The organism is Mangrovibacter plantisponsor (assembly GCF_003182475.1).
Taxonomy (GTDB): domain Bacteria; phylum Pseudomonadota; class Gammaproteobacteria; order Enterobacterales; family Enterobacteriaceae; genus Mangrovibacter; species Mangrovibacter plantisponsor.
Map to the genome: position 1 here is coordinate 1 of NZ_QGTS01000019.1, position 57,671 is coordinate 57,671.

Sequence of the window (57,671 nt, forward strand, 5' to 3'; positions counted from 1 at the left end):
GTTGCAGAAAAATTCGGTGGAGCGGTAGTTCAGTTGGTTAGAATACCTGCCTGTCACGCAGGGGGTCGCGGGTTCGAGTCCCGTCCGTTCCGCCACCCTATTTAGGGGCGTAGTTCAATTGGTAGAGCACCGGTCTCCAAAACCGGGTGTTGGGGGTTCGAGTCCCTCCGCCCCTGCCAGAAATCATCCTTAGCTTAGGCTAAGGATTTTTTTTGCCCAAAATTTGCCATCTCTTCTTATTTACTTACTTGTTTGGTGTGCTCAGACATACGATGGCCGTCATCTGAGCAATTTTCGTAAGTAAATGACTCACATCTCTCATCACCCGATCATTCATGACCAGGAAAGGGATTTTTCAATAAATCATGTATTTGCTGCTGTTTATCACTATTTTGTAACCAGATGGCATATAACGGCCGTTGGATTGGCTTGCTGTGAGCTATCACACTCAGGTCAGGCATGGTTTGAGCCCACCGGACAGGTAGCCAGGTATAGCCGTCCAGTGTTTTCAACAGCGAACGGGTGATGTTAGCTGAAGTGGTGGTTAGCACTGGAGTGCCTTCTACAGAAGTTTTTTCTGCATCGTGATGCTGGAAATCGGGCCCCCACTCCAGCCGTAAATAGTTCAGTTCACTGTGGTGTTTCGACGGCGTGGCACAGAAGAGGTTCAGTTCAAAAGTCAGCAACTGCTGGCTGACAAACTCATCCATTTTAGGTGGCTCTGTCGTCACCAGCAGATCGAGTTGCCGCTCGTGTACTTGTTTCACCAGAGACTGGCGCTGAGCAATTCTTGCTTCCAGTTGTATTCCAGGATGTAAAGCATAAATGTTGGCAAGCCAGGGGCCAAGCATACACTCCCAGAGCGCTGCGCTTGCACCAATTGATATTTCATTGTGATTGGAAGTATGAGCAACATCTTTTTTTGCCGCGAGCCAGGTACTCATCAGATTTTCAGCATAGGGTAATAAACGCTCACCAGCACTGGTCAGGCGAATATTATTACGGTGGCGGGTAAACAGGTTTACCCCCAACTGATTTTCAAGTTGCCTGATGCGAAAACTCACAGCTGATTGAGTTAAATAGAGTGCTTCAGCTGCTCTGCCAAAATGTCTTGTTTTGCTCACTTCCAGAAATGTTTTCAGCAATTCTGTATCCACACTCACCTCGTAAAAAAATTTTTGTCGTTATGATTTAAATGTTTTGTTTTACACTCTGTCAAGCGTAACTAATACTCCGCGCCATAAATAGCCTGACAAAAGAATTAGGAGCGTGCAGGATGGCGGAAAGCTTTACGACGACTAATCGGTTTTTCGACAACAAATACTACCCACGTGGTTTTTCACGCCATGGTGATTTCACCATCAAGGAAGCGCAGATACTGGAACGTTTTGGTTATGCGTTTAATGAGCTGGATATCGGCAAGCGTGAGCCCGTTACGGAAGAAGAGAAACAGTTTGTTGCTGTGTGCCGCGGCGAACGAGCACCTGCTACTGAAGCAGAGCGTGTATGGGCTAAATATGTCACACGCATTAAGCGTCCAAAGCGCTTCCATACTTTGTCTGGCGGTAAACCGCAGATGGATAACATGGAAGATTATTCAGACAGTGATGATTAATAAAAAGGAGCTTCGGCTCCTTTTTTTGCACCAGGTGTAGGTCTGTCGCCTTTGCAAGGCAGTGCCTTGGTCTGCGTATTCGCGCCTGTTGTTCCGCCTGGTTGTTTGTATTGTTTAGCCCACCTGCCTTTGCAGGCGTAATAGTAGCCTGTCCATTGCGCGATAACTGAGGGCTTCCAACAGATGAGGTCGGCTAATATCAGCAGCCTGCTCCAGATCAGCAATTGTTCTTGCTACCTTAGTGAGGCGTTGCCATGCCCTGATGGATAGCCCAAGTTTATGCAGTGTTTCCTCAAGCCAGACCGCATCCTGCGGTTGTAACGGGCAATACTGGCGGATCTCCTGGTTTGATAAATGCGCATTAATTTTTTGCTGACGTGATTGCTGGTGTTGCCTCGCCTGTAAGACCCTGTCTCGCACCTGCTCAGTGGTTTCCGAACCTCTCTCTGGTTTACTCAATGAACCTGGCGGAAGCAGTGGGATCTCCAGCGTTAAATCAAAGCGGTCGAGAAATGGGCCGGATAACCGGCTAAGGTATTTAAGTACCTGATCTGGCGTGCTGCGGTTATGCCTGCCTTCATAGTGACCTGTCGGGCTGGGGTTCATGGCGGCAATAAGTTGAAAACGTGCCGGGTAAGTTAATTTTGCCCGGGTTCTCGATAAATGAATTTCCCCTGATTCAACAGGTTCCCGTAGTGCATCCAGCACCCGCCTTTCAAATTCGGGCAACTCATCCAGAAACAAGACGCCATTGTGTGCAAGGGAAACCTCGCCAGGTAGAGGGATACTGCCTCCCCCCACCATAGATGTGAGAGATGCGCTGTGATGAGGCGCCCTGAATGGCCTTTGACGCCATTTCCTTTGTAGCATGAGAGGGGAAACCAGGCTGGTAATCGCCGCACTTTCAAGTGCCTCTGAATCGCTTAATGGCGGTAACAAGCCATTGAGCCGTGATGCCAGCATAGTTTTGCCTGTGCCTGGTGGGCCAAGTAATAACAAGTTGTGGCCGCCAGCTGCCGTTATCTCAAGTGCTCTTTTGCCTTGCTGCTGGCCAATAATATCGGCCAGGTCGTTTGTCAGTTCCGGAGGAGTCTCCGCGAGAACGGGGGGAGAGTCCAGAGTGTGTTGTTTTTCCAGAAATGCGCAAACCTGCTGCAAATGATCAGCGATCAGGCTACTTTCAGGATCAATCAGGCCGACTTCGTCTGCATTATCGCGAGCAACAATGAGTTGCCTGCCACATCGCTGAGCTTCCCGTGCACAGGAAATTGCACCGGGTACACCTCTCAGATTCCCGGTGAGAGCCAGTTCGCCAACAAACTCGAATTCAGACAGGCGGCTGGCTGAAAGTTGGCCTGACGCGGCCAGCAAAGCAACAGCAATTGGCAGGTCATATCGCCCACCTTCTTTGGGTAAATCTGCAGGTGCCAAATTAATTGTTACCTTGCGGGCAGGAAACGTATAGCCGCTATTGATTAATGCTGAACGAACCCGGTCCCGGGCTTCTTTAACCGTGGTTTCTGGTAGCCCGACGATAGTTAACCCTGGTAACCCTGCGCTGATATGTACTTCCACTGTTATCAATGGCGCGGTGATACCCAGAGCTGCACGAGTGAAGACGATGGATAGTGACATGGTTCCTCCTTGCCGGGCATTGTGCCTGCCCACAAGCGGGCACACGATAGCGATTAACCATTACTGCGGCGAACCATGAAGACTATTCAGGGGAAGATGCCATCGTTGCAAAAATTTTCAGCCTGGTGCGCAGGAATCACTTTTTATTACCACGTGCTGCCACAGTCATTTTGGGTGAAATTATTTCAATCATTATTTTTTGCATTGAAAACAAGATGTTTGTTGAAAATTTGCCATCAGCGTCAAAAATAAAACATAAAAAAATCTTGTCACAGGTGAGATATCTATGGTAACTCTTTAGGCATTACTTCGAACGAGACACAAGATCGAACATAAAATGACAGCCCTTCTACGAGTGATTAGCCTTGTCGTGATTAGCGTGGTGGTGATTATTATGCCACCGTGCGGGGCTGCACATCGGCGAAGAATGGCTTAAAAATCAAGCCTGAATCTCGAAAAACCCCCGCACCGAAAGGTCCGGGGGTTTTTTATTAACTGACGCAATGACAATGAGGAACAGAGAATGCACAACAGCATAAAATCCTGTTTCTGTAATAGTGAGACGGGGAACTAACTATGAATGGCGCACATTGGGTGGTACATGCTTTGCAGGCACAGGGGGTTAACACCGTTTTCGGTTACCCTGGCGGGGCAATCATGCCGGTATACGATGCACTGTATGACGGCGGCGTGGACCACCTTTTGTGCCGGCACGAGCAAGGTGCTGCAATGGCTGCGATTGGATATGCCCGTGCGACGGGGAAAACCGGAGTCTGTATCGCCACTTCCGGGCCTGGCGCCACTAACCTGATAACCGGCCTGGCTGATGCGTTACTGGACTCCGTGCCCGTCGTCGCAATCACCGGCCAGGTGGCGGCACCGTTAATTGGTACCGATGCGTTTCAGGAAGTGGATGTTCTGGGTTTATCACTGGCCTGCACCAAACATAGCTTCCTGGTTGAATCCCTGGATGAGTTACCTCGTGTTATTGCTGAAGCTTTTGAGTTGGCCAATAGCGGCCGCCCAGGCCCTGTACTTGTCGATATCCCCAAAGACATTCAGTTAGCTGAAGGTGAACCAGAACCCTGGCTGGCAAGCGTTGAGGAACCTGCGGCCGAATACAGTGAGGCAGATATCGCCCAGGCGCGGGATATGATGCTGTCTGCTCACAAACCGATGCTGTATGTCGGTGGTGGCGTTGGCATGGCGCAGGCGGTGCCAACCTTACGGGCGTTTATGGCTCACACAGGCATTCCTGCGGTTGTCACGTTAAAAGGTTTGGGTGCAGTGGACCCGGCTGATCCACTTTATCTCGGTATGCTGGGCATGCACGGAACAAAAGCGGCAAATCTTGCGGTGCAGGAGTGTGATTTGTTGATTGCGGTTGGTGCCCGTTTTGATGATCGCGTCACCGGGAAATTAAATACCTTCGCTCCCCATGCCAGCGTAATTCATTTAGATATTGATCCGGCAGAGATGAACAAATTACGTCAGGCTCATGTTTCTTTGTGCGGTGACCTGAACCAGGTATTACCTGCTTTGCAACAGCCACTGGAAATTCACGACTGGCAGCACCAGGTGAATGTATTGCGAGAAGCGCACCCATGGCGATATGACCACCCTGGCGAGGCTATCTATGCACCGTTGTTGCTCAAACAATTATCTGAACGTAAACCAGCAGAGAGTGTAGTGACTACGGACGTGGGCCAGCACCAGATGTGGGCGGCGCAACACATGGCATTCACCCGGCCCGAAAACTTCATCACATCAAGTGGACTGGGTACCATGGGCTTTGGGTTACCTGCTGCGGTAGGTGCGCAAGTTGCGCGGCCTGACGACACAGTTATCTGTATCTCTGGTGATGGTTCATTCATGATGAATGTTCAGGAACTGGGAACAATAAAACGAAAACAGTTACCTGTAAAAATCGTGTTACTGGATAACCAGCGATTAGGAATGGTTCGACAATGGCAGCAATTATTCTTCTCTGAACGCTATAGCGAAACCACTCTCACCGATAACCCCGATTTCCTCATCCTGGCCAGCGCTTTCGGCATCCCCGGCCAGATAATTACCCGAAAAGACCAGGTCGAAGCGGCCTTAGACGCGCTACTGAACAGCGACGGTCCTTACCTGCTTCACGTTTCCATCGATGAATACGAAAACGTCTGGCCTCTGGTACCACCTGGTGCCAGCAACTCACAAATGCTGGAGAAATTGTCATGATGCAACATCAGTTAGCTGTACAGGCCCGTTTTCGCCCGGAAACGCTGGAGCGTGTTCTGCGCGTTGTGCGTCACCGTGGTTTTCAGGTGTGTGCGATGAATATGGCATCATCTGCCAACCCGGATGAAATTAATATCGAATTGACCGTTGCCAGCCTACGGCCTGTCGAATTACTGTTTAGTCAATTAAGCAAGCTGGTTGATGTCGCTTATGTCGCTTACCAGCAGCCAACATCACAACAAATACGCGCATGAGCGTAAAAGGAAGAACAATGACGACGAAAAAAGCTGACTACATTTGGTTCAATGGCGAGATGGTTCCGTGGGGTGAAGCGAAAGTGCACGTGATGTCTCACGCACTCCACTACGGTACTTCTGTGTTTGAAGGTATCCGTTGCTATGATTCTCACAAAGGGCCGGTAGTGTTCCGTCATCGTGAACACATGCAGCGTTTGCATGATTCAGCAAAAATCTATCGCTTCCCGGTTTCTCAGAGCATTGATGAACTGATGGAAGCCTGCCGCCAGGTACTGCGTAAAAACAACCTGACCAGCGCGTATATTCGTCCGCTGATTTTTGTTGGCGATGTTGGCATGGGCGTGAATCCACCAGATGGTTATTCTACCGACGTTATCATTGCTGCGTTTCCGTGGGGGGCTTACCTGGGGCCGGAAGCACTGGATCAGGGTATTGATGCAATGGTTTCTTCGTGGAACCGTGCTGCTGCAAATACCATCCCAACTGCGGCAAAAGCTGGTGGTAACTACCTTTCCTCTCTGTTGGTCGGCAGCGAAGCACGCCGCCACGGTTACCAGGAAGGGATTGCACTGGATGTAAATGGTTACCTGTCTGAAGGTGCGGGTGAAAACTTGTTTGAAGTGAAAGAAGGCATTCTGTTCACTCCGCCATTCACTTCTTCCGCACTGCCAGGTATTACGCGTGATGCCATTATTAAACTGGCAAAAGAGCTGGGTATTGAAGTGCGTGAGCAGGTACTTTCCCGCGAATCACTGTACCTTGCTGACGAAGTGTTTATGTCGGGTACTGCAGCTGAAATTACCCCGGTACGTAGTGTTGATGGTATCCAGATTGGCGCAGGCCGTTGTGGCCCGGTCACCAAACGTATTCAACAGGCATTCTTTGGCCTGTTTACGGGTGAAACCGAAGACAAATGGGGCTGGCTGGATCCCGTTAACCCGTAATTGCACAACACAACAAAAAATGTCCCGGCCAGCCGTTCCCCGGCCGGGAAAATGTACAGACTGGAGTGAATAAAGCATGCCTAAGTATCGTTCTGCCACCACAACTCATGGCCGTAATATGGCTGGAGCCCGCGCACTGTGGCGCGCAACCGGGATGACCGACTCAGATTTCGGCAAACCGATTATTGCGGTGGTGAACTCCTTTACTCAATTTGTTCCTGGCCACGTTCATTTGCGCGACCTGGGTAAACTGGTTGCTGAGCAAATCGAAGCGGCTGGTGGTGTGGCTAAAGAATTCAACACCATTGCCGTGGATGACGGTATCGCCATGGGGCACGGGGGCATGCTTTATTCTCTGCCATCGCGCGAACTTATCGCGGATTCTGTCGAATACATGGTGAATGCACACTGTGCCGATGCCATGGTGTGTATCTCTAACTGCGACAAAATCACCCCGGGGATGTTAATGGCATCCTTGCGCCTGAACATCCCCGTTATTTTCGTTTCCGGTGGGCCGATGGAAGCCGGGAAAACCAAGCTGTCTGATCAAATCATCAAGCTGGACTTGATTGATGCCATGATTCAGGGCGGTAACCCGAATGTGAGCGATGAACAAAGCGAGCAGGTTGAACGTTCTGCCTGCCCGACCTGTGGTTCCTGTTCCGGCATGTTTACTGCCAACTCAATGAACTGCCTGACCGAAGCACTGGGGTTATCTCAGCCAGGTAATGGTTCATTGCTGGCTACCCACTCTGATCGTAAAGAGCTGTTTGTTAACGCCGGTAAACGTATTGTCGCGCTGACGAAGCGTTACTACGAACAGGATGACGAAAGCGCGCTGCCGCGTAACATTGCCAGCAAAGCGGCTTTTGAGAATGCGATGACGCTGGATATTGCGATGGGTGGTTCTACTAACACCGTATTGCACTTACTGGCGGCGGCGCAGGAAGCGGAAGTTGATTTCACCATGGAAGATATCGACCGGTTATCCCGCAAAGTACCTCAACTGTGCAAAGTGGCCCCCAGTACGCAGAAATATCATATGGAAGATGTACACCGCGCAGGTGGTGTAATGGGTATTTTGGGTGAGCTGGACAGAGCTGGCCTGCTGCACACTGATGTGAATAACATTCTTGGTGGCACACTGCGCGACGCTCTGGCTGCTTATGATGTGATGGCGACACAAGATGATGCCGTAAAATCAATGTATACCGCAGGCCCTGCAGGTATTCGTACCACTCAGGCATTTTCACAGTCCTGCCGCTGGGACAGCCTGGATACCGACCGTGAAAATGGTTGCATTCGTTCTCGTGAACATGCCTACAGCCAGGATGGCGGGTTAGCTGTGCTGTATGGCAACTTTGCTGAGAATGGCTGCATTGTGAAAACGGCGGGTGTGGATGAAGGCAGTCTGGTATTCCGTGGCCCGGCTAAAGTGTACGAAAGCCAGGACGATGCCGTAGAAGCTATTCTTGGCGGTAAAGTTGTGGCGGGTGACGTTGTGGTTATTCGTTATGAAGGGCCTAAAGGTGGTCCGGGGATGCAGGAAATGTTGTATCCCACCAGTTTCCTGAAATCGATGGGGCTGGGTAAGGCTTGCGCGCTGATCACCGATGGGCGTTTTTCTGGCGGCACCTCTGGTCTGTCAATTGGGCACGTTTCTCCGGAAGCGGCGAATGGCGGGAACATTGGGTTGATTGAAGATGGCGATATGATTGCTATTGATATCCCTCAGCGCAGCATCCAACTGGATGTCACTGACCAGGTGCTGGCTACCCGCCGTGAGGCACAGGAAGCGCGTGGCGCACAGGCGTGGACACCGCGTGCCCGTGACCGCCAGGTCTCCTTCGCGTTACGTGCATATGCCAGCCTGGCCACCAGTGCCGACAAAGGCGCTGTTCGTGATAAAAGCAAACTGGGGGGCTGATCATGTCTGAATCGCAGCCCCTGTCAGCAACTCCTGGGGGAGCAGAATATCTGCGCGCAGTACTGCGCGCACCTGTGTATGAAGTGGCTCAGGTCACGCCATTACAGAAAATGGATAAAATCTCCGCCCGGCTGGAAAACGTGGTTCTGGTTAAACGTGAAGACCGGCAACCCGTGCACAGCTTTAAGCTGCGTGGCGCTTACGCCATGATCGCCAGCCTGACGGAAGAGCAGAAATCCCATGGTGTGATTACCGCCTCTGCGGGTAATCATGCGCAAGGGGTTGCGTTATCCTCCACGCGTCTTGGGATCAAATCATTGATTGTGATGCCAGTGACGACTGCTGACATCAAAGTGGATGCAGTGCGTGGTTTCGGCGGTGAGGTGCTGTTGTTCGGTGCTAACTTTGATGAGGCGAAAGCCAAGGCCATTGCGCTTTCTGAACAGCAAGGTTTCACCTATGTGCCTCCGTTTGATCACCCGGCTGTCATTGCCGGGCAAGGCACACTGGCAATGGAACTCCTGCAGCAGGATGCCCATATCGACCGGATATTTGTTCCGGTTGGTGGGGGCGGTCTGGCTGCTGGCGTCGCCGTGTTGATTAAACAGCTGATGCCGCAAATTAAAGTGATTGCTGTTGAGTCTGAAGATTCAGCCTGCCTGAAAGCGGCACTGGATGCCGGGCATCCGGTGGATTTACCCCGTGTAGGTCTGTTTGCTGAAGGTGTGGCAGTTAAGCGGATTGGCGATGAAACCTTCCGCCTGTGTCAGGCTTATATCGATGATATTGTCACTGTCGACAGCGATGCCATTTGCGCCGCGATGAAAGATTTGTTCGAAGACGTGCGTGCCGTGGCAGAACCCTCTGGTGCGCTGGCGCTGGCAGGGATGAAGAAGTACGTGCAACAGCATGGTATCCGGGGTGAGCGCCTGGCACATATCCTTTCGGGAGCTAACGTAAACTTCCATGGTCTGCGTTATGTGTCTGAACGTTGTGAGCTGGGTGAGCAGCGTGAAGCATTGCTGGCTGTCACTATTCCGGAAGAAAAAGGCAGCTTCCTTAAGTTTTGCCAGTTGCTCGGAGGGCGTGCGGTAACTGAATTTAACTACCGTTACGCAGATGCCAAAGAAGCCTGTATTTTTGTTGGTGTCAGGCTCAGCCGGGGTCTGGAAGAGCGCCAGGAGATAATTAACCTCCTGACGCAGGGCGGTTATGGCGTAGTGGATTTGTCAGATGACGAAATGGCAAAACTCCATGTTCGCTATATGGTTGGTGGCCGCCCCTCTCAGCCTTTGCAGGAGCGCCTGTACAGCTTTGAATTCCCGGAATCACCTGGTGCGTTGCTGAAATTCCTGCATACATTAGGCACCCACTGGAATATTTCCCTGTTCCACTACCGCAGCCACGGAACGGATTTTGGTCGTGTGCTGGCGGCATTTGAACTGGGCAGCCATGAACCCGATTTTGAAAGCCGGTTACATGAGCTGGGCTATGATTGCCATAACGAAACCAATAACCCGGCTTTTCGGTTTTTCCTGGCGGGTTAGTTGCCTGGCAGTATTTTCCAGAATGCTTCAACAAGCGGCTCATGCAGCCGCTTTTTTTGTACACACACACCCAGTTCGAACGGCGTTTTTTCATCGCTCCGGTCCAGAATCATCACCCTGTTGCGAACCGGTTCGGGGCTGTTATCCAGTACCACTTCCGGGATAAGAGCAACACCACAACCCAGAGCAACCATGGAGACCATCGCTTCATGGCCGCCAACTGTGGCATAAATAGCCGGGTTACTCACCTTCTGGCGGCGAAACCATAACTCAATACGGCGGCGTACCGGTCCCTGGTCGGGCAGAATGAACGGTATTGTGTTCCAGTCAGGTTCTTCGGCACTCACCTGATTACGTACCGGGCAAGGCAAAGCTGGTGCTATCAGTGCAACAGGAAGATGTTCCAGAATAGAAAATGCCACCGCTGCCGGGAGGTGCTCCGGCTTACCGGCAATAGCCAGATCTGCCTCGCCAGACACAACTTTTTCTACTGCATCTGCGGCGTCGCCGGTCGAGAGTTTAATTTCAACGGAAGGGTGCTCAGCCCGGAAACGGTCAAGTATGGGAGGCAAATGGCTGTATGCGGCCGTGACAGAGCAGAATAAGTGCAACTCACCCGATAACGATGGCCCTTTCTGGTCAATGGCATGGCGCAACTGCTGGTATTGCAACAATGTTTGCTGAGCAAACTGGCGCAGCTCCTCACCGGCTTCGGTTAATTGCACGGTGCGGTTGTCACGGATAAACAGCGGCTGGCCTAAATCCTCTTCCAGGCGTTGGATCTGGCGTGACAATGTCGAGGGGCTGACATGCATCGCCCGGGCGCTACGGCCAAAATGGCGGCTTTCTGCGAGGTGTAAAAACGTTTTCAGATCGCGTAAATCCATACGCTTATCTCCCGGAAAGTTGATGTTGCATATAACGCAACGTGACGTTGTTAATATATCAATTTAAGCAACGCATTTCCTGACATATAGTGAGTGCATCATTCGCAATGCTTATAGCACACGCGATCAGAATAAAACGCACAACACCACACCGATGGAGCAACACGATGGCTAATTATTTCAATACACTGAACCTGCGCCAGCAACTGGCACAACTGGGTAAATGCCGCTTTATGGGCCGCGATGAATTTGCTGATGAAGCCAGCTTTCTGAAAGGCAAAAAAATCGTGATCGTCGGCTGTGGCGCTCAGGGTCTGAACCAGGGTCTGAACATGCGTGACTCCGGCCTGGATGTGTCTTATGCGCTGCGTGCAGCTGCCATCGCTGAAAAACGTGCTTCATGGCGTAAAGCGACTGAAAACGGTTTTAAAGTTGGGACCTACGAAGATTTGATCCCTCAGGCGGATCTGGTGGTTAACCTGACTCCGGACAAACAGCACTCCTCAGTTGTTCAGTCTGTACAGCCGCTGATGAAACAAGGTGCTGCACTCGGCTATTCTCACGGCTTCAACGTGGTGGAAGTCGGTGAGAAAATTCGTCAGGACATCACCGTAGTGATGGTTGCGCCGAAATGCCCGGGCACTGAAGTGCGTGAAGAATACAAACGTGGTTTTGGTGTCCCAACCCTGATTGCCGTTCACCCGGAAAACGACCCGAAAGGTGAAGGTATGGCAATCGCGAAAGCCTGGGCAGCAGGCACTGGCGGCCATCGCGCTGGTGTTCTTGAGTCTTCTTTCGTTGCTGAAGTGAAATCTGACCTGATGGGCGAGCAGACAATTCTGTGCGGTATGCTGCAGGCAGGTTCGCTGTTGTGCTTTGACAAACTGGTTGCCGAAGGCACCGACCCGGCATACGCAGAAAAACTGATTCAGTTCGGTTGGGAAACAGTGACAGAAGCGCTGAAACAGGGTGGTATCACTCTGATGATGGACCGCCTGTCTAACCCTGCGAAACTGCGTGCATTCGCACTGTCTGAGCAGATGAAAACCATCATGGCTCCACTGTTCCAGAAACATATGGATGACATCATTTCTGGCGAGTTCTCTCGCGTGATGATGGCTGACTGGGCTAACGACGATAAAAATCTGCTGACCTGGCGTGAAGAAACCGGCCAAACTGCATTTGAAACTGCGCCGCAGTTTGAAGGCAAAATCGCTGAACAAGAGTACTTCGACAATGGCGTGCTGATGATTGCGATGGTGAAAGCCGGGGTTGAGCTGGCATTCGAAACTATGGTGTCTTCAGGCATCATTGAAGAGTCTGCTTACTACGAATCACTGCATGAACTGCCGCTGATTGCCAACACCATTGCACGTAAACGCCTGTATGAAATGAACGTGGTAATTTCCGATACTGCTGAGTACGGTAACTACCTGTTTGCCAATGCCGCGGTTCCGTTGCTGAAAGAGTTTATGACTACTCTGCAACCGGGTGACCTGGGTAAAGCGATTGCTGCCGGTAGCGTTGACAACGCGCAACTGCGTGATGTTAACGAAGCGGTCCGCAACCACCCAATCGAAGTGGTTGGTAAGAAACTGCGTAGCTACATGACGGATATGAAACGTATCGCTGTTGCTGGCTAATTCAGTTGCGCCTGAGTAGCCTGTCACGCCCCGGCACCCGCCGGGGCGTTGTTATATTACCGGCGGTATAACACCTTAATAATATGGTAGCCAAAGCGGGTTTTTACCGGGCCATAAGGCTTGAGCAGTGGGCAACTGAAGACTGCTTTATCAAACGGCCCAACCATGGCTCCTTTGGCAAATTCACCCAGATTCCCGCCGTTGCGGCCAGAAGGGCAGGTTGAAAAGCGTTTAGCCAGTTGGTCGAATTTTGCCCCTTTCTCCAGTTTTTCCAGGACTTCCCGGGCTTTTGCCTCAGTCCTGACCAGAATGTGTAATGCTGCCGCCGTGCGGGCCATATTTATTTCCCCGGTGAGTAAGATACTTAGGGCTACTTTACCATTATCCTTCCAGTTCGCGGTAAATCCTGCCGTTGCTTTCTGCTACAATCCTTTTCCCCATCAGCCAGGTGAGCTTCAGCCATGCGTTTAAATCCCAGCCAACAACAAGCCGTCGAATTTGTAACAGGTCCCTGCCTGGTGTTGGCGGGCGCAGGCTCTGGCAAGACTCGTGTTATCACGAATAAAATTGCTCACCTGATCCGCGGTTGTGGTTACCAGGCCCGGCACATTGCGGCGGTCACCTTCACCAATAAAGCTTCCCGTGAAATGAAAGAGCGTGTGGCACAAACGTTGGGGCGTAAGGAAGCACGGGGATTAATGATTTCAACGTTCCATACGCTTGGCCTTGAAATTATTAAGCGTGAGTATGCTGCGTTGGGCATGAAAGCGAATTTCTCGCTGTTTGATGATACCGACCAGACCGGGCTGTTAAAAGAGCTTACCCAGGGCCTGATTGAAGAAGATAAAACGGTTCTGCAGCAACTGATTTCCACTATCTCCAACTGGAAAAATGCCCTGATGAGCCCGGCGGATGCTCAGGCTCAGGCCCGGGGCGAACGTGACCGCATTTTTGCGCACTGTTACAGCCTGTACGACACCCATCTGAAAGCCTGTAATGTACTTGATTTTGATGACCTGATTTTACTGCCAACACTGTTACTTAAACGTAATGAAGAAGTGCGGGAACGTTGGCAAAACCGTATTCGTTATTTGCTGGTGGACGAATATCAGGATACCAACACCAGCCAGTATGAACTGGTTAAATTACTGGTAGGCAACCGTGCTCGTTTTACGGTTGTGGGCGATGATGACCAGTCAATTTACTCCTGGCGTGGTGCCCGCCCACAAAACCTGGTTCTGCTCAGCGAAGACTTTCCGGCACTTCAGGTTATTAAGCTGGAGCAAAATTACCGCTCTTCCGGGCGAATCCTGAAGGCTGCAAATATTCTCATCGCCAATAACCCCCACGTTTTTGAAAAACGTCTGTTTTCAGAGCTGGGTTACGGCCCGGAGCTGAAAGTTATTACCGCCAATAACGAAGATCATGAAGCAGAGCGGGTGGTGGGGGAGCTTATTGCACACCATTTTATTAATAAAACCGGATATAAAGACTACTCAATTTTATACCGTGGGAACCATCAGTCGCGGGTATTCGAAAAGCTGCTGATGCAAAACCGTATTCCTTACAAAATTTCTGGCGGCACATCGTTTTTCTCGCGCCCGGAAATCAAAGATTTGCTGGCGTATTTGCGCGTGTTAACCAACCCGGATGATGACAGCGCTTTTTTGCGTATTGTGAATACGCCGCGGCGCGAAATTGGGCCGGCTACATTACAAAAGTTGGGTGAGTGGGCAACAGTTCGTAACAAGAGTCTGTTTGCGGCCAGTTTCGATCTCGGCCTGGAGCAAACCCTGTCAGGGCGTGGTCGTGAAGCACTGGGGCGTTTTACCCACTGGCTGGATGATGTGATGCGTAAGGCGGAGCGTGAGCCAGTAGTGGCGGTGCGCGACCTGATCCATGGTATGGACTACGAAAGTTGGTTATATGAAACTTCACCCAGTCCAAAAGCTGCAGAAATGCGGATGAAAAACGTGAACCAGTTATTTACCTGGATGACGGAAATGCTCGAAGGTTCTGATATCGAAGAGCCAATGACATTGACCCAGGTGGTCACGCGTTTCACCCTGCGCGACATGATGGAGCGTGGCGAAAGCGAAGATGAGCAGGACCAGGTACAGCTCATGACACTGCATGCATCAAAAGGTCTTGAGTTCCCTTATGTTTTCCTGGTTGGCATGGAAGAAGGGTTATTACCCCACCAGAGCAGTATTGATGAAGATAATATCGACGAAGAACGTCGTCTGGCCTATGTAGGGATTACTCGTGCGCAAAAAGAGCTGTTCTTTACGTTGTGCCGGGAACGCAGGCAATTTGGGGAATTGGTTCGCCCTGAGCCGAGCCGTTTTTTACTGGAACTGCCGCAGGACGACTTGCTGTGGGAAACGGAACGGAAGGTTGTCAGTGCACAAGAACGTATGCAGAAAGGCCAGGGTCACCTGGCCCACCTGAAAGCACAACTGGCAAAAGCGCGTGAAAAAGGCAATTAGTTAAGTGCCAGTTGCCAGTGAACATAGCTTTGCCAGTGCTCTTCTTGCTCGAGTAACTCTGCACACAGCGGGTGTGCCGCCAGCCAGCCGTCAGGCAGGTGTATTGCCAGTGCATCCAGGTTCACCGCAAGCTTAACTCCTGCGAGGGATTCATCCTGGCGCCGCCCGGCGAAAATAATAGCCAGGCGCAGCAGGCGACATAACCGTTCTGCATCACGTGGGGCAATGGCGTTTTGTTGATTGAGGGCCGAAAGGTCAACCGGGTTTGTCTGGTTAAGCAACAGCGTTGCCAGCAAGGTTTTCTGTGCTGGCGTGAAGCCCGGCAAATCAAGGTTGCGAACCAGGTACGCACCATGTTGTGGGGCACGTTTGAAATCCACACTTAGGCCAATTTCATGCAACAGGCAGGCACTGTGCAGTAAATCGCGATCTAAAGGGGTTAAAGCCCATTGCGCTGCGACCTGGTCGAAAAACTGGCCAGACAGTGCAGCGACACGATCTGCCTGTTCTGCGTCAATCATAAAGCGCCGTTGAATGTTACGCAGTGTCCGCTGGCGGATATCCTGGTCAACGGTAAGGTGCAACATACCGTATACCAGGCCTTCACGCAGTGCGCCGCCAGCAAGCGTCATACAGTCTACGTTCAGTGCTTTAAAGATGGCAATCAGGATGGCAAGACCGCTCGGAAAAACCAGCGCGCGTTCCAGAGTCAGCCCTTCAATCTCCAACTCCTCCAGGCGGCCACACAAAATGGCGCGTTGTTTTAACTGCTGGAGTTTGTTTAGCGTAATACGCTCATCCATGCCCTGCGCCATCATGATTTCCTGAAGCGCCTGAACCGTGCCTGAAGCACCGACACAGACTTTCCAGCCATGGCGTTGCAATTCACCAATAACGGGCTGGAGGACTTCGCTGGCTGCCTGCTCTGCAGCATCAAAGTTTTCCCTGGCAAGAACTCTGTCGGTGAAATACCGTTCCAGCCAGGTGACACAACCCATCGACAAACTGAATAACGATGTGGCCTGCGCGCCGCTGCCAGTAACCAGTTCAGTACTGGCACCACCAATATCCACCACCAGGCGTTGATCTGCTCCACCTGTGGTATGTGCCACACCCTGGTAAATCAGGCGGGCTTCTTCTTCACCACTAATAACCTGAACCGGGCAACCCAGGATCTGTTCGGCCTGGTGAATAAATTCACCGGCGTTGGTTGCCAGGCGCAAGGTCGCGGTGGCCACAGCCCTGATTTGAGCCCCAGGAATATCCTGCAGGCGTTCAGCGAACAACTTCAGGCATTGCCATCCCCGCTCCATCGCCTCCTGAGAAAGCGCATTGTTGCTGTTCAGGCCGGCAGCAAGACGAACTTTACGTTTGATGCGGGATAGCGTTTGAATGCTGCCAGCCACCTCGCGTATGACCAGCATATGGAAACTGTTGGAACCCAGATCAATAGCGGCATAGAGTGAGGTTGGGCTGCGCATAGTCATTAACCCTGACGACGGCGGTTACGCGGCGCACCACCACGGCGTTGGCCGTTTGGACGCGGACGGGTTAAACGTTTTGGCGGCGGCAACTCAGATAACAGTGCATCCGGGTTGTATTTGCTCACCGGAATTGAGTGCCCAATATACGTTTCAATCGCAGGCAGGTTCAGCGCGTACTCTTCACAGGCAAGGCTGATGGAGTGCCCACTGGCGCCAGCACGCCCGGTACGACCAATGCGATGCACATAGTCTTCGCAGTCATCCGGTAAATCATAATTGAACACATGGGTAACAGCCGGGATGTGCAGACCGCGAGCAGCGACATCAGTAGCTACCAGAATGTCCAGGTCACCACGCGTGAATTCGTCCAGAATGCGCAGGCGTTTTTTCTGTGCGACGTCGCCAGTCAGTAAACCGACACGGTGGCCATCGGCGGCAAGATGCCCCCAGATTTCTTCGCAACGGTGTTTGGTGTTGGCGAAAATAATTGCGCGTTCCGGCCACTCTTCTTCAATCAGTGTCTGGAGCAAACGCATTTTTTCTTCATTGGACGGGTAGAACAGTTCTTCTTTAATGCGGTGGCCGGTTTTCTGTTCCGGTTCCACTTCAACATATTCAGCATTGTTCATTTGCTCAAATGCCAGTTCACGCACCCGGTAAGATAAGGTTGCTGAGAACAGCATGTTGAGGCGTTCCGTGGCAGCCGGCATACGGCGGAACAGCCAACGTATATCTTTGATAAAGCCAAGATCGTACATGCGATCTGCTTCATCCAGTACCACTACCTGAATTGAGCCCAGATTGATGTGATTCTGTTTGGCGTAGTCGATAAGACGACCGGTTGTGCCAATCAGAATATCAACACCCTGTTCCAGCACTTTGAGCTGTTTATCATAACCATCGCCACCATAAGCCAGGCCCATTTTGAGGCCAGTTGCCGCAGCGAGTGGTTCCGCATCAGAGTGAATTTGCACCGCCAGTTCACGGGTTGGCGCCATAATTAATGCGCGCGGCTGGTTAGTCTGGCGACCTTCTGGTGCAGGGTGGGAGAGTAAAAAATGAAACGTTGACGTTAAAAACGCCATCGTTTTGCCTGTACCGGTTTGCGCCTGCCCCGCAACATCCCGCCCGGCTAAAGTCAGCGGAAGTGCCAGTGCCTGAATAGGCGTGCAGTTATAGAACCCTTTTTTTTCAAGGGCTTCTACCACCTGAGGGTGCAGGGCGAAGTCGGAAAACTTCTGTTCGGTTAAATGTGTTTTGCTCATAAGGGTGATAGAATATCAGCTAACTATTGCTTTACGAAAGCGTATCCGGTGAAATAAAGTCAACCTTTGTGTTGGTTAATGCTACACCAACCACCCAGGCATAATCTTGTGGAGTAAAACATGAGCGATAAAATTATTCACCTGACCGACGACAGTTTCGACACGGATGTGCTAAAAGCTGATGGGTTAGTTCTGGTTGACTTTTGGGCAGAATGGTGTGGTCCTTGCAAAATGATCGCCCCGATTCTGGATGAAGTTGCTGATGAGTATCAGGGCAAACTGACTGTTGCCAAACTGAACATCGATCAGAACCCAGGCACGGCTCCGAAATACGGTATCCGTGGTATTCCGACCCTGCTGTTGTTCAAAAACGGTGAAGTCGCTGCAACGAAAGTTGGCGCATTGTCTAAAGGTCAGCTGAAAGAGTTTCTGGACGCGAACCTGGCATAATTTTGCCTTGCCGGCGCATCCAGTTTTCCATAAATGTTGTGGACTGCTGGACGCCCGGCATTTGTCGTGCTAAGTTATGGCTAACTTCTTTTGAACATGTCTTTCGTTTGAATCTTGTAATACCCCTAAAGCCTTGCAAATTCTGTATTAAACGTTTTTTGTAAGCTAAGTTATTTATTCAGGGTTGTCCCCTTATTCCGTCTCATCGAATCAGTTCTGTGTTTTTCCTCAACCAGGCAGCGGTCAGACATAAGCGGCAACTATTAACAGGCATGGATGAACCCTTCCATACCATTTCATGATACTAAGTTCGAGATTTACCCCGAGTTTAAGAACCCACCACTATGAATCTTACCGAATTAAAGAATACGCCGGTTTCTGAGCTGATTACTCTCGGCGAAAATATGGGGCTGGAAAACCTTGCCCGTATGCGCAAGCAGGACATCATCTTCGCTATTCTCAAGCAGCATGCGAAAAGCGGGGAAGATATCTTTGGTGACGGTGTACTGGAGATATTGCAGGATGGTTTCGGTTTCCTCCGCTCTGCAGACAGCTCCTACCTCGCCGGTCCTGATGACATCTACGTTTCTCCCAGCCAAATCCGCCGTTTCAACCTCCGTACCGGGGACACTATCTCAGGTAAGATTCGTCCGCCGAAAGAAGGTGAACGCTATTTCGCGTTGCTGAAAGTTAACGAAGTTAACTACGACAAACCAGAAAACGCCCGTAGCAAGATTCTGTTTGAAAACCTGACTCCACTGCACGCCAACTCACGTTTGCGTATGGAGCGCGGTAACGGCTCAACAGAAGACCTCACCGCACGTGTTCTGGATCTGGCATCCCCGATTGGCCGTGGCCAGCGTGGTTTGATTGTGGCACCGCCAAAAGCGGGTAAAACAATGCTGCTGCAGAATATTGCTCAGAGTATTGCTTATAACCACCCTGATTGCGTGCTGATGGTTCTGCTGATTGACGAACGTCCGGAAGAAGTAACCGAAATGCAGCGTCTGGTAAAAGGCGAAGTGGTCGCGTCTACGTTTGACGAACCAGCCTCCCGCCACGTTCAGGTTGCTGAAATGGTTATTGAGAAAGCAAAACGCCTGGTTGAACATAAAAAAGACGTTATCATTCTTCTCGATTCCATTACCCGTCTGGCGCGTGCTTATAACACCGTGGTACCGGCTTCAGGTAAAGTCCTGACTGGTGGTGTGGATGCGAATGCATTGCATCGCCCGAAACGTTTCTTCGGTGCTGCGCGTAACGTTGAAGAAGGCGGCAGCCTGACAATCATCGCAACTGCGCTGATTGATACCGGGTCCAAAATGGACGAGGTTATCTACGAAGAATTTAAAGGCACCGGTAACATGGAACTGCACTTGTCCCGTAAGATTGCGGAAAAACGCGTCTTCCCGGCAATTGACTACAACCGTTCCGGTACCCGTAAAGAAGAGCTGTTGACCACTTCTGAAGAACTGCAGAAAATGTGGATCCTGCGTAAAATTATCCACCCGATGGGTGAAATTGACGCAATGGAGTTCCTGATTAACAAGCTGGCGATGACGAAGACCAATGATGATTTCTTCGACATGATGAAACGCTCATAATTTCAGGTCAACTCGGGGAAACGCCACGCATTGACGTGGCGTTTTTCTTTATCTGCTATAATTCCATCGCCAGCAATCGAGGCTGGTAACATCCGGGCAGTGGAAGCAAAAAGAAGTAAGAGGATTTCGGATACCTTCGACATTTTTTGCGTATTACAATAGTGCCCTTTGCTTGTGCATGTAGCGCAGAGAGTTATTTAACGTGAATCTACTCGGTATGAGTACGGACATCCTGTATGTCTTTTTCTTCACTTTCGCTTTCCTCTTTTTTGCCAGAAAAATGGCAAAACGGATTGGTCTGGTAGACCGTCCTAATTACCGTAAACGGCACCAGGGGCTCGTCCCTTTAGTCGGCGGTATCTCTGTCTATGTCGGCATTTGTGCGGCGTTTCTTGTCGCCAGCGTCAATTCTCTTTACTACGTTCCCCATGCAAAACTTTACCTGATCTGCTCGGGTATTCTGGTGCTGGTCGGCGCACTTGATGACCGGTTTGACATCAGCGTGAAGTTCCGCGCTTTTGTTCAGGCCGCTATCGCCATTGTCATAATGGTGATGGGCAATTTGTATCTGAGCAGCCTGGGCCATTTGTTTGGCGCGTGGGAAATGGAACTTGGCCCCTTCGGTTATTTTCTGACTTTATTCGCGGTGTGGGCTGCTATCAATGCCTTTAACATGGTTGATGGCATTGATGGCCTGCTGGGTGGGTTGTCCAGCGTCTCTTTCGCTGCGCTGGGTATCATCCTGTGGTTTAACGGCCAGGTGAGCCTGGCGATGTGGTGCTTCGCCATGATTGCCGCCATCATGCCATACATTCTGCTCAACCTGGGTGTATTAGGCCGCCGGTATAAAGTATTTATGGGCGATGCGGGCAGTACCCTGATTGGTTTTACCATTATCTGGATATTGCTGGAAACCACACAGGGAGAGAACCCACCGGTTAACCCGGTTACCGCGTTGTGGATAATCGCTATTCCGCTGATGGATATGGTTGCCATTATGTATCGTCGGCTACGGAAAGGCATGAGCCCCTTTTCACCTGACCGGCAGCATATTCACCACCTGATAATGCGGGCTGGTTTTTCGTCCCGGCAGGCATTTGTCCTGATAACCCTGGCGGCCGCTTTGTTAGCCACCTTCGGCGTGCTGTGTGAATATTTCCAACTGATGCCGGAATGGGGCATGTTGATGTGTTTTCTGCCTGCGTTTCTGCTGTACGGCTACTGTATAAAACGCGCATGGAAAGTGGTGCGTTTCATCAAACGTGTCAAACGGCGTATTCGTCGTAGCTCTCACCGTAATCCAACGTTAACCAAATAATTTTCGGGAAAACAATGAGACAAGAGTCAACTGATGAGCAATATGGGGTGGATAACCAACTGGATATCCGTGAACTGTTTCGCACTCTGTGGGCAGGGAAAACATGGATTGCCGGTGTCGCCGTGCTGTTTGGGTTGCTGGCGCTTGTCTACAGTTTTCTTGCCAAACAAGAGTGGAGTGCCACTGCAATTACGGATCAGCCAACGGTCAATATGCTGAACAGCTTCTATTCCCAACAGCAGTTTTTGCAAAATCTGGATATTAAGTCATCACTGATTTCGCCCGACCAGCCTTCACCAATGGCCGAGGCCTATAAAGAATTCGTGATGCAGTTGTCTTCCTGGGATACCCGGCGGGCGTTTTGGTTGCAGACCGACTATTACAAACAGCGCCAGACCAGTAACAGCCATAATAACGCGGCATTGCTGGATGAACTGATTAACAATATCCAGTTTACACCTGCAGACCCGGCGCATAACACCAACGACAACACCCGGCTGGTGGCTGAGAATGCTCCATCAGCGAATAATCTGTTACGCCAGTACATTGCTTTTGCCAGCCAGCGGGCTGCTCACCATCTTAATGGGGAGCTGAAAGGCGCATGGGCGGCGCGTACCGTACAGATGCAGGCGCAAATTAAGCGCCAGGATGCAGTAGCGAAAGCGGTGTATCAGCGCAAGCTGCATAACATTCAGGCAGCACTGGCGATAGCGGAACAGCAAAACATTACTCACAACCAGGCTGAGACACCTGCGGAGGAACTCCCGCCTTCTGAATTATTTATGTTGGGGCGCCCACTACTCAAAGCGCAACTGGAAAACCTGGAAGCAACCGGGCCTGATTACAATATGGATTACGAGCAGAATCGCGCCATGTTGGCTACGCTGGCAGTGGGGCCGGTACTTGATGACAACTTTCAAACATACCGCTACCTGAGAACACCGGAAGAACCGGTTAAACGGGACAGCCCGCGGCGTGTTTTCTTATTAGTAATGTGGGGCTTTATTGGTGCGTTGGTTGGGGCCGGAGTGGCTCTGGCCCGCCGTAAGGCATAGCGAACCGCCGTTATAAAGTCTCCCAAAGAAAGAGAATAAACGTGAAAGTTTTAACCGTTTTTGGCACACGACCTGAAGCTATCAAAATGGCTCCTTTGGTCCATGCTCTGGGAAATGACCCTTTTTTTGAGTCAAAAGTTTGTGTCACTGCCCAGCATCGGGAGATGCTGGATCAGGTGCTGCACCTTTTCTCAATCACTCCGGATTATGATTTAAATATCATGCAGCCGGGCCAGGGGTTAACTGAAATCACCTGTCGAATCCTGGAGGGGTTAAAACCCATCCTGATGTCGTATCAGCCAGACGTGGTTTTGGTGCATGGCGATACCACCACAACCATGGCCACCAGCCTGGCGGCATTTTACCAGCGAATCCCTGTAGGCCATGTTGAGGCCGGGTTGCGCACTGGAGACCTCTATTCCCCATGGCCGGAAGAAGCGAACCGGACACTGACCGGGCGGCTGGCACATTATCATTTTGCCCCCACAGACAATGCCCGCCAAAACCTGCTGCATGAAAACGTGTCAGACCGGAATATTTTTGTTACGGGGAATACAGTGATCGATGCGTTGCTGTCTGTCAGTGACCGTGCTTTGCAGGACAGCGCCCTGCGCCAGCGCATGGAAAAGCATTACCCATTCCTTAATAAAGAGAAAAAGACGATCCTGGTAACCGGGCACCGCCGGGAAAGCTTTGGTCGTGGGTTTGAACAAATTTGCCATGCGCTGGCCGATATCGCCGCCAACTGGCCCGATGTGCAAATTGTCTATCCTGTGCATTTGAACCCTAATGTCAGTGAACCCGTAACCCGAATTTTGGGGCATGTTGAAAACGTGGCACTGATTGAACCTCAGGATTATTTGCCTTTCGTGTGGCTGATGAACCATGCCTGGCTCATCCTGACTGATTCAGGGGGGATTCAGGAAGAAGCCCCTTCACTGGGTAAACCTGTCCTGGTAATGCGCGATACCACTGAGCGCCCTGAAGCAATTGACGCCGGAACAGTGAAGTTAGTGGGAACGGATAAAAACAACATCGTTGCTGCTGTCACACAGTTACTGACACAGGATGCTGCTTACCAGCAAATGAGCAAAGCGCATAACCCTTATGGGGATGGCATGGCATGCCAGCGTATTTTAACCGCGTTAAAAAACAACCAGGTAACATTATGAATTTTTCTACCATATCCGTGATTGGTCTTGGCTATATTGGGTTACCCACGGCGGCAGCATTTGCCTCACGGCAAAAACAGGTTATTGGCGTAGATATCAATGCGCATGCTGTTGAGACCATCAATCGTGGGGAAATTCATATTGTCGAACCTGAACTGGATCTCGTGGTGAAACAGGCTGTTCAGGATGGTTATTTACGGGCATCACAGACACCAGTTGAAGCAGATGCTTACCTGATTGCGGTTCCCACACCATTTAAAGATGCTCACGCACCAGATATGCGTTTTGTCAGGGCGGCGGCCGAATCCATTGCGCCGGTACTGAGAAAAGGGGCTTTGGTTATTCTGGAATCGACATCCCCGGTAGGCAGTACCGAGCAAATGGCTCACTGGCTGGCAGCGTTGCGCCCTGACCTCACGTTCCCACAACAAGCTGGTGATAAGGCGGATGTGAATATTGCCTATTGCCCTGAACGCGTGTTACCCGGCCAGGTTATGGTGGAACTGATCAAGAACGACCGCGTAATTGGTGGGATGACGCCAACCTGCTCTGCTCGCGCCAGTGCCTTGTATAACATCTTTCTGGAAGGGGAGTGTGTGGTGACCAATGCCCGCACTGCCGAGATGTGCAAACTGACTGAAAACAGTTTCCGTGATGTCAATATCGCGTTTGCGAACGAACTGTCACTGATTTGTGCCGAACAGGGCATTAATGTGTGGGAACTGATTCGCCTTGCCAACCGCCACCCGCGAGTCAACATTCTGCAACCCGGTCCGGGCGTTGGTGGGCACTGTATTGCAGTGGATCCCTGGTTTATTGTTTCACAAAATCCCCAGCAGGCTCGCCTGATTCGCACAGCACGCGAAGTGAACGACTACAAACCGCACTGGGTTATTGAACGGGTGAAAGCGATGCTGGCCGATTGCCTGGTAGAGAGTGGCCGCAAAGCCAGTGAACTCACCATCGCCTGTTTTGGTCTGGCATTTAAACCCAATATCGACGATTTGCGGGAAAGCCCGGCCATGGAAATCACCCGGTTAATTGCCGAGTGGCATAGTGGAACAACGCTGGTGGTGGAACCTAATATTCACCAGTTACCGGACAGTTTGGCTCATTGCCAACTAACAGAGACTCAGGATGCACTAAAACATGCCGATATTCTGGTTATGTTAGTGGATCACGCCCCATTCCGTGCGGTTGCCCCGGAGGCAATTCAACAGCGCTGGGTGGTTGATACAAAAGGAGTCTGGCGATGAGAAAAATATTGGTGACAGGAGGAGCCGGTTTTATCGGCTCTGCCGTGGTGCGTTATATCCTTGAACAAACCCGGGATTCCGTGGTGGTGGTGGATAAACTGACGTATGCGGGTAACCTGTCATCCCTGGCGCCGGTTGCATCATTACCGGGGTTTGCATTTGAACAGGCTGATATTGGCAACGGGCCTGAGATGGCGCGTATTCTGGATACATACCAGCCAGATATCGTGATGCACCTTGCTGCAGAAAGCCATGTGGACCGCTCTATTGATGGCCCGGCTGCGTTTATCGATACCAATATTGTTGGCACTTATACCTTGCTGGAAGCAGCACGCCACTACTGGCAAACTCTGGAGCCAGTTAAAAAGCAGGCATTCCGTTTCCACCATATTTCTACCGATGAAGTCTATGGTGATCTGCACGACAGCAACGGCTTCTTCACCGAACAAACACCTTATGCGCCCAGCAGCCCATACAGTGCGTCCAAAGCTGCCAGTGATCATTTAGTTCGCGCCTGGTCCCGGACTTATGGCCTGCCTGTTGTCGTGACTAACTGTTCGAATAACTACGGGCCGTACCATTTCCCGGAAAAGCTTATACCACTGACCATTCTTAATGGCCTGGCAGGAAAACCGTTGCCGGTGTATGGCGACGGGCAACAAATTCGCGACTGGCTGTATGTTGATGACCATGCCAGGGCGCTGTACCTGGTGGCAACCACAGGTAAAACCGGTGAAACCTGGAATATTGGCGGCCATAACGAGCGTACTAACCTGGACGTGGTTGAAACAGTTTGCACTCTCCTTGAAGAATTGGTGCCTGAGAAACCTGCGGGTGTCTGCCATTATCGTGACTTAATCACATTTGTGGCCGACAGACCCGGGCACGATGTGCGTTATGCCATTGATGCTGGCAAAATTGCTCGTGAACTGGGTTGGCTACCCCAGGAGACATTTGACAGCGGGATGCGCAAAACGGTGACCTGGTATTTGTCGAATAAAGCGTGGTGGCAACAGGTGCAGGATGGCTCCTATCAGGGCCAACGTTTGGGTCTGGCTGGTAAAGAGAAGGAGTAACTCATGAAGGGGATTATTCTGGCTGGGGGAACGGGAACACGCCTGCACCCCATTACGCGTGGCGTCTCCAAGCAGTTGTTACCTGTGTACGACAAGCCCATGATTTACTACCCATTGTCTGTGCTGATGCTGGCGAAAATTCGCGACATTCTCATCATTACAACACCGGAAGATAAACCTTATTTTCAACGTTTGTTAGGCTCCGGTGAGGAGTTTGGCGTACACCTGAGTTATGCTGAACAGCCAAGCCCCGATGGGCTGGCACAAGCTTTTCTGATTGGTGAAACCTTCCTCGAAGGCGAGGCCTCTTGCCTGGTTCTTGGCGATAATATCTTTTTTGGCCAGGGGTTCAGCCCCAAACTGCATCATGCCGCTTCACGTAAGCAAGGCGCGACAGTCTTTGGCTACCAGGTGATGGACCCTGAGCGTTTTGGCGTTGTGGATTTTGACGATAATTTCCGGGCGCTGTCTATTGAAGAAAAGCCGCAAAAACCAAAATCCAACTGGGCAGTCACCGGGTTGTATTTCTATGACAACAAGGTAGTGGACTATGCCCGCCAGGTGAAGCCGTCACCGCGTGGCGAGCTGGAAATTACCTCAATTAACCAAATGTATCTGGAACAGGGTGAACTGTCAGTGGAAAAGCTGGGCCGTGGTTTTGCCTGGCTGGATACCGGTACTCACGACAGCCTGCTGGAAGCCAGCTCTTTTGTGCAAACAGTAGAAAAGCGACAGGGTTTCAAAATTGCTTGTCTTGAAGAGATAGCCTGGCGTAACGGTTGGCTGGATGACGAAGATGTCCGTCGTGCAGCACAGGCTCTGGCGAAAACTGGGTACGGCCAATACCTGCTGGAGTTGTTACGTGGTTATTCACGCAAGCGTTGAACCCCTTGAATGGGAAAGCACCTTTTTCAACATTCATTCGGGAATTATCCATTTTTCTGATTCTGCTGCGCCACTTACTGTGGCGCAATTAGTGCACTGGCCGCGGGTTCAGGCAAAAATTGATGCCGCTGACACCGCGCGGCTGCCTGCTTTGCAGGCGCTGGGGTTTCAGGTGGTAGAAGCAGAAATGGATTTTGTGCTGAGCGTTGGTTTACCCCCAGCCGGGCAGTCTGAGGCACTTCCTATTGCCAGGGAACATGATATTCCTGCGTTGCGTACTTTAGCTGCAACATTGTTCACTCACAGCCGTTTTGGTACGCCATGGTATGCGCCTGGCGAAAGCGGGCGTTTTTATGGGCAGTGGGTGGAAAATGCAGTGCGGGGCACGTTTGATGATGTTTGCCTGCTGGCTTACGATGCCACAGGTTTGATCTCAGGGTTTGTTACGTTACGGCGGTTACCCGGCAACCAGGCAAGAATTGGGCTGTTGGGGGGGAAGGGCGCAGGCGCAGTGTTAATGGAGCTGGCACAAAACTGGTGCTGGCAGCAAAAAATAACAGGCTTACATGTCGCAACGCAGTTTGGCAATTTGCCCGCGTTGCGCCGCTATGTTTTAAGTGGTGCGCAGCCAGTTGGCACAGCGTACTGGCTCTACAGGTGAGAAAAGATGATTCCTTTTAATGCCCCACCCATAGTGGGAACTGAACTTGAATATATGCAATCTGCGATGGAAAGCGGGAAGTTATGTGGTGATGGTGGGTTTACTCGCCGCTGCCAGCAATGGATGGAGCATCGCTTTTCCTGTAAGAAAGTCCTGTTAACGCCATCCTGTACTGCATCACTGGAAATGGCCGCCATGCTGATTGATATTCAGCCGGGCGATGAAGTGATAATGCCTTCATTTACTTTTGTCTCCACGGCTAACGCCTTTGTGCTGCGTGGGGCAAAAATCGTGTTTGTCGATATTCGTCCGGATACGATGAACATTGATGAAACGAAAATTGAAGCTGCCATTACCGAGAAAACCCGTGCGATTGTGCCGGTTCATTACGCGGGTGTTGCCTGCGAAATGGGCACCATTATGCGTCTTGCAGAACAACATAATCTCTATGTGATTGAAGATGCGGCTCAGGGCGTAATGTCGAGCTGGCAAGGCCGGGCACTGGGGACCATTGGCCATATTGGCTGCTTTAGTTTCCATGAAACCAAAAACTACACTGCTGGTGGTGAAGGTGGTGCAACACTGATTAACGATGCATCACTGGTTGAACGCGCTGAAATCATTCGTGAAAAAGGCACCAACCGTAGCCAGTTCTTCCGCGGGCAAGTAGATAAATACACCTGGCGCGATATTGGCTCAAGTTACCTGATGGCAGACCTGCAAGCGGCTTACCTGTGGGCGCAACTGGAAGTGGCTGACCGGGTCAATGAACAGCGTGTTGCTTTGTGGAACAACTATTTCCGCGCTCTGGAGCCTCTGGCGCGTGCGGGGCGCATTGAGTTACCCACCATCCCGGCAGACTGCCGCCATAATGCGCATATGTTCTACATCAAATTGCGCGATATGGATGATCGCAATGCGCTGATTGCGTTTTTGAAAGAAGCAGAGATCCTGGCTGTTTTCCATTACATTCCGTTGCATTCCAGCCCGGCAGGCCTGAGTTTTGGCGAATTTAATGGAGAAGACCGCTTCACTACAGCAGAAAGTGAGCGTCTGCTGCGGTTGCCTTTATTCTATAACCTGGCTCCGGTTAACCAGCGCACGGTTATTACTACGCTGTTGAGTTACTTCTCCTGATGTCATTAGCCAGAGCAAGTGTGTGGACCGCTGCGTCCACACTGGTCAAGATAGCTGCAGGTTTATTAGTCGTTAAATTACTGGCGGTTTCATATGGCCCTTCCGGTGTCGGCCTTGCCGGGAACTTTCGCCAACTGGTTACTGTATTAGGTGTAATGGCGGGGGCCGGGATTTTTAATGGTGTGACACGAAGTGTCGCTCAGTATCATCAGGACAACCCCGCATTACAGCGAGTGGTAGGCAGTGCATCGGCTATTGTTCTTGGCTTTTCGGCTTTGCTCGCGGTTTTCTTTGTTTTGGCTGCCCGGCCCGTCAGTATTGCTTTGTTTGGTTCCGGTGATTATCAGGGGCTGATTTGCCTGGTGGCTCTGGTACAAATGGGCATAGCCTGGGCAAACCTGGTCCTGGCTGTACTCAAAGGTTTTCGGGATGCAGCCGGGAATGCAGTGGCATTGATGGCCGGGAGTGTTGTTGGCGTTGTAGCTTATTATGTTTGCTACTGGCTGGGCGGTTACCACGGCGCATTATTGGGGATTGCGTTGGTGCCGGCGCTGATTGCTTTACCTGCGTCCTGGGTGTTATGGCGCAGGGGGCGAATCCCGCTGGCCTGGTTCCGACCCCGTTGGGATAGCGCGCAGAGCCGCCTGTATGCTCGTTTTACTATCATGGCGCTGATGACGACTGTCACGTTGCCTGTTGCCTGGGTAATGATGCGTAACTTGCTGGCCGCGCATTACTCATGGGAAGCAGTGGGTATCTGGCAAGGGGTAACCAGTATCTCAGATGCCTACCTGCAGTTTATTACCGCATCATTTAGCGTCTATTTACTTCCGACCTTGTCGCGGCTAACGGAAAAAAGCGATATTGCTCGTGAGTTAGGTAAAGCATTCCGGTTTGTTATCCCGGCGGTGATGTTTGCCAGTTTTATGGTCTGGTTACTGCGGGATTTTGCTATCTGGTTGCTGTTTTCTCACCAGTTTGCCGCAATGCGTGATTTGTTTGCCTGGCAGCTGACCGGGGACGTATTAAAGGTCAGTGCTTATGTCTTTGGCTATCTGGTTATTGCGAAAGCTTCACTGCGTTGTTATTTGCTGACGGAAGTCAGCCAGTTCGCCTTGCTAACAGGTTTTTCTCACTGGCTTATTCCGGCCCATGGTGCACTGGGTGCCGCGCAGGCCTATATGGCAACTTATCTTGTTTATTTCGCGCTTTGTTGCAGCGTATTTTTTATCTGGCGCAGACAATGACTACTCTGATTCATGTGTTAGGTTCGGATATCCCGCACCATAACCAAACTGTTCTCACATTTTTTAGCGAACAACTTGCCGATGTCTCAGTTGCGAGCCGTACTTTTTTTGTCGTCTCGTCTGAGCCTGGCATTGCAGCGCAGTACCCTGCGCTGGATATAACGTGTTTCTCGTCAAAAAAAGCCTTGTGTGAAGTAGTAAAACAACAGGCAAAGCAACGCCGTGAACTGCGTTTCTTTTTCCACGGGCAATTTAACCCGGGAATCTGGCTGGCATTGCTTTCCGGGGCGATTAAGCGCCATCAGGCCTGGTGGCACATCTGGGGGGCTGATCTGTATGAAACATCGCGCAGTCTTCGTTACCGGTTGTTTTACCTGTTACGCCGCCTGGCGCAACGCCGGGTAGGGCGGGTGTTTGCAACCCGGGGAGATCTGGATTATTTCCAGTCGCGTGCACCACGAGTACCTGGCGAGTTGCTCTATTTCCCAACCCGTATGGACCCGGCGCTTAATGCGCTGGAACGCACGCATAAAACTGGGCCGCTCACCGTGTTGGTGGGGAACTCTGGCGACCCGACCAACGCCCACATTGCCGCGCTGAAGGCGGTGCATAAGCAATTTGGTGATACCGTTCAGGTGGTGGTGCCAATGGGGTACCCACCCAATAACCAGGCTTATATTGATACTGTTACCAAAGCGGGGCAGTCACTGTTTTCTGCCGGGAATATTACGATTTTGCAGGACAGGCTGGCATTTGATGATTACCTTGCGCTGTTACGCCAGTGCGACCTGGGCTATTTCATTTTTGAACGCCAGCAAGGGATTGGTACACTATGCTTGTTGATTCAGGCTGGAATACCCTGTGTACTGAGCCGCAAGAACCCTTTCTGGCGGGATATGGCCGAACAACATGTGCCTGTTCTGTTCAGCGATGATACGCTGACAGAGGCGCTGATTCGTGAAGCACAGCGCGAGCTCTCGCTGGTAGATAAAAACACTATCGCATTTTTTAATCCTGCCTATATTGCGGGCTGGAAACACGTTATTCACCTTGCCTCGGGAGATTTGGCATGAGTCTGGTTGAGTTTGGCGGCCTGTTTATTGTCTGGCTGCTATCCATCCTGTTTATTGGCACGCTGACGTTACAGGAGTTCCGTCGGGTGCGGTTTAGCTTTAATGTCTTTTTTTCTTTGTTGTTTTTGCTGACGTTTTATTTCGGCTTCCCGCTTACCTGTACGCTCTATTTTCGTTTTAATACCGATGTTGCGCCGCCGGGTATTCTGCTGCAGGCGTTACTGTCCTCCACCAGTTTTTATGCCATTTATTACGTGGTTTATAAAACCCGCCTGAAGAAAACATCTGCCCCCACTCAGCCTTTTTTCCGCATGAACCGGGTAGAAACCCAGCTTACTTGTGGGTTGCTGATGGTGATTTCGCTGGTGACGCTGGGTATTTTCTTTGCCCACAATGGTTTCTTGTTGTTCCGTTTGCAGTCTTACAGCCAAATCTTTTCAAGCGAAGTGTCGGGTGTGGCGCTTAAGCGTTTCTTTTATTTCTTTATTCCTGCCATGCTGGTGGTTTATTCCCTGTACCAAACCAAACGCGCCTGGCTGTTTTTCCTGGTCAGTACGGTCGGTTTTGGCTTGCTGACATATGTGATTGTGGGTGGTACCCGGGCAAATATTATTATCGCATTTGCTATTTTCCTGTTTATTGGGCTGATTCGCGGCTGGATAACATTGTGGATGCTGGCATGCGCAGGGGTTCTTGGTGTCGTTGGTATGTTCTGGCTGGCACTGAAGCGTTATGGGCTTGATGTCCGCGGAGCTGAAGCATTCTATACCTTCCTGTATTTAACACGGGATACCTTCTCACCCTGGGAGAACCTGGCGCTGCTGATACAGCACTATGGTGAGATCCATTTCCAGGGAGTGGCGCCGCTATGGCGTGATTTTTATGTTTTTATCCCTTCATGGCTGTGGCCGGATCGCCCGCATCTGGTACTGAATACTGCCAATTACTTCACCTGGGATGTATTGAATAACCATTCAGGGCTGGCAATATCCCCAACCCTTATCGGCTCATTATTGGTGATGGGCGGCGTGGGTTTTATTCCCCTGGGGGCAATAGCTGTTGGGGGGATCATTAAATGGTTTGACTGGCTGTATACGTTGGGGCAAAACAGCGAAAACCGCTATGTTACTGCGCTACTGCACAGTTTTTGCTTTGGGGCCATTTTTAACATGATTGTGCTTGCGCGCGAAGGGCTGGATGCCTTTGGTTCGCGGGTGGTGTTCTTTATGGTTATCTTTGGTGCCTGCCTGGTCGCAGCTAAGCTGCTTTACTGGCTATTTGACGTGAGCGGGTTGGTGAAAACACCACTTCGCCCAGCGGCTCAGGTTTCTACCACTTCAAACTCCTGACAAAACATCATGAAAACGACGTTGATGGTGCCGGAATACCGTATCCGGCATCTGAATATTCTCGGCTGGCGTAATATGGCTCACGCTTTGGAATCTTTATGGCCCGGCGGCGTGTTATGCAAGGGCACGTTGATTGCCATCAATGCAGAAAAAGTGTTGGTCACCGAAGACGATAATGCCATTCGTGAACTGGTTGACCTGGCTGAATATAAATATGCCGACGGCATAAGTGTTGTGCGTGCTATTCGCAAAAAATACCCGCAGGCTCAGGTATCTCGTGTCGCGGGCGCAGATTTGTGGGAAGCCATGATGGAAAAGGCCGGGAGTACCGGGGCTGGGGTGTTTTTATTAGGGGGCAAACCGGAAGTCTTGCAGGAAACCGCTAATAAATTAAAGGCTCGCTGGAATGTGAATATTGTGGGTATGCAGGATGGCTATTTTAAGCCAGAGATGCAACACGCAGTGTTTGAACGGGTCAAACACAGTGGCGCTGCGTTTGTCACGGTTGCTATGGGGTCGCCCAGGCAGGAAAGAGTGATGCGTGACTGCCGCCAGGTATACCCGGACGCGCTATATATGGGAGTCGGTGGCACCTATGATGTTTTTACCGGCCATGTTAAGCGGGCGCCCCGCTTTTGGCAGAATCTGGGGCTCGAGTGGCTGTATCGTTTGCTGTCACAGCCCAGCCGCCTTGGCCGCCAGTTACGTTTAGTGCGTTTTTTACGCTGGTATTATTCAGGGCAGCTTTAATTGTTGTTCTGTGAGGCTGGCGGCCTGTTTGCCGCCAGATAATCATCCCCGTTGTTTTTCCCTTCCTGTGGCTGTGTTGGCCGCATATGGCAATGCGGTTGTCCGCTATTCAATTTGCTATTTCCGAAAAATTCATCAAGTATTGCCCGCTTTTAAACTTCCCGGACGCGGTTGTCACGGGAAAACACAAGAACCGGCATAACCGGGCAGCTTTTGAAGTACAGGAACGTTTCTATGGCAACACAACCAAACACACTGCAGCGCGGCTTACAGGCGCGGCACATCGAACTTATCGCATTAGGGGGCACAATTGGCGTTGGGCTGTTTATGGGGGCCTCCAGCACCCTTAAATGGGCAGGGCCTTCTGTTATGCTCGCATACCTGCTTGCAGGGGTCTTTGTCTTTCTCATTATGCGTTCAATGGGGGAGATGCTCTTCCTTGAACCTGTTGCAGGCTCATTTGCTGTATATGCTCACCGCTATCTCGGCCCATACTGGGGGTATTTAACTGCCTGGTCATACTGGTTTATGTGGATGGCGGTGGGTATTTCGGAAGTCACTGCTGTCGGGGTTTATACCCAGTTCTGGTTCCCCGAACTGCCACAGTGGATCCCCGCATTGACAGCAGTGGCGTTAGTCGCTGTGGCTAATTTGGCCGCTGTGCGTTTGTATGGCGAAATCGAGTTCTGGTTCGCGATGATTAAGGTAACCACCATTATTGTGATGATAGTGGTTGGCCTGGCGGTGATTTTCTTTGGCTTTGGGCACAATGGGCAACCAGTCGGGCTGCATAACCTCACCGCTCATGGCGGGTTCTTTGCCGGGGGCTGGAAAGGCTTTTTAACCGCACTGTGTATTGTAGTGGCGTCTTACCAGGGTGTGGAGCTGGTAGGGATTACAGCAGGAGAGGCACAAAACCCGCAGGTGACCTTGCGCCGGGCAATCAGCAAAATCTTTTGGCGCATCCTGATTTTTTATGTCGGCGCCATTTTTATCATTGTTTCGCTGTTTTCCTGGCAGGATGTGGGTGGCAGTGGCAGCCCCTTTGTGCTGACCTTCGCGCGTATTGGTATTACTTCTGCCGCCGCGATTATTAATGTAGTAGTGCTGACTGCCGCGCTCTCGGGTTGTAATAGTGGTATGTATAGCTGTGGGCGCATGCTGTATGCCCTGGCTAAGAATGGCCAGTTACCTGCTAAACTGGCCCGTGTGTCACGCCATGGCGTGCCGGTTATTGCTGTTGCGGTCTCGGTGGTTATCCTGCTGCTTGGATCCGGTCTGAATTACGTTATTCCATCGCCTCAGCGTGTCTTTGTTTATGTCTACAGTGCCAGTGTGTTACCGGGAATGCTGCCCTGGTTTGTTATCCTGGTGAGCCAGTTGCGTTTCAGGGTGGTTCACCAGCAGGCAATGGCATCGCATCCGTTCCGGTCAATGCTTTTCCCGTGGGCAAACTACCTGACACTGGCTTTTCTGGCTTGTGTCCTGGTTGGCATGGGGTTAAACCCAGAAACACGTGTCTCATTGATTGTGGGCGTTGTCTTTCTCGGGCTGATTTCACTAATTTGGTGTGCTTTACGGAATAAGCGGGTTAAAAATGTGCAGGAACCAGCTAAATAAGCGACAGGTTGCACAGAACATAACCAAACGCGCTTTTTATTTAAAAAAAGCACTAGACAGGTGAGCACTAAGTCCGTAATATCCGCCTCCGCAACGGCGCTACGCGCCCGTAGCTCAGCTGGATAGAGCGCTGCCCTCCGGAGGCAGAGGTCTCAGGTTCGAATCCTGTCGGGCGCGCCATTTTGTGAGGCGCTTTGAGCTGCGGTGGTAGAATGACCGCGAAAGATTTACAGTGGTGGCTATAGCTCAGTTGGTAGAGCCCTGGATTGTGATTCCAGTTGTCGTGGGTTCGAGTCCCATTAGCCACCCCATTATTTAGTGGAATGCGAAGGTGGCGGAATTGGTAGACGCGCTAGCTTCAGGTGTTAGTGTCCTTACGGACGTGAGGGTTCAAGTCCCTCCCCTCGCACCACAACTTAGGTTTTAAAAAAAGTAAAATAGCAGTATTTCGGCGAGTAGCGCAGCCTGGTAGCGCAACTGGTTTGGGACCAGTGGGTCGGAGGTTCGAATCCTCTCTCGCCGACCAATTTTAGAACCCCGCTTCGGCGGGGTTTTTTGTATTTAAAATTGCAGTTTTCGGCATTAACGCCGGTTTTCCTTTCTCTGTCGCAGTTTGGCGACTTTCCCTCGTGCTGTTGTCTCTATTCAGTAACATTTAACGTTATGATTTTTAAAGTATGTTTCCCGGCTGCATGGTACTTGTCGTTGGTGCCCGACATCTCTTATCTGTTGGGGAGATACGGCGCGTTGCATTACCCTGCGAAAGCCCGCCACCCGTGCCCTGAGGCCTGAATAATCTGACTGTAACTTTGGCATCATTTGTGCAAGAATATACGGGTAGATGCTCATTCCACCTGTTATGTTCGCTTTATGCCTCATAATGCCAGGAATGATGCAGAGCCTTTGCGGTGCTTATCGTCCAAAGACAGATGTCGGTTTCACCCTCATCAGACACCATGGACATAACGTTGAGTGAAGCACCAAGCTTGTTGTTATATGACCTGATTTAACACCTGCCCAGTGGGCAGGTGTTTTTTTATGGGAGAAAGGTGAGGTTAGCTGTTTGGCTTGTCGCTGGGGTTAACACTCAACAACAGGCCTTCCCGGCGCATTGTTGCCGCTTCTGCGGGTTCTTTCAGGCGGTCGAGAGTATCTGCCAGCAAGGCATAATCCTCGGCGTCCGGGCGCTGTTTCAGGGCGGCACGAAACGCCAGGCTGGCTTCCTGCCATTCTGCGTGCTGCATCAGCAACTGACCTAACGTGCGCCACAGTAATGGGCGGTCACCCTGCAGTTTGATTTGCTGGCGCAACGCTTTTTCCAGCACAGATGGATCGCCTGATTTAAGCTGTGGCATCAGTGTTACCAGCCGGTCATCGTACTGGCGTTTTAAACCTGCCAGAATAATTTTTTCTGCACTGGTGTGGTCGTTACACTCAATCAGGCGTTTTGCCATCGCCACCTGCAGCAAGGTTTGCTGGCGGGTTTTACGTGGCTGATTCTTCCACCAGTTATTTAACCCTTCGCTGCCTTGCTCAGCCATTGCCTGGTTAATTAACCCAAGCCATGCCTGCTCTTGCAGCGCTTCGCGGTGTGCATCATCTGCAACCCCGGCTTTTGCCATAGAAGGGAGGATATCCAGCAAGGCATTCCATGCGCCGGTACGGATGTAAGCCTGTTCAGCAAGGCGTAATACTTCCGGGTGGCGTGGTGCAATATCCAGAAGCTTGTCCACGCCGTGGCGGGCCGCGTGATCTTCATTGCGGGCCAGTTGCAAGCGAACCCGGGTAATATCTACCGGGATCTGGTCGTTGTCGGCCAGCTCAGCCGCCCGTTCCAGGTGCTGGTTGGCGCGCATTTCATCGCCCCGCTGTTGAGCGGCTTCAGCAGCCAGCAAGTAGTTCACCAGTGGTTGTTCTGCATGATCGGCATTTTTAGCCATCAGCTTCTCAACTTGCTGGTAATCCCCTTCGGCCAGTTTTAGCAACGCCTGGCGGGTTTGCTTGCGTGCGCGTGTGCGTTTGCGGCCCACAAACCAGCCATGGGTACGTGCACCGGTTCTGAATACTTTACGCAGCAGCCATTCAACCGCGAACAACACCAGCATTAGCAGAACCAGCATGATAACCAGCCCGGTTACACTGGTTTCAATGTTGTAATTGTCTGTCTGAATCAGTACGTACCCTTGATGCCCGGCGAGCATTGGGCCAAGCACGATGCCTGCAATCAGTAATAAAAACAGCAACAAGACTTTCAGCATGATTACTCTCCCTGTACCGGCTGTGTAGTTGCGTCGCCAGAATCCGCGCTAACGCCTGGTTGGGACAATAAGTTGCGCACGCGTGTCTGCATTAATTTTTCCAGAATTGGCTGGCTTTGCAGTGAGTCCGGAACATCCATGCTGATATCTTGCTGGCTCAGCGAGTCCAGGCTTTGCAGGAAGGCTTTGGTCGCCGCATCATTGGTATCGTAATAAGCGCGTACCCAGGTCGAGACATTTTCCAGCGCCTGTTTATACACTTCGTCCTGATGGCGGGGAACCGCCTGTGCAGCGACTAACAAACGTGAGCGCAAGTTTTCACGCAGGTAAACATCCTGGTTTGGTGCCAGCAATGGGACTGCCGTTTCATCCCTGCGGCGTATGGTGATAAAGCTGTCCATAAAGTTGTGCCAGCTCTTCGTCAGGTTTTCACGCCACTGGCTGAAGGAACCAGACAGCTCACTGCTGTCGTCGTCCATGGGTGTGTCATCCGTGGTGTTATCAGCAAGGCGGAGATTATCAATTTGGTTGGTAAGCTGATTAAGCTGCAAAATAATGCCGTCATAGTCGACTTGCGTCAGGGCGGACAACGTTGATAAATCTTGCGTGATGGCACGGCGGGCAGGTAGCAAACTGGGGTCATTCATGTCAGCCAGGCTGGCATCGGCGCTTTTCAGCAGGGCGGCGGCGGTAGTGACATCCTGGTCGCTCCATAACTTCCGCGCGGCCAGTTTTACCAGAAAGTCTGCCTGTGACAGCATCCATGTTTTGGCATCTGATCCAGAAATGGTCGCCACTTTTTGTTCCAGTTCAGACAGTTGAGCTGCCTGAGCCTGTTGTTGCTTGTGTGCCTGAGCGAGCGCATCAGCCTGTGCTTCAACGGTTTTTTGCAACGCGGCGTTCTGTTGCGTTTGCTGATGCTGCAAAGCGGTTAACTGATCAATTACGGTATCACTGGTTGACGTTTGCGTTGCCAGTTGATGTTTGGCCCAGGTCCATACCCCGGCACTGCAAGCCAGCGCAATGGCGATAGCAACCACGCCTAACGCAATTCCTGCGCTGCCACTCTGTTTTTTCTTGTCTTCCGCATGACGTGTTGTACCGGTGTTTTGTGATACTGAGGATTCTTCCACCCGGGTTTCGTCAGTTGCGGCGGAGTCGTTATGTTGTTCCGTCATTATGGCATCCCATTAATAAAGTGATTGCAGGGTGCGCAAAAGCGCATCGTTATCAGCATTTTCGGCGACAGTGATTTCTTCCCAGCCCAATTCCCGGGCAACCTGCGCCAGCCGCTCGCTGACGACAACAAGCCGGCAGCGGAATAACCAGTTAGTTCGATACAATTCGGGAATCGTGTTCGTGAGTTGCGTGAGCATCTCGCCACTTGTCACCACCAGTATGCGGATCCCACGGTTTTGCCAGCGCCAGGCCTCTTCAAGGCCATCATACTGGCAGGGTTGGCGTTGGTAACATTCGCAGACTGTCACTGCCGCACCTCGCTCGCTCAGCGTATCAGTGAGCAACTCCCGCCCACCATTGCCGCGCAAAATGAGCGCACGTTTCCCGGCAACATTCTGTAATTCAGGTAATTGTAGCAAGGTTTCGCTGGTTTCCCGATCTCGTGGGTAGCTAATTGGCAGCCTGCTCACGGTATGCAGTGCCAGAGCAGTAGTGCGGCCAACCGCAAATGCCTGGATATGGCCCGGCCAGCTTAACCGGGTTGCGGCAAGCTCTGCCTGGGCAAATTGCACTGCATGCCGGGAAACGGCAAACAGCAAATCGCCCTGTGCAAGCTCGCCCAGTAGCGCCGGGAGTTGGCTTAATGCATTACCCCGGGCGAATTCAATCAAAGGAAAGTGCCAGGCCTCTCGCCCGAGAGCCCGGAGACGGCTAACCAGCGCTTCCCCATCAGGCGATGGGCGAGTGACCAAAATACTCATTGCGGCTTTTCACCTTGATAAACGTCGTGAAGAATTTGGCTCGCACCGCGTGCCAGCAGTTCTTCAGCAAGACTAATACCCATTGCTTCAGCTTGTCCTGGTTCACCACGGCGTTCACCCGCGATGATTTGTGAACCATCAGGCGCGCCAACCAGTGCCCGTAACCATAACTGGCCATTTTCCAGCAGTGCAAAACTGCCAATGGGTACCTGGCAACCACCTTCCAGGCGCGTATTCATTGCACGCTCGGCAGTCACCCGGATAGCGGTATCGGTATCATGCAATGGTGCGAGTAACTCACGAGTCCATGTATCATTGAGGCGGCATTCAACACCAACCGCACCTTGCCCAACTGCTGGCAGGCTTACTTCAGGTGCGAGCGCTTCCCGAATCCGGTCTTCCAGTTTAAGGCGTTTTAAGCCAGCCACAGCCAGAATAATGGCATCATATTCACCGCTATCCAGTTTACCCAGCCGGGTACCGACATTACCGCGTAATGAGCGAATTTGCAGGTCAGGGCGGCGCGCCGCAATTTGGCACTGGCGACGCAGGCTGGATGTTCCTACGACTGCGCCTTGTGGCAGTGAGTCCAGGCTGGTGTAGTGGTTGGATACAAATGCATCGCGTGGGTCTTCCCGCTCGCAAATGGTGACCAGCCCCAGGCCTTCAGGGAAGGCAACCGGTACATCTTTCATTGAGTGAACGGCGATATCAGCCCGATTCTCCAGCATCGCCAGCTCGAGTTCTTTGACAAACAAGCCCTTACCGCCCACTTTTGCAAGGGGAGTGTCAAGCAACACATCACCACGAGTGACCATCGGAACCAGTTCAACCTGCAAATCCGGGTGGTATGCCTGCAAACGTTGTTTGACATATTGTGCTTGCCACAGCGCAAGCGGGCTTTGCCGGGTGGCAATTCGTAATACTTTGTCTACCATGCTAGTTACCGTAAAAAACGCTTGAATATCATCCTACCATTGTTAGAGGAAGCGTGTCAGTTTCAACGGGGTTTATCCTGAAAGTGTCAGTTTAAGTGTATTAAGATGCGCCTGAATGCTAGACTTACTTAGCGCATCTTTCTTTACGGTCAATGCTCGTGGTGTTAAATTGATCACGTTTTCACCAATTGCCAGCCTGTTCATTCTATAATCATTAAAGGCTGCATGCGGATTACGTTTTTGAAATACTGTAACCAATCAGGCGATACGTCTTGTACCTCTATATTGAGACTCTTAAACAGAGACTGGATGCCATAAACCAACTGCGCGTGGATCGCGCCCTGGCTGCAATGGGACCCGCTTTTCAGCAGGTTTACAGTCTGCTGCCTACATTATTGCATTGCCATCATCCGCAAATGCCGGGCTACCTTGATGGCAACGTTCCCCATGGAATTTGTCTGTACACCCCTGATGACACACAACGCCATTATCTCGACAGCCTTGAGCTGAAATATGGCGCTTTCCCGCAAGAAGAAAACACCAGTGAGTTACCCATTACTGGTGTGTACTCTATGGGGAGCACTTCATCGGTTGGGCAAAGCTGTTCGTCTGACCTGGATATTTGGGTGTGCCATCAGGCGTGGCTGGACAACGAAGAGCGCCGTTTGCTCCAGCGCAAGTGTGCGTTACTGGAAGGCTGGGCTGCATCATTAGGTGTGGAAGTCAGTTTCTTCCTGATTGATGAAAACCGTTTCCGGCATAACGAGAGCGGGAGCCTGGGTGGCGAAGATTGCGGTTCTACACAGCATATTTTACTGCTGGACGAATTTTACCGCACCGCAGTGCGCCTGGCTGGGAAACGTATTCTGTGGAATATGGTGCCCTGTGAACAGGAAGAGAGCTATGACGACTATGTTATGAAGCTCTATGCACAAGGCGTGCTGACTCCTAACGAATGGCTGGATCTGGGGGGGCTTAGCTCCCTGTCTGCGGAAGAGTACTTTGGCGCCAGTTTATGGCAGCTGTATAAAAGTATTGATTCCCCGTATAAAGCCGTGCTGAAAACACTGTTGCTGGAAGCGTATTCCTGGGAATACCCCAACACACGTCTGTTAGCCAAAGATATTAAACAACACCTGCATGATGGTGAAATTGTCTCGTTCGGGCTGGATGCGTACTGCATGATGCTGGATCGGGTTACCCGGTATTTAACGGCAATAGACGATACCACTCGCCTTGACCTGGTTCGCCGCTGTTTTTATTTGAAAGTATGCGAAAAACTCAGCCGGGAACGTGCTTGTGTTGGCTGGCGGCGTGAAGTTATCGGGCAGTTAGTGAAAAGCTGGGGCTGGGATGAACAGCGCCTGGCGATGCTGGATAACCGGGCTAACTGGAAAATTGACGAAGTCCGTAATGCCCATAATGAATTGCTGGATGCGATGATGCAAAGCTATCGCAACCTGATTCGTTTTGCCCGCCGCAACAATTTGAGTGTCAGTGCCAGCCCGCAAGATATTGGGGTTCTCACCCGTAAGCTCTATGCAGCGTTTGAAGCTCTGCCCGGGAAAGTTACCCTGGTGAACCCACAAATATCGCCAGATTTGTCTGAACCGAATCTGACTTTTATTCACGTACCGCCAGGCCGGGCAAACCGTTCTGGGTGGTATCTGTATAACCGTGCGCCGCACATGGACACGATTATCAGCCATCAGCCACTGGAATATAACCGTTATCTGAACAAGCTGGTGGCCTGGGCCTACTTCAATGGTTTATTAACACCGCGTACTCGCCTGTTCATTAAAGGCAATGGTGTCTGTGACCTGGCAAAATTGCAGGAAATGGTGTCGGATGTATCTCATCATTTCCCTATCAGGCTGCCAGCGCCGACACCCAAAGCGTTGTACAGCCCATGTGAAATTCGCCATCTCGCGATTATTGTCAACCTTGAATATGACCCGACTACGGCGTTTCGCAACCAGGTGGTGCATTTTGATTTCCGTAAACTGGATGTCTTCAGTTTCGGTGAAGAACAAAAATGCCTGATTGGCAGCATTGATTTGCTGTATCGCAACTCGTGGAATGAAGTGCGTACTCTGCATTTCAATGGCGAACAGGCCATGATTGAAGCGTTGAAAACGATTTTGGGCAAAATGCACCAGGATGCCGCACCGCCAGACAACGTTGAGGTGTTCTGCTACAGCCAGCACTTGCGTGGGTTAATTCGTACCCGTGTTCTGCAACTGGTTTCTGAATGTATTGAGTTACGCTTGTCGAGCACCCGTCTTGAACCGGGGCGTTTTAAAGCGTTGCGTGTTGCCGGGCAAACCTGGGGGTTGTTCTTTGAACGGCTGAATGTGTCTGTGCAGAAACTGGAAAACGCCATCGAGTTTTATGGGGCGATTTCTCATAACAAACTGCATGGGCTGTCTGTTCAGGTTGAAACCAACCATGTCCAGCTCCCTTCGGTTGTGGACGGGTTTGCCAGTGAAGGGATTATTCAGTTTTTCTTTGAAGAAACCAACAGTGACAAAGGGTTCAACATCTATATTCTGGATGAAGGTAACCGCGCTGAAGTTTACCATCACTGCGAAGGCAGTATTGAAGAACTGGTTCGGGATGTCAGCCGATTCTACTCCTCATCTCATGATCGTTTCACCTATGGCTCAAGCTTTGTGAACTTCAACCTGCCACAGTTCTACCAGATTGTGAGCGGGGAAGGGCGTGCTCAGGTGATTCCGTACCGTACTCAGTCTGTTACCGCGGCCGCAGCGCTGGCATCAGACGGCAACGCTGCGACACTACTGCAACAATATCAGCAATAATTACTGGAAGTGGACCGGCTCACCAGCTTGCTGAGAGCAGGCTTCTTCCAGTAAGGCCCAGAAAGTTTTCCCGCTACGGTCGCACACCCAGGTATCTTCTTTCAGGTTGAAGTGGTAGCCACCGCTTTTGGTTGCCAGCCAGACCTGGTGCAGGGGTTCCTGGCGGTTAATAATAATTTTGCTGCCATTTTCAAAACTCAGTGTCAGCACACCGCCATTGATCTCGCAGTCAATATCGCTGTCGCCATCCCAGTTATCAAAATGCTCTTCAATGGTTAGCCACAGTTTGTCGGCCAGTCTGTGGAATTCTGAATCGTTCATGTTTCGCTTCCCGTTATAAGGCTGTGCAGGCAGTATAAAAGCACAACGCGGGAAATTGAAATACCGCTCACAGGCCCGTGAGTAAGCAAGTGTTTTTGGCGGGAATTATCTGTTCCTCAGACTCTGGCTATTGCTTTTCAGGGTTCACCTGCGATGATAGATAACAATAACGATATACAGGCACTGCAGAATGAAGAAACTCGTTTATCCGCTGGCCATGGCGCTGGCAATGTTTAGCCTCAGTGGATGTGGTTTAAAAGGCCCACTTTATTTCCCTCCGGCAGACAACAAAACACCCGAACATGTTGAAGAACCAGCATCGTCGACGCAATCAGCCACACCTGATCAAAACGATCGTGGAGATGGCGATGACCCGACGCAGGTTGTCACCCAGTAGCACCCCAGTGCATAACCTGGGGAAGGGAGTTCTAAATGCAGTTTTCCAAAATGCATGGGCTTGGCAATGATTTCATGGTGGTTGACGCAGTAACACAAAACGTCTTCTTCTCTCCGGATATGATCCGCCGCCTGGCTGACAGGCATTTGGGAGTGGGGTTTGATCAGTTACTGATTGTGGAACCGCCTTATGATCCTGAGCTGGACTTTCACTACCGTATTTTTAATGCGGATGGTAGTGAAGTTGCGCAGTGTGGCAACGGCGCGCGTTGTTTCGCCCGCTTTGTGCGCCTGAAAGGCCTGACCAACAAGAACGACATTTTTGTCAGTACCGCCAACGGGCGTATGGTTCTGACAGTGACGGACGATGATTTAGTCCGGGTGAATATGGGCGAACCGGACTTCGAACCTGGCCGTATTCCTTTCCGTGCTAATAAAATGGAAAAAACCTATATCATGCGCGTCGCGGAGCAAACGGTACTTTGTGGCGCAGTATCGATGGGCAACCCCCATTGTGTGATTCAGGTTGAAAGTGTTACGACAGCAGAAGTGGAGTTGTTGGGGCCGCTGGTAGAAAGTCATGACCGGTTCCCTGAACGGGTGAATGTTGGCTTTATGGAAGTGGTTAACCCTGAGCATATCCGCCTGCGGGTTTATGAACGCGGCGCGGGTGAAACCCAGGCATGTGGTAGTGGGGCCTGTGGTGCGGTTGCTGTCGGTATACAACAAGGTTTACTGGCTGAACAAGTACGGGTTGACCTGCCCGGTGGCCGGTTAGATATTGCCTGGAAAGGCCCGGGGCATCCTTTGTATATGACCGGGCCTGCCACTCATGTCTACGATGGGTTTATACATCTATGAAGAATGTCGGAGAACAGCAAGATATTTTGCCTGAGCTGACAGACGAGATGGTCGGAGATTATCTGCGTCGTCACCCTGATTTTTTTATTCGTAACGCACAACTGGTTGAACAACTCAGTGTTCCGCATCCGGTACGGGGAGCAGTGTCGCTGGTTGAATGGCATATGGCCAGGTCGCGGAACCGGATTGATAACCTGGAAACCGGTATGGGTTTGCTGGTTGAACAGGCAATGGCAAATGAAGGGCTGTTTTACCGATTACTGAAACTACAAAGCCGTCTGGCATCCGCCCCGGATTTTCAGTCTTTTCTTGAACGCCTGTCGCGTTGGGCAAAAGAGATGAAACTGGCCAGTGCTACGTTACGGCTCTTTCCGGATAAATGGCGTATTGGCGCGCCTTCCTGTTTTACTCACCTGGCGTTGAGCCGGCAACTGTTTGAGCCATTGCGTGTGCAGCGGTTCGGCGACCAGTCGCATTATCTTGGCGGCCTCAATGGTAATGAACTGCTGGTGATGTTGCCGCAAGAAAAAGCGGTAGGCTCAGTAGCCATGTCATTGCTGGGGGAACAGGGGGATTTAGGCGTACTGGTATTCTCCAGCCGTGACCCGCAACACTACAGTGCAGGCCAGGGAACCCAGTTCTTGCAGGAACTGAGTACATTATTACCCGGGTTACTGGAACGTTGGGTGGAGCGGTTATGAGCGGTTTGCAGGCGAGTGTTGACCAATATTTGCGTTACCTGAAAGTGGAACGCCAGCTAAGCCCACTGACGTTACTCAACTATGGCCGCCAGTTGCAGGTGATTATCAGCATGGCGGCGGACATGGGCATACAACACTGGGCTCAGTGCGACAGCAGCAAAGTGAAACGCTTTACTGTGTTGAGCCGCAAGCATGGTCTGCAGCCTGCCAGCATGGCATTACGCCTTTCTGCCCTGCGTAGTTTTTTCGACTGGCTGGTTGCCCAGGGCGAACTGGATGCCAACCCGGCAAAGGGTGTTGCCAGCCCCAAAGCACCACGCCATTTACCCAAGAATATTGATGTGGATGACATCAACCGGTTACTGGATATTGATATTAATGACCCACTCGCCGTGCGTGACAGAGCGATGCTGGAAATCATGTATGGCGCCGGGCTGCGTTTATCCGAACTGGTCAATATTGATTGCCGCCACCTGGACCTTGCCAGCGGTGAAGTGTGGGTGATGGGGAAAGGGAGTAAAGAGCGCAGGCTACCTGTTGGCCGTAGCGCGGTGCAATGGGTTGAGCACTGGCTGGAGCTGCGTTTGCTGTTTGGCCCGGATGATGACGCCCTCTTTTTATCCCGCCAGGGCAAGCGTATTTCAGCTCGTAACGTGCAAAAACGCTTTGCCGAATGGGGTGTGCGCCAGGGTCTTAACAGCCATGTCCATCCTCATAAATTACGCCACTCATTTGCCACACATATGCTGGAGTCCAGTGGTGATTTACGCGCGGTACAGGAGTTGCTGGGCCACGCTAATTTATCCACTACCCAAATCTATACCCACCTCGACTTTCAACATTTAGCCTCGGTGTATGATGCTGCGCATCCACGCGCCAGGCGGGGGAAATCGTAATGCATTTTTACCGTCCACTGAGCCGGATTGCCGCTCTGACGTTTGATCTGGACGATACGCTGTATGACAACTATCCAGTAATTCAAAAGACTACTCAGGCATCACTTCAGTTTCTTCAACAGTACCATCCGTCGCTGGCGCAACTGACCGCCAGTGATTTTATTGGCGTGCGTGACGCCTTAAGGGAAGAAGAACCGGAAATCTACCATGATGTGACGCAGTGGCGCTGGCGGGCAATAGAACGCACGATGCAACTCGCCGGGATACCAGATAGCCAGGCGCGTGAAGGCGCTGATGCGGTGATGGGCGAGTTTGCTCACTGGCGTAGCCGCATAGAGGTACCGCAGGAAACACATACCACACTGGCAAAACTGGCGGAGAAATGGCCGTTAGTCGCCATTACTAATGGTAATGCGGATCCCTCCCGTTTCGGGCTTGAGCCGTACTTTCAGTTTGTATTGCGCGCCGGCCCGGATGGCCGCTCAAAACCGTTTGGCGATATGTACTGGCTGGCGGCACAAAAACTGGGTGTTCAGCCCGGAGAATTGCTCCATGTAGGCGATGACCTCACCACTGATGTGTTAGGTGCGGTACAGAGTGGCGTTCAGGCATGCTGGATTAACCTGAAACAGGCCAGCCTGATGACGGCAAAAGACAGCCGGTTGCTACCCCATGTAGAAATTTCGCGGTTGGCATCACTCACTGCGCTGATATAATGCTGTAAAAATTTCCAGGGGTACGATCCCCCCTTTCCCCAATTTGGCGGTGCTGATGGACGTTTCTTACCTGCTCGACAGTCTTAATGATAAACAGCGTGAAGCCGTTGCGGCGCCACGCAGTAATTTGCTGGTTCTGGCAGGTGCGGGGAGCGGGAAAACTCGGGTACTGGTGCATCGTATCGCCTGGCTGATGTCGGTTGAGAACAGCTCGCCTTACTCCATTATGGCCGTCACCTTTACCAATAAAGCGGCTGCGGAAATGCGCCAGCGTATTGGTCAGTTGATGGGTAGTGTGCAGAATGGTATGTGGGTGGGGACTTTCCACGGTCTTGCACACCGTCTGTTGCGCGCGCATCACCTTGATGCAGGTTTACCGCAGGATTTTCAAATTCTGGATAGTGAAGACCAGCTACGCCTGCTCAAACGCCTGATCAAAGCCATGAACCTTGATGAAAAGCAGTGGCCTGCCCGCCAGGCAATGTGGTACATCAACGGTAAAAAAGACGAAGGCCTGCGCCCACAACACGTAGAAAGCTATGGCAACCCGGTTGAGCAAACCTGGTTGAAAGTTTACCAGGCCTACCAGGAAGCCTGTGACAGAGCCGGGCTGGTGGATTTTGCTGAATTGCTGCTGCGCGCCCATGAACTTTGGCTTAACAAACCCCACATTCTCCAGCACTACCGTGATCGCTTCACGCATATTCTGGTGGACGAATTTCAGGACACCAACAACATTCAGTATGCCTGGATTCGCCTGCTGGCGGGTGATACCAGCCATGTGATGATTGTGGGCGATGACGACCAGTCAATTTATGGCTGGCGTGGCGCTCAGGTGGAAAATATTCAGCGTTTTCTGCGGGATTTCCCGGGGGCGCAAACCATTCGCCTTGAGCAAAACTACCGTTCAACCAGCAATATTCTGAACGCAGCTAACGCCCTGATTGATAATAACACCGGGCGGCTTGGTAAAAATTTATGGACTGATGGCAGCGAAGGTGAACCTATATCGCTGTACTGCGCCTTCAACGAACTGGATGAAGCCCGGTTTGTTGTTAACCGTATCAAAACCTGGCAGGACAATGGTGGTGCTCTGGAGCAGTGTGCCATCTTATATCGCAGCAACGCCCAGTCACGTGTACTGGAAGAGGCTTTACTGCAAGGTAGCATGCCGTACCGGATTTATGGCGGGATGCGCTTCTTTGAACGCCAGGAAATTAAAGATGCACTGGCGTACCTGCGCCTGATGAGTAACCGCAATGATGATGCCGCATTTGAACGTGTGGTTAATACACCAACCCGGGGAATAGGCGACCGCACGCTGGATGTCGTGCGCCAGACTTCGAGAGAGAACCAGCTCACGCTATGGCAGGCTTCACGCCAGCTGTTGCAGGATAAAGCCCTGGCAGGGCGTGCAGCATCCGCTCTGCAGCGTTTTATGGAGCTGATTGATGCGCTGGCTCACGATACCGCAGAAATGCCCCTGCATGTCCAGACTGACCGGGTGATTAAAGACTCTGGCTTGTGGATGATGTATGAACAGGAAAAAGGCGAGAAAGGCCAGACACGTATTGAAAACCTTGAAGAACTGGTGACAGCCACACGCCAGTTCAGCTACCAGGACGAAGACGAAGATCTAATGCCGTTACAGGCCTTCTTGTCTCATGCCGCACTGGAGGCAGGAGAAGGGCAGGCAGACACCTGGCAGGATGCAGTACAACTGATGACACTGCATTCGGCGAAAGGTCTGGAGTTCCCACAAGTGTTTATTGTTGGGATGGAAGAAGGGATGTTCCCCAGCCAGATGTCGCTGGATGAAGGCGGCCGCCTGGAAGAAGAGCGCCGCCTGGCTTATGTCGGTGTCACGCGGGCCATGCAAAAGCTCACGCTGACTTACGCAGAATCGCGCCGCCTGTACGGGAAAGAAGTGTATCACCGCCCTTCCCGGTTTATTGGCGAGCTGCCGGAAAACTGCGTGGAGGAAGTGCGTTTGCGGGCAACGGTTTCCCGCCCGGTTAACCACCAGCGGCTGGGTACACCCATTGAGCAAAACGATAGTGGCTATAAACTAGGGCAGCGGGTACGCCATCCCAAATTTGGTGAAGGCACTATTGTCAACCTGGAAGGCAGTGGTGAGCACAGCCGCCTGCAGGTGGCATTCCAGGGGCAGGGCATTAAGTGGCTGGTCGCCGCTTACGCCAGGCTAGAAACGGTGTAACTCCGTGTGGGAAAATAAATTTTCTGGTCTGTCTGCTAACCTTAACAAATAACAGATATTAATTAATTGCGAGTGTTCTGTTGTTTATTGACGCTGCTTTTTCGCTGGCGTAACATGCGCGCACGATTACGCTAAGAGGACATTCGCCTTGGACACACCCAGTAGATGCTGGCTCTTTCACCTGTTTTCAGGGTGCAACTCCTAAGGCTATCCTCATTGCTGATAGCCTTCGCGGTTGTCAGCGACATCTTTTCCCGTCGCGTTGAGCCAGTCTGTTTCTTGGTTTGAAACCCCCGTTTCTGTGTGCCCACCGAACTGTCCGATATTTTTGCATTGGGAGTCCCGGTCATGTTGAGCGCATTTCAACTGGAAAATAATCGGTTGTCCCGTCTCGAAGTGGAAGAGGCTGAAAACCTGAGCAACGCGATATGGGTTGATCTGGTTGAGCCGGACGAAGACGAGCGGCAACGCGTACAAACGGAACTTGACCAGAGCCTGGCGACACGACCAGAGCTTGAAGATATTGAGGCATCTGCCCGTTTTTTTGAAGACGAAGATGGCTTACATATCCACTCATTTTTCTTCTACGAAGATGCGGACGATCACGCGGGCAACTCAACCGTGGCTTTTACCATTCGTAATGGTCGCCTGTTTACGCTACGTGAACGTGAGTTACCTGCATTTCGCCTCTACCGCATGCGCGCCCGTACACAGTTAGTGGTTGACGGCAATGCGTTTGAATTGTTACTCGATTTGTTCGAAACCAAAATTGAACAGTTGGCTGATGAAATCGAAAACATTTATAGCGACCTGGAAAAGCTCAGCCGTGTGATTATGGAAGGGCAACAAGGTGATGAGTACGACGAAGCGCTCTCCACCCTGGCTGAGCTGGAAGATACCGGCTGGAAAGTTCGCCTGTGTTTGATGGATACCCAACGGGCACTGAATTTCCTGGTACGTAAAGCTCGCTTACCGGGCGAGCAGCTTGAACAGGCGCGGGAAGTATTACGCGATATCGAATCCCTGTTGCCGCACAACGAATCCCTGTTCCAGAAAGTTAACTTCCTGATGCAGGCTGCGATGGGGTTTATCAATATCGAGCAGAACCGGATAATCAAAATCTTCTCCGTGGTATCTGTTGTATTCCTGCCACCCACGCTGGTTGCTTCCAGTTATGGGATGAACTTTGAGTTTATGCCGGAATTGCACTGGAGCTTTGGTTACCCTGGAGCCATCGTCTTTATGATGCTGGCGGGTCTGGCCCCGTACCTGTACTTTAAGCGGAAAAACTGGTTGTAGCGGTTAATGCTCAGAGGCAAAAAAGCGCTGTGAAAACAGCGCTTTTTTTATGGTTACAAACTCCAGGTGTGCTTGTTTTTTACCTTGAATTCGTAATACCAGAAGATAGTCTGGCATGCGACATACATGTTGAAAAAGAAAGAAAGGAATCGGAAATGAATCATCAGACCAATAATGGCAACAACACAGCTGATTAGAAAACACACTATGGCTTTTTTCCATAATCCTAAAATCAGCAGATAAACTGGTCCAAATAAAAAAGCCAGAAAACTCATTTGCATTGTAATTCGTGGCCAAATCGGAAGTTTTTTCAATTCCTCACGACTTTCTTTGGTTTGCAGGAAGCCATTATACTTTCCGCCTAACTTATCAATAAATGCAAAGCGTTTTTTCCACTTTTCTTTTACTTTCGGATCCTGCTGGTAGTCGTAATTTTCTTCAGGCAATGTTGTGTTAGTCATCGTATTACCTTTTATCCCTTGCCAAATGGCGGTTAATTGTTTGGTTAATTCGTTATCTTGCCTGGAGTAAGAGCCAGAAAGAATGCAGTCAAAATAGTCATACCCGCAGTAAAACGGGTACCCGGAGAGTCACAATCTGCCCCCCAAATACGAATCATAACTTGCCCGATCACGACTATGCTCATCCAGAGAATCACGAAGTAGCGGCCTTTTATACCAATATCCCGGCAGCGCATGGCACCCGTATTACAATAAATCCAAAGCAGTAATACTGCCGTAAAAATAAGGGTGAATTTCCCCATATTAAACATCAGCGGTGTGCCCTGAAGAACGAAATACAAAATACTGATGATTAAAAAGGGTATTCGCCGAATAGTTGTGCTATGTGACGGTTTGAATAAATTGATGATGAAAGACATAGTTGTTTTCTTACCGGCAAAGGCTAATTCTTACCTGGCATAGTGCATGTGAGTTCAGTTTATGGAGATTATAGAAACAGTGTTGCCTGATAGTAAGATAGTGGTTGTACTAAAAAAGGTAGGTGAGGGAATTGAATTGCTGGTGTATGGCTGGCGTAATGTATGAATAAGAATACTACGCCAGCATTTTGTTTTATAAGGATTATCTGACTTTTCTCTGGGTATATAATGCATCCAGAACAAAGACAAACAGGGCTATCCAGATAAATCCGAAAGTAACCATTTTATCTTTCCCGGGCACTTCACCATAGAATGTTACGGCTAATAAAAACATGAGTGTTGGGCCAATATATTGAAAAAAGCCGAGGGTGGATAACCTCAGGCGGGTGGCCGCCCCGGTGAAGCATAATAACGGCACCGTGGTGACAATACCGGCAGCCATCAGCAATAAATTCAGTGACCACGGGTTGTTAGCAAGATGGCTGGTGGGCGTATCTGTAATACCAAATAGCCAGATAGCGGCAACCGGCAACAGCCATAAGGTTTCTATCAGCATGCCAGTTTGGGCATCGACGGCAATTTTCTTACGCACCAGGCCATACAGCGCGAAACTGAACGCCAGCGCCAGGGCAATGACGGGCAACGACCCGAAAGTCCAAAGTTGAACCAGCACGCCACAGGCTGCCAGTAACACGGCCACCCACTGCATCAGGCGAAAACGCTCACCGAGAAAGATCATACCCAGCAGAATATTCACCAGCGGGTTAATAAAATAGCCCAGGCTGGCTTCCAGCATATGGTTATTATTGACCGCCCAAATAAATAGCAGCCAGTTACCACCAATTAATACGGCAGAAACGGCAAGCCCAAAAATCTTCCGCGGCGTGGCTATAATTTTTCGCACCTGACGCCACTGACGGCTCAGCGAAATCAACGCTACCATGAAGAAAAAAGACCAAATGATACGGTGGGTCAGTATTTCATTGGCGGGGACAAACTGAATAAGTTTGAAATATGCGGGGGCGACCCCCCAAATAAAATAGGCGATCAGGGCGAGGATAACCCCTAAGCGTACTTGCCTGCTGTCCATGTTAATGTGTATATGCGTTGGAAAAGTGTACAGGCAGTTTATCAGAAAAAGCCGCTACCCGACCATGTAAGTCGCTGTTGCACTGGCAATATAGGTTTTTTGTTCGTTATGTAATTCAACCCGGGCGACCGCCACTTTGTTACCTGCACGCAGTAGTGAACTGCTGGCGGTAAAATGAGTGCCACGCCCCGGGCGCAGGTAGTCCACACGTAAATCTATGGTGCCCATTTTACCCAGACGCTGGCGTAACTCTTCCTCACTGATGGTGTCATGCCGTGTGAGTGTACTGCCGACACAGACCAGACCGGCGGCCACGTCGAGCGCGGATGCAATCACGCCACCATGTAAAATATTTTGTGCCCAGTTCCCCACCATCATAGCCTGGTGTTGAAAGCTAAGTTCAGCATAATCAGGTACGTACTTTACCAGCTCCAGCCCCAGAGCCCGGTTAAATGGCATGTGGTATACAAAAATATCACCCACCAACTTCAATGCTTCTTCAGCGGTAAGAATAACGCCAGACATAGAGATGCTCACTATTAGTTAACAAGATGTTTATTTTATGTATCGTTTATGTTTTAAACCAGTTTAAGAGCAGAAGAGTGCGTATCGGACAATGAAATATGTAGAATGGGTCACACCAATAATAATTGCTTCAGGAGAATGAGGCTGATGCGCAAGAGTTTTACCGCTTTGATGATGATGTGTGTGCTCCCGGTCACGGCCTGGGCACAGGAAGCAACGGTGAAAGAGGTGCATGATGCACCCGCCGTTCGTGGCAGTATTATTGCTAATCTGTTACAGGAACATGATAACCCATTTACCCTGTACCCTTACGATACCAACTATGTGCTCTACACAGAAAGCAGCGATATTAATAAAGAAGCGATACAAAGCTACGACTGGGCCGACCATGCCCGCAAAGACGAAGTGAAATTTCAGTTGAGCCTGGCTTTCCCATTGTGGCGCGGAATCCTTGGTGATAACTCTGTGCTGGGTGCATCTTATACACAGAAATCCTGGTGGCAGCTTTCCAATCAGTCACAGTCTTCACCGTTCCGTGAAACTAATTATGAACCGCAATTGTTCCTGGGTTTTGCCACAGACTATCAATTTGCTGGTTGGACATTGCGTGATGTCGAAATGGGTTTTAACCATGATTCTAATGGGCGCTCAGACCCTACGTCTCGCAGCTGGAACCGCGTTTATTCTCGCCTGATGGCGCAGAATGGTGACTGGATGGTTGAAGTGAAACCCTGGTATGTGGTGGGGAATCTTGATGATAACCCGGATATCGCCAAATATATGGGTTACTACCAGGCGCGTGTGGCATATAGCTGGGGCGATGCCGTCTTGAGCGTGAAAGGGCAATATAACTGGAATACCGGTTATGGTGGCGCTGAATTCGGCGTGAGCTACCCAATTACCCGCCATGTCCGGGCTTATGCTCAGGTGTGGAGTGGTTACGGTGAATCCCTGATAGACTACAACTTCAACCAGACACGCGTTGGTTTGGGCGTTATGCTCAATGATCTGTTTTAAAGCATTGCAGTTTCTCACTCAGGCGCTGAAAATAGCGCCTGTTTTATTTTAACCGGATGGAGTGAGTGTGGCGCAGGCGGAAATGATGAATCGGGAGTCACTGGCACAACAAGTGTTACAGGAGACCTTTGGCTACCAACAGTTTCGTCCGGGCCAGAAAACCATTATTGATACGGCACTCCAGGGCCGCGATTGTCTTGTGGTTATGCCGACCGGCGGCGGAAAATCCCTCTGTTACCAAATCCCTGCTCTGGTGCTTGGCGGGTTGACGCTGGTTGTTTCTCCGCTTATCTCTTTGATGAAAGATCAGGTGGATCAGCTGTGCGCCAACGGGGTTGCCGCCGCCTGCCTGAATTCCTCATTAAGCCGTGAAGACCAACAACAGGTTATCGATGGGTGCAGAAACGGGCAAATACGCCTGTTGTATATCGCCCCAGAACGCCTGATGATGGATAACTTCCTCGACCAGCTGGCTCGCTGGAACCCAGTCATGCTGGCAGTTGATGAAGCCCACTGTATTTCCCAATGGGGGCACGATTTCCGCCCGGAATATGCAGCCCTTGGGCAACTGCGCCAGCGTCTTCCTGGTGTGCCATTTATGGCGTTGACGGCCACGGCAGACGACACCACCCGGCTTGATATTGTGCGTTTATTGGGGCTTGATGACCCGCTCATCCAGGTAAGCAGTTTTGACCGCCCGAATATCCGCTACATGTTAATGGAGAAGTTCAAGCCTCTTGACCAGTTGCTGCGGTATGTCCAGGAACAACGGGGCAAGTCAGGCATTATTTACTGCAACAGCCGGGCAAAAGTGGAAGACACAGCAGCCCGCCTGCAAAGCCGGGGAATAAGCGCGCGTGCCTACCATGCCGGGCTGGAAAATAGTGTGCGTGCTGAGGTACAAGAGAAGTTCCAGCGCGATGATGTGCAAATCGTGGTGGCTACCGTGGCCTTCGGTATGGGGATTAATAAACCCAACGTGCGGTTTGTTGTCCATTTCGATATTCCGCGCAATATCGAGTCGTATTACCAGGAAACCGGGCGTGCCGGGCGCGATGGGCTGCCTGCGGAAGCGATGCTGTTTTATGACCCGGCAGATATGGCCTGGCTGCGCCGTTGCCTGGATGAAAAACCAGCCGGGCAGTTGCAGGATATTGAACGCCATAAGCTGAACGCCATGGGAGCTTTTGCCGAGGCACAAACCTGCCGCCGCCTGGTACTGCTGAACTATTTCGGTGAAGGCCGCCAGGAAGCATGTGGCAACTGCGACATTTGCCTGGATCCGCCACGCCGTTATGATGGCCTGGTAGATGCGCAAAAAGCGTTATCCTGCATTTATCGTGTTAACCAGCGTTTTGGGATGGGTTACGTGGTAGAAGTATTGCGAGGCGCTAACAATCAACGTATTCGCGATATGCAGCACGATAAACTGCCAGTGTATGGTATTGGGCGTGAACACAGCCACGAACATTGGGTCAGCATCATTCGCCAGCTCATCCATATGGGGTTTATCACCCAAAACATTGCCAACCATTCTGCTCTGCAGCTGACTGAAGCGGCCCGGCCAGTATTGCGAGGTGAGGTGCCATTAATGCTGGCGGTGCCTCGTATTACTGTGCTGAAACCGCGTGCTCACCAAAAAACCTTTGGCGGTAATTATGACCGCAAGTTGTTTGCCAAATTACGCAAGCTGCGTAAAGCCATTGCCGATGAAGAAAATATTCCACCGTATGTCGTCTTTAACGATGCAACGTTGATAGAAATGGCGGAACAGTTACCCGTTTCACCGGGGGAAATGCTGAGTGTGAATGGCGTGGGGATGCGTAAACTGGAACGGTTTGGGCAACCTTTTATGACCCTGATTCGTGAACATCTGGACGAACGGGAAACCTGGTAGCGGGCAGCAGAGAAACGTGCCAGGATAATACCTCCTGCGATTATTCTCCTGCGAGCAAGTTATGTTAATGCTTTTTCTGACAGTGGCACTGGTGCATTTCTTAGCGCTGATAAGCCCTGGCCCGGATTTCTTTTTTGTATCTCAAACGGCTATCAGCCGCTCTCGCCGTGAAGCCATTATGGGCGTACTGGGTATTACCTGTGGCGTAATGGTCTGGTCCGGTGTTGCGCTGCTTGGCCTGCATCTTATTCTGGAAAAAATGGCCTGGTTGCACACCATTATTATGGTGGGTGGTGGTTTGTATTTATGCTGGATGGGTTTCCAGATGCTGCGGGGTGTATTTAAAAAACCAGTGGCGCATGAGCCAACACAGCAAGTTGAGCTGGCTCAGGCTGGTCGTAGCTTCCTGAAAGGGCTGCTAACCAACCTGGCTAACCCCAAAGCCATTATCTATTTCGGGAGTGTTTTCTCACTCTTCCTTGGTGACAGTGTTGGCGCACCAGAACGCGTTGGGTTGTTTTGCCTGATTGCGTTAGAAACCTTTGCCTGGTTTGCTGTGGTCGCCAGCCTGTTTGCGTTACCGAAAATGCGGCAAGGCTACCAGCGGCTGGCTAAATGGATTGACGGGATGGCAGGTGCCTTGTTTACCGGGTTCGGAATCCATCTGATTATTTCCCGCTAACCGGCACCCGCTGTGTAGCATGCAATTATGCCTGGCGCGCACTGGCGAGCAGTGCGCCCACCAGCATAAAGAGTGAACCAAATACTCTGTTCAGCGCTTTCATCTGGCGTGGCCCTTTAATCCAGCCTGCAATACGTTGTGCCAGTGTGGCATAACCAATCATCACCACAATATCCACCGCGACGGTTGTTACACCCAACACCACATACTGCATGACCTGCGGTTGGTGCGGCACAATAAATTGTGGAAACAGTGCGGCCAGGAAGACAATGCTTTTGGGGTTGGTCAGATTGACAAAGACCGCACGCTGGAACAATTTGCGCCGTGGTTGTTGTTGCGCCAGGGTTTTCAGATCAAGCGCACCTGCCGCCCGCCATTGCTGAATCCCCAACCACACCAGGTAAGCGGCACCAGCCCATTTGAGAATTTCGAACGCCAGTAGCGAGTGAGAGAACAACGTCCCTAAACCCACGCCGACCAGAACAATATGAATCGCCAGCCCGGTTTGCAGGCCCGCTATAGATGCTGCGGCACCACGGTAACCATGGCTCATGGCGGTACTCATGGTATTAATTGCGCCAGACCCTGGCGATAAACTTAAAATGATCGTTGTAATAAAATAGGTAAACCACCACTCGAGACTCATCCTGGATTCCTGATCTGCACACTTTTATGTCACAATACGCCATTGTCTGGTGTTGCGCTATGGCTCACAAAAAAAGTGCTATTCCACTACTGAAAGGTGCTGATGCTTGCTATGAAAAAGCACAAAAATGAGTGGACCGAAAGGGAAAAAGCTTTTGCTGCTTTTGCTGTGGGTCCGCTGAATGATTTCTGGCAACAGCGTGAAGAATGCGAGCTCGCAGGTGTTGGCGGCGTGCCCATTCGTTATGTTCGTTTCCGTAGCAAAAAACACCACCAGGTGGTGGTTATTTGCCCCGGGCGCATTGAAAGTTACGTGAAATACGCTGAAGTTGCCTGGGATCTGTTTCATTGCGGGTTTGACGTATTAATCATTGATCATCGCGGGCAGGGGCGATCCGGGCGGATGCTGGACGATCCCCATCGTGGCCATGTGGTGAATTTCAGTGATTATGTCGATGATTTAACGTCATTCTGGCAGCAGGAAGTCGCTCCGGGTCCGTGGAAAAAACGTTTTGTTCTGGCGCACTCTATGGGAGGCGCGATAACGGCGCTGTTCTTAAGCCAAAACCCACAGGCCTGTGATGCCGCCGTGTTATGCGCCCCGATGTTTGGCATTGTTATTCGCCTGCCAGACTGGATGGTGCGGCATATCCTTGACTGGGCAGAAGGCTACCCAAAAATCAGTGAAGGTTATGCAATGGGCACCGGGCGCTGGCAACCGTTACCCTTTGTGATGAATACATTAACCCACAGTCCTGAACGTTACCGGCGTAATCTGCGTTTGTATGCGGATGATCCGCGGTTACGTGTGGGTGGCCCAACTTACCATTGGGTTCGGGAAGGTATCCTTGCAGGTGAACAGGTTTTGGCAGAGGCCACTGCTATGACCACGCCGGTATTGCTCCTGCAGGCAGAACAGGATCGTGTCGTGGATAACCGGATGCACGATAAGTTCTGTGAAATTAGAGCCGCGGCGGGCCACCCATGTGAGGGGGGA

General features: G+C 51.1%; 52 protein-coding genes and 6 tRNA genes (1 of these 58 running past the window's edge). 42 read left to right on the plus strand and 16 right to left on the minus strand.

Annotated features, from left to right (window positions below; genetic code table 11):
* Positions 1-18: 18 nt before the first annotated feature.
* Together DES37_RS22235 and DES37_RS22240 are read left to right on the plus strand one after the other, a co-directional pair.
* Positions 19-95 (plus strand) — tRNA-Asp (locus DES37_RS22235).
* 8 nt (positions 96-103) lie between these two features.
* A tRNA-Trp gene (locus DES37_RS22240) sits at positions 104-179 on the plus strand.
* A 150-nt stretch (positions 180-329) separates the two neighbouring features.
* Here the strand turns inward: DES37_RS22240 and hdfR are convergent.
* Positions 330-1,157, minus strand: a complete 828-nt coding sequence (gene hdfR / locus DES37_RS22245; RefSeq protein WP_110027938.1) for an HTH-type transcriptional regulator HdfR — start codon at positions 1,155-1,157, stop codon at positions 330-332.
* 119 nt (positions 1,158-1,276) lie between these two features.
* On the opposite strand from hdfR, the gene DES37_RS22250 reads away from it, so the two are divergent.
* Complete coding sequence (locus DES37_RS22250) at positions 1,277-1,615, plus strand: MaoP family protein (protein ID WP_036115367.1); 339 nt, start codon at positions 1,277-1,279, stop codon at positions 1,613-1,615.
* Positions 1,616-1,729: 114 nt separating this feature from the next.
* Here the strand turns inward: DES37_RS22250 and DES37_RS22255 are convergent, their stop codons facing one another.
* On the minus strand, positions 1,730-3,250 hold the full coding sequence (locus DES37_RS22255; protein WP_110027939.1) for a YifB family Mg chelatase-like AAA ATPase: 1,521 nt from the start codon (positions 3,248-3,250) through the stop codon (positions 1,730-1,732).
* 337 nt (positions 3,251-3,587) lie between these two features.
* On the opposite strand from DES37_RS22255, the gene ilvL reads away from it, so the two are divergent.
* From ilvL to ilvA, 6 genes are all read left to right on the plus strand, one after another.
* A complete protein-coding gene (ilvL, locus tag DES37_RS22260) occupies positions 3,588-3,686 on the plus strand; it encodes an ilv operon leader peptide (protein ID WP_110027940.1) in 99 nt (32 codons plus the stop codon).
* A 140-nt stretch (positions 3,687-3,826) separates the two neighbouring features.
* Positions 3,827-5,476 carry an acetolactate synthase 2 catalytic subunit gene (gene ilvG / locus DES37_RS22265; protein ID WP_110027941.1) on the plus strand — a complete coding sequence of 550 codons (1,650 nt, stop codon included), beginning with the start codon at positions 3,827-3,829 and terminating at the stop codon, positions 5,474-5,476.
* Positions 5,473-5,730: an acetolactate synthase 2 small subunit gene (gene ilvM / locus DES37_RS22270; RefSeq protein WP_036115376.1), complete on the plus strand. Its 258-nt coding sequence runs from the start codon at positions 5,473-5,475 to the stop codon at positions 5,728-5,730. Before ilvG ends, ilvM begins: the two co-directional genes overlap by 4 nt.
* Before the next feature lie 17 nt (positions 5,731-5,747).
* Complete coding sequence (locus DES37_RS22275; protein WP_036115379.1) at positions 5,748-6,677, plus strand: branched-chain amino acid transaminase; 930 nt, start codon at positions 5,748-5,750, stop codon at positions 6,675-6,677.
* A gap of 76 nt (positions 6,678-6,753) precedes the next feature.
* A complete protein-coding gene (ilvD, locus tag DES37_RS22280) occupies positions 6,754-8,604 on the plus strand; it encodes a dihydroxy-acid dehydratase (RefSeq protein ID WP_036115383.1) in 1,851 nt (616 codons plus the stop codon).
* A 2-nt stretch (positions 8,605-8,606) separates the two neighbouring features.
* Positions 8,607-10,151 carry a threonine ammonia-lyase, biosynthetic gene (gene ilvA / locus DES37_RS22285; RefSeq protein ID WP_110027942.1) on the plus strand — a complete coding sequence of 515 codons (1,545 nt, stop codon included), beginning with the start codon at positions 8,607-8,609 and terminating at the stop codon, positions 10,149-10,151.
* Here ilvA and ilvY read toward each other — a convergent pair.
* Positions 10,148-11,038, minus strand: a complete 891-nt coding sequence (gene ilvY / locus DES37_RS22290) for an HTH-type transcriptional activator IlvY (RefSeq protein ID WP_110027943.1) — start codon at positions 11,036-11,038, stop codon at positions 10,148-10,150. The two genes, ilvA and ilvY, sit on opposite strands and share 4 nt — an antisense overlap.
* Positions 11,039-11,205: 167 nt before the next feature.
* On the opposite strand from ilvY, the gene ilvC reads away from it, so the two are divergent.
* On the plus strand, positions 11,206-12,681 hold the full coding sequence (ilvC, locus tag DES37_RS22295) for a ketol-acid reductoisomerase (protein WP_036115392.1): 1,476 nt from the start codon (positions 11,206-11,208) through the stop codon (positions 12,679-12,681).
* 56 nt (positions 12,682-12,737) lie between these two features.
* On the opposite strand, the gene ppiC is transcribed toward ilvC, so the two are convergent.
* Positions 12,738-13,019 (minus strand): peptidylprolyl isomerase PpiC, encoded by a 282-nt coding sequence (gene ppiC, locus DES37_RS22300; protein WP_036115396.1) that lies wholly within the window; start codon positions 13,017-13,019, stop codon positions 12,738-12,740.
* 123 nt (positions 13,020-13,142) lie between these two features.
* Between ppiC and rep the strand changes: the two genes are divergently transcribed.
* Positions 13,143-15,170: a DNA helicase Rep gene (gene rep / locus DES37_RS22305; protein ID WP_110027944.1), complete on the plus strand. Its 2,028-nt coding sequence runs from the start codon at positions 13,143-13,145 to the stop codon at positions 15,168-15,170.
* On the opposite strand, the gene gppA is transcribed toward rep, so the two are convergent.
* The gene (gppA, locus tag DES37_RS22310; RefSeq protein ID WP_036115401.1) at positions 15,167-16,651 is read right to left on the minus strand and encodes a guanosine-5'-triphosphate,3'-diphosphate diphosphatase; all 1,485 of its coding nucleotides are present in this window, start codon (positions 16,649-16,651) and stop codon (positions 15,167-15,169) included. The genes rep and gppA overlap by 4 nt on opposite strands.
* Before the next feature lie 5 nt (positions 16,652-16,656).
* Entirely contained in the window at positions 16,657-17,919 is a 1,263-nt protein-coding gene (gene rhlB / locus DES37_RS22315) for an ATP-dependent RNA helicase RhlB (RefSeq protein WP_036115404.1), read from the minus strand.
* A gap of 120 nt (positions 17,920-18,039) precedes the next feature.
* On the opposite strand from rhlB, the gene trxA reads away from it, so the two are divergent.
* From trxA to DES37_RS22410, 19 genes are all read left to right on the plus strand, one after another.
* Positions 18,040-18,369 (plus strand): thioredoxin TrxA, encoded by a 330-nt coding sequence (gene trxA, locus DES37_RS22320; protein ID WP_036115406.1) that lies wholly within the window; start codon positions 18,040-18,042, stop codon positions 18,367-18,369.
* 344 nt (positions 18,370-18,713) lie between these two features.
* Positions 18,714-19,973 (plus strand): transcription termination factor Rho, encoded by a 1,260-nt coding sequence (gene rho, locus DES37_RS22325; protein WP_036115409.1) that lies wholly within the window; start codon positions 18,714-18,716, stop codon positions 19,971-19,973.
* A 202-nt stretch (positions 19,974-20,175) separates the two neighbouring features.
* Entirely contained in the window at positions 20,176-21,291 is a 1,116-nt protein-coding gene (gene wecA, locus DES37_RS22330) for a UDP-N-acetylglucosamine--undecaprenyl-phosphate N-acetylglucosaminephosphotransferase (RefSeq protein WP_036115411.1), read from the plus strand.
* Positions 21,292-21,305: 14 nt separating this feature from the next.
* On the plus strand, positions 21,306-22,346 hold the full coding sequence (gene wzzE / locus DES37_RS22335; protein ID WP_036115413.1) for an ECA polysaccharide chain length modulation protein: 1,041 nt from the start codon (positions 21,306-21,308) through the stop codon (positions 22,344-22,346).
* A gap of 41 nt (positions 22,347-22,387) precedes the next feature.
* Positions 22,388-23,518 (plus strand): non-hydrolyzing UDP-N-acetylglucosamine 2-epimerase, encoded by a 1,131-nt coding sequence (wecB, locus tag DES37_RS22340; RefSeq protein WP_110027945.1) that lies wholly within the window; start codon positions 22,388-22,390, stop codon positions 23,516-23,518.
* The gene (wecC, locus tag DES37_RS22345) at positions 23,515-24,774 is read left to right on the plus strand and encodes a UDP-N-acetyl-D-mannosamine dehydrogenase (RefSeq protein ID WP_110027946.1); all 1,260 of its coding nucleotides are present in this window, start codon (positions 23,515-23,517) and stop codon (positions 24,772-24,774) included. The genes wecB and wecC overlap by 4 nt, the downstream gene beginning before the upstream one ends.
* Entirely contained in the window at positions 24,771-25,850 is a 1,080-nt protein-coding gene (gene rffG, locus DES37_RS22350; RefSeq protein ID WP_110027947.1) for a dTDP-glucose 4,6-dehydratase, read from the plus strand. The genes wecC and rffG overlap by 4 nt, the downstream gene beginning before the upstream one ends.
* 3 nt (positions 25,851-25,853) lie before the next feature.
* On the plus strand, positions 25,854-26,735 hold the full coding sequence (gene rfbA, locus DES37_RS22355) for a glucose-1-phosphate thymidylyltransferase RfbA (RefSeq protein WP_036115427.1): 882 nt from the start codon (positions 25,854-25,856) through the stop codon (positions 26,733-26,735).
* Positions 26,713-27,396, plus strand: a complete 684-nt coding sequence (gene rffC / locus DES37_RS22360) for a dTDP-4-amino-4,6-dideoxy-D-galactose acyltransferase (RefSeq protein ID WP_110027948.1) — start codon at positions 26,713-26,715, stop codon at positions 27,394-27,396. Before rfbA ends, rffC begins: the two co-directional genes overlap by 23 nt.
* Before the next feature lie 6 nt (positions 27,397-27,402).
* Positions 27,403-28,533 (plus strand): dTDP-4-amino-4,6-dideoxygalactose transaminase, encoded by a 1,131-nt coding sequence (rffA, locus tag DES37_RS22365; RefSeq protein ID WP_036115432.1) that lies wholly within the window; start codon positions 27,403-27,405, stop codon positions 28,531-28,533.
* Positions 28,533-29,780, plus strand: a complete 1,248-nt coding sequence (gene wzxE, locus DES37_RS22370) for a lipid III flippase WzxE (RefSeq protein WP_110027949.1) — start codon at positions 28,533-28,535, stop codon at positions 29,778-29,780. Before rffA ends, wzxE begins: the two co-directional genes overlap by 1 nt.
* Complete coding sequence (wecF, locus tag DES37_RS22375) at positions 29,777-30,853, plus strand: TDP-N-acetylfucosamine:lipid II N-acetylfucosaminyltransferase (protein WP_110027950.1); 1,077 nt, start codon at positions 29,777-29,779, stop codon at positions 30,851-30,853. Before wzxE ends, wecF begins: the two co-directional genes overlap by 4 nt.
* Entirely contained in the window at positions 30,850-32,202 is a 1,353-nt protein-coding gene (gene wzyE, locus DES37_RS22380) for an ECA oligosaccharide polymerase (RefSeq protein WP_110027951.1), read from the plus strand. Before wecF ends, wzyE begins: the two co-directional genes overlap by 4 nt.
* 9 nt (positions 32,203-32,211) lie before the next feature.
* Positions 32,212-32,952 carry a lipopolysaccharide N-acetylmannosaminouronosyltransferase gene (wecG, locus tag DES37_RS22385; RefSeq protein ID WP_110027952.1) on the plus strand — a complete coding sequence of 247 codons (741 nt, stop codon included), beginning with the start codon at positions 32,212-32,214 and terminating at the stop codon, positions 32,950-32,952.
* A gap of 234 nt (positions 32,953-33,186) precedes the next feature.
* Complete coding sequence (gene thrP / locus DES37_RS22390; RefSeq protein WP_110027953.1) at positions 33,187-34,572, plus strand: bifunctional threonine/serine APC transporter ThrP; 1,386 nt, start codon at positions 33,187-33,189, stop codon at positions 34,570-34,572.
* Between the two features lie 103 nt (positions 34,573-34,675).
* A tRNA-Arg gene (locus DES37_RS22395) sits at positions 34,676-34,752 on the plus strand.
* Positions 34,753-34,807: 55 nt separating this feature from the next.
* Positions 34,808-34,883: transfer RNA gene (locus DES37_RS22400), tRNA-His, on the plus strand.
* Between the two features lie 14 nt (positions 34,884-34,897).
* Positions 34,898-34,984 (plus strand) — tRNA-Leu (locus DES37_RS22405).
* Between the two features lie 37 nt (positions 34,985-35,021).
* Positions 35,022-35,098: transfer RNA gene (locus tag DES37_RS22410), tRNA-Pro, on the plus strand.
* 529 nt (positions 35,099-35,627) lie between these two features.
* Here DES37_RS22410 and hemY read toward each other — a convergent pair.
* Genes hemY through hemC form a run of 4 tightly spaced genes read right to left on the minus strand, consistent with a single transcriptional unit; the run spans position 35,628 to position 39,708 of the window.
* Entirely contained in the window at positions 35,628-36,830 is a 1,203-nt protein-coding gene (gene hemY, locus DES37_RS22415; protein WP_110027954.1) for a protoheme IX biogenesis protein HemY, read from the minus strand.
* 2 nt (positions 36,831-36,832) lie between these two features.
* Positions 36,833-38,008 carry a uroporphyrinogen-III C-methyltransferase gene (gene hemX, locus DES37_RS22420; RefSeq protein WP_110027955.1) on the minus strand — a complete coding sequence of 392 codons (1,176 nt, stop codon included), beginning with the start codon at positions 38,006-38,008 and terminating at the stop codon, positions 36,833-36,835.
* A gap of 12 nt (positions 38,009-38,020) precedes the next feature.
* Positions 38,021-38,770: a uroporphyrinogen-III synthase gene (gene hemD / locus DES37_RS22425; RefSeq protein ID WP_110027956.1), complete on the minus strand. Its 750-nt coding sequence runs from the start codon at positions 38,768-38,770 to the stop codon at positions 38,021-38,023.
* Positions 38,767-39,708 carry a hydroxymethylbilane synthase gene (gene hemC / locus DES37_RS22430; protein WP_110027957.1) on the minus strand — a complete coding sequence of 314 codons (942 nt, stop codon included), beginning with the start codon at positions 39,706-39,708 and terminating at the stop codon, positions 38,767-38,769. Before hemC ends, hemD begins: the two co-directional genes overlap by 4 nt.
* Positions 39,709-39,980: 272 nt before the next feature.
* On the opposite strand from hemC, the gene cyaA reads away from it, so the two are divergent.
* A complete protein-coding gene (gene cyaA, locus DES37_RS22435; RefSeq protein ID WP_110027958.1) occupies positions 39,981-42,530 on the plus strand; it encodes a class I adenylate cyclase in 2,550 nt (849 codons plus the stop codon).
* Here the strand turns inward: cyaA and cyaY are convergent, their stop codons facing one another.
* Positions 42,531-42,851: an iron donor protein CyaY gene (gene cyaY, locus DES37_RS22440; RefSeq protein WP_110027959.1), complete on the minus strand. Its 321-nt coding sequence runs from the start codon at positions 42,849-42,851 to the stop codon at positions 42,531-42,533.
* A 190-nt stretch (positions 42,852-43,041) separates the two neighbouring features.
* Here cyaY and lptM point away from each other — a divergent pair, with 190 nt between their 5' ends.
* The 7 genes from lptM to corA all read left to right on the plus strand — a co-directional run bounded on the left by lptM (position 43,042) and on the right by corA (position 49,938).
* Complete coding sequence (lptM, locus tag DES37_RS22445) at positions 43,042-43,248, plus strand: LPS translocon maturation chaperone LptM (protein WP_036115459.1); 207 nt, start codon at positions 43,042-43,044, stop codon at positions 43,246-43,248.
* A 35-nt stretch (positions 43,249-43,283) separates the two neighbouring features.
* A complete protein-coding gene (dapF, locus tag DES37_RS22450; RefSeq protein ID WP_036115461.1) occupies positions 43,284-44,108 on the plus strand; it encodes a diaminopimelate epimerase in 825 nt (274 codons plus the stop codon).
* Complete coding sequence (locus tag DES37_RS22455; RefSeq protein WP_036115463.1) at positions 44,105-44,809, plus strand: DUF484 domain-containing protein; 705 nt, start codon at positions 44,105-44,107, stop codon at positions 44,807-44,809. Before dapF ends, DES37_RS22455 begins: the two co-directional genes overlap by 4 nt.
* A complete protein-coding gene (xerC, locus tag DES37_RS22460; protein WP_036115465.1) occupies positions 44,806-45,705 on the plus strand; it encodes a tyrosine recombinase XerC in 900 nt (299 codons plus the stop codon). Before DES37_RS22455 ends, xerC begins: the two co-directional genes overlap by 4 nt.
* A complete protein-coding gene (gene yigB, locus DES37_RS22465; RefSeq protein WP_110027960.1) occupies positions 45,705-46,421 on the plus strand; it encodes a 5-amino-6-(5-phospho-D-ribitylamino)uracil phosphatase YigB in 717 nt (238 codons plus the stop codon). The genes xerC and yigB overlap by 1 nt, the downstream gene beginning before the upstream one ends.
* 55 nt (positions 46,422-46,476) lie before the next feature.
* A complete protein-coding gene (uvrD, locus tag DES37_RS22470; RefSeq protein WP_036115471.1) occupies positions 46,477-48,639 on the plus strand; it encodes a DNA helicase II in 2,163 nt (720 codons plus the stop codon).
* Positions 48,640-48,987: 348 nt separating this feature from the next.
* Entirely contained in the window at positions 48,988-49,938 is a 951-nt protein-coding gene (corA, locus tag DES37_RS22480) for a magnesium/cobalt transporter CorA (RefSeq protein ID WP_036115568.1), read from the plus strand.
* Between the two features lie 53 nt (positions 49,939-49,991).
* On the opposite strand, the gene DES37_RS22485 is transcribed toward corA, so the two are convergent.
* From DES37_RS22485 to DES37_RS22500, 4 genes are all read right to left on the minus strand, one after another.
* On the minus strand, positions 49,992-50,399 hold the full coding sequence (locus DES37_RS22485; RefSeq protein ID WP_036115476.1) for a DUF2628 domain-containing protein: 408 nt from the start codon (positions 50,397-50,399) through the stop codon (positions 49,992-49,994).
* Positions 50,400-50,443: 44 nt separating this feature from the next.
* Positions 50,444-50,818: a hypothetical protein gene (locus DES37_RS22490; protein WP_110027961.1), complete on the minus strand. Its 375-nt coding sequence runs from the start codon at positions 50,816-50,818 to the stop codon at positions 50,444-50,446.
* 202 nt (positions 50,819-51,020) lie between these two features.
* Positions 51,021-51,908 (minus strand): EamA family transporter RarD, encoded by an 888-nt coding sequence (gene rarD, locus DES37_RS22495; protein ID WP_036115482.1) that lies wholly within the window; start codon positions 51,906-51,908, stop codon positions 51,021-51,023.
* Between the two features lie 54 nt (positions 51,909-51,962).
* The gene (locus DES37_RS22500; protein ID WP_036115485.1) at positions 51,963-52,433 is read right to left on the minus strand and encodes a thioesterase family protein; all 471 of its coding nucleotides are present in this window, start codon (positions 52,431-52,433) and stop codon (positions 51,963-51,965) included.
* Positions 52,434-52,580: 147 nt separating this feature from the next.
* Here DES37_RS22500 and pldA point away from each other — a divergent pair, with 147 nt between their 5' ends.
* From pldA to rhtC, 3 genes are all read left to right on the plus strand, one after another.
* The gene (gene pldA, locus DES37_RS22505) at positions 52,581-53,450 is read left to right on the plus strand and encodes a phospholipase A (RefSeq protein ID WP_036115489.1); all 870 of its coding nucleotides are present in this window, start codon (positions 52,581-52,583) and stop codon (positions 53,448-53,450) included.
* Between the two features lie 67 nt (positions 53,451-53,517).
* Positions 53,518-55,347 (plus strand): ATP-dependent DNA helicase RecQ, encoded by a 1,830-nt coding sequence (recQ, locus tag DES37_RS22510; RefSeq protein ID WP_110027962.1) that lies wholly within the window; start codon positions 53,518-53,520, stop codon positions 55,345-55,347.
* A 61-nt stretch (positions 55,348-55,408) separates the two neighbouring features.
* Entirely contained in the window at positions 55,409-56,029 is a 621-nt protein-coding gene (rhtC, locus tag DES37_RS22515) for a threonine export protein RhtC (protein WP_036115495.1), read from the plus strand.
* A 25-nt stretch (positions 56,030-56,054) separates the two neighbouring features.
* On the opposite strand, the gene rhtB is transcribed toward rhtC, so the two are convergent.
* Positions 56,055-56,675, minus strand: coding sequence for a homoserine/homoserine lactone efflux protein (gene rhtB, locus DES37_RS22520; RefSeq protein ID WP_036115497.1), 621 nt, complete (start codon positions 56,673-56,675; stop codon positions 56,055-56,057).
* A 111-nt stretch (positions 56,676-56,786) separates the two neighbouring features.
* On the opposite strand from rhtB, the gene pldB reads away from it, so the two are divergent.
* Positions 56,787-57,671: the 5' portion of a lysophospholipase L2 gene (gene pldB, locus DES37_RS22525; RefSeq protein ID WP_036115571.1), read on the plus strand. 111 nt of this gene lie beyond the right edge of the window; only the first 885 of its 996 coding nucleotides appear in the window; the start codon lies at positions 56,787-56,789; the stop codon falls past the right edge of the window.

What these genes read in the sequence shown, in the direction of transcription:
- wzyE (WP_110027951.1), top strand. Translation starts at nt 30,850, where the DNA reads ATGAGTCTGGTTGAGTTTGGCGGCCTGTTTATTGTCTGGCTGCTATCC.
- DES37_RS22275 (WP_036115379.1), top strand. Translation starts at nt 5,748, where the DNA reads ATGACGACGAAAAAAGCTGACTACATTTGGTTCAATGGCGAGATGGTT.
- rep (WP_110027944.1), top strand. Translation starts at nt 13,143, where the DNA reads ATGCGTTTAAATCCCAGCCAACAACAAGCCGTCGAATTTGTAACAGGT.
- wecC (WP_110027946.1), top strand. Translation starts at nt 23,515, where the DNA reads ATGAATTTTTCTACCATATCCGTGATTGGTCTTGGCTATATTGGGTTA.
- wecF (WP_110027950.1), top strand. Translation starts at nt 29,777, where the DNA reads ATGACTACTCTGATTCATGTGTTAGGTTCGGATATCCCGCACCATAAC.
- rfbA (WP_036115427.1), top strand. Translation starts at nt 25,854, where the DNA reads ATGAAGGGGATTATTCTGGCTGGGGGAACGGGAACACGCCTGCACCCC.
- ilvD (WP_036115383.1), top strand. Translation starts at nt 6,754, where the DNA reads ATGCCTAAGTATCGTTCTGCCACCACAACTCATGGCCGTAATATGGCT.
- ilvL (WP_110027940.1), top strand. Translation starts at nt 3,588, where the DNA reads ATGACAGCCCTTCTACGAGTGATTAGCCTTGTCGTGATTAGCGTGGTG.
- wzxE (WP_110027949.1), top strand. Translation starts at nt 28,533, where the DNA reads ATGTCATTAGCCAGAGCAAGTGTGTGGACCGCTGCGTCCACACTGGTC.
- DES37_RS22250 (WP_036115367.1), top strand. Translation starts at nt 1,277, where the DNA reads ATGGCGGAAAGCTTTACGACGACTAATCGGTTTTTCGACAACAAATAC.
- rarD (WP_036115482.1), bottom strand. Translation starts at nt 51,908, where the DNA reads ATGGACAGCAGGCAAGTACGCTTAGGGGTTATCCTCGCCCTGATCGCC.
- pldA (WP_036115489.1), top strand. Translation starts at nt 52,581, where the DNA reads ATGCGCAAGAGTTTTACCGCTTTGATGATGATGTGTGTGCTCCCGGTC.
- ilvY (WP_110027943.1), bottom strand. Translation starts at nt 11,038, where the DNA reads ATGGATTTACGCGATCTGAAAACGTTTTTACACCTCGCAGAAAGCCGC.
- ppiC (WP_036115396.1), bottom strand. Translation starts at nt 13,019, where the DNA reads ATGGCCCGCACGGCGGCAGCATTACACATTCTGGTCAGGACTGAGGCA.
- DES37_RS22455 (WP_036115463.1), top strand. Translation starts at nt 44,105, where the DNA reads ATGAAGAATGTCGGAGAACAGCAAGATATTTTGCCTGAGCTGACAGAC.
- rho (WP_036115409.1), top strand. Translation starts at nt 18,714, where the DNA reads ATGAATCTTACCGAATTAAAGAATACGCCGGTTTCTGAGCTGATTACT.
- DES37_RS22485 (WP_036115476.1), bottom strand. Translation starts at nt 50,399, where the DNA reads ATGACTAACACAACATTGCCTGAAGAAAATTACGACTACCAGCAGGAT.
- wzzE (WP_036115413.1), top strand. Translation starts at nt 21,306, where the DNA reads ATGAGACAAGAGTCAACTGATGAGCAATATGGGGTGGATAACCAACTG.
- corA (WP_036115568.1), top strand. Translation starts at nt 48,988, where the DNA reads ATGTTGAGCGCATTTCAACTGGAAAATAATCGGTTGTCCCGTCTCGAA.
- yigB (WP_110027960.1), top strand. Translation starts at nt 45,705, where the DNA reads ATGCATTTTTACCGTCCACTGAGCCGGATTGCCGCTCTGACGTTTGAT.
- wecG (WP_110027952.1), top strand. Translation starts at nt 32,212, where the DNA reads ATGAAAACGACGTTGATGGTGCCGGAATACCGTATCCGGCATCTGAAT.
- dapF (WP_036115461.1), top strand. Translation starts at nt 43,284, where the DNA reads ATGCAGTTTTCCAAAATGCATGGGCTTGGCAATGATTTCATGGTGGTT.
- cyaY (WP_110027959.1), bottom strand. Translation starts at nt 42,851, where the DNA reads ATGAACGATTCAGAATTCCACAGACTGGCCGACAAACTGTGGCTAACC.
- rhtB (WP_036115497.1), bottom strand. Translation starts at nt 56,675, where the DNA reads ATGAGTCTCGAGTGGTGGTTTACCTATTTTATTACAACGATCATTTTA.
- lptM (WP_036115459.1), top strand. Translation starts at nt 43,042, where the DNA reads ATGAAGAAACTCGTTTATCCGCTGGCCATGGCGCTGGCAATGTTTAGC.
- trxA (WP_036115406.1), top strand. Translation starts at nt 18,040, where the DNA reads ATGAGCGATAAAATTATTCACCTGACCGACGACAGTTTCGACACGGAT.
- rhtC (WP_036115495.1), top strand. Translation starts at nt 55,409, where the DNA reads ATGTTAATGCTTTTTCTGACAGTGGCACTGGTGCATTTCTTAGCGCTG.
- rffA (WP_036115432.1), top strand. Translation starts at nt 27,403, where the DNA reads ATGATTCCTTTTAATGCCCCACCCATAGTGGGAACTGAACTTGAATAT.
- hemX (WP_110027955.1), bottom strand. Translation starts at nt 38,008, where the DNA reads ATGACGGAACAACATAACGACTCCGCCGCAACTGACGAAACCCGGGTG.
- hemY (WP_110027954.1), bottom strand. Translation starts at nt 36,830, where the DNA reads ATGCTGAAAGTCTTGTTGCTGTTTTTATTACTGATTGCAGGCATCGTG.
- DES37_RS22500 (WP_036115485.1), bottom strand. Translation starts at nt 52,433, where the DNA reads ATGTCTGGCGTTATTCTTACCGCTGAAGAAGCATTGAAGTTGGTGGGT.
- thrP (WP_110027953.1), top strand. Translation starts at nt 33,187, where the DNA reads ATGGCAACACAACCAAACACACTGCAGCGCGGCTTACAGGCGCGGCAC.
- DES37_RS22490 (WP_110027961.1), bottom strand. Translation starts at nt 50,818, where the DNA reads ATGTCTTTCATCATCAATTTATTCAAACCGTCACATAGCACAACTATT.
- hemD (WP_110027956.1), bottom strand. Translation starts at nt 38,770, where the DNA reads ATGAGTATTTTGGTCACTCGCCCATCGCCTGATGGGGAAGCGCTGGTT.
- ilvG (WP_110027941.1), top strand. Translation starts at nt 3,827, where the DNA reads ATGAATGGCGCACATTGGGTGGTACATGCTTTGCAGGCACAGGGGGTT.
- ilvM (WP_036115376.1), top strand. Translation starts at nt 5,473, where the DNA reads ATGATGCAACATCAGTTAGCTGTACAGGCCCGTTTTCGCCCGGAAACG.
- ilvC (WP_036115392.1), top strand. Translation starts at nt 11,206, where the DNA reads ATGGCTAATTATTTCAATACACTGAACCTGCGCCAGCAACTGGCACAA.
- DES37_RS22255 (WP_110027939.1), bottom strand. Translation starts at nt 3,250, where the DNA reads ATGTCACTATCCATCGTCTTCACTCGTGCAGCTCTGGGTATCACCGCG.
- ilvA (WP_110027942.1), top strand. Translation starts at nt 8,607, where the DNA reads ATGTCTGAATCGCAGCCCCTGTCAGCAACTCCTGGGGGAGCAGAATAT.
- xerC (WP_036115465.1), top strand. Translation starts at nt 44,806, where the DNA reads ATGAGCGGTTTGCAGGCGAGTGTTGACCAATATTTGCGTTACCTGAAA.
- hemC (WP_110027957.1), bottom strand. Translation starts at nt 39,708, where the DNA reads ATGGTAGACAAAGTATTACGAATTGCCACCCGGCAAAGCCCGCTTGCG.
- gppA (WP_036115401.1), bottom strand. Translation starts at nt 16,651, where the DNA reads ATGCGCAGCCCAACCTCACTCTATGCCGCTATTGATCTGGGTTCCAAC.
- rhlB (WP_036115404.1), bottom strand. Translation starts at nt 17,919, where the DNA reads ATGAGCAAAACACATTTAACCGAACAGAAGTTTTCCGACTTCGCCCTG.
- rffG (WP_110027947.1), top strand. Translation starts at nt 24,771, where the DNA reads ATGAGAAAAATATTGGTGACAGGAGGAGCCGGTTTTATCGGCTCTGCC.
- uvrD (WP_036115471.1), top strand. Translation starts at nt 46,477, where the DNA reads ATGGACGTTTCTTACCTGCTCGACAGTCTTAATGATAAACAGCGTGAA.